At 66.7% G+C, this 55,495-nt stretch carries 42 protein-coding genes and 1 pseudogene (1 of these 43 only partly in view); 33 read left to right on the forward strand and 10 right to left on the reverse strand.

All coding sequences use genetic code 11. From position 1 onward, the window contains the following. On the reverse strand, positions 1-1,087 hold the 5' portion of the coding sequence (locus LK539_RS17675) for a prolyl oligopeptidase family protein (protein ID WP_227802364.1). It extends 1,004 nt beyond the left edge of the window; the window shows 1,087 of its 2,091 coding nt (coding positions 1-1,087); the start codon lies at positions 1,085-1,087; the stop codon falls past the left edge of the window. 91 nt (positions 1,088-1,178) lie between these two features. Between LK539_RS17675 and LK539_RS17680 the strand changes: the two genes are divergently transcribed. From LK539_RS17680 to LK539_RS17700, 5 genes are all read left to right on the forward strand, one after another. Beyond that, positions 1,179-4,232 carry a CHASE domain-containing protein gene (locus LK539_RS17680; protein WP_227802365.1) on the forward strand — a complete coding sequence of 1,018 codons (3,054 nt, stop codon included), beginning with the start codon at positions 1,179-1,181 and terminating at the stop codon, positions 4,230-4,232. Between the two features lie 104 nt (positions 4,233-4,336). Continuing rightward, positions 4,337-7,735, forward strand: coding sequence for an exodeoxyribonuclease V subunit gamma (gene recC, locus LK539_RS17685; protein WP_227802415.1), 3,399 nt, complete (start codon positions 4,337-4,339; stop codon positions 7,733-7,735). Continuing rightward, positions 7,732-11,373, forward strand: a complete 3,642-nt coding sequence (gene recB, locus LK539_RS17690; protein WP_227802366.1) for an exodeoxyribonuclease V subunit beta — start codon at positions 7,732-7,734, stop codon at positions 11,371-11,373. Before recC ends, recB begins: the two co-directional genes overlap by 4 nt. 1 nt (position 11,374) lies before the next feature. Beyond that, positions 11,375-13,333 (forward strand): exodeoxyribonuclease V subunit alpha, encoded by a 1,959-nt coding sequence (gene recD / locus LK539_RS17695; RefSeq protein ID WP_227802367.1) that lies wholly within the window; start codon positions 11,375-11,377, stop codon positions 13,331-13,333. Between the two features lie 189 nt (positions 13,334-13,522). After that, a complete protein-coding gene (locus LK539_RS17700) occupies positions 13,523-14,635 on the forward strand; it encodes an RDD family protein (RefSeq protein ID WP_227802368.1) in 1,113 nt (370 codons plus the stop codon). A gap of 43 nt (positions 14,636-14,678) precedes the next feature. Here the strand turns inward: LK539_RS17700 and LK539_RS17705 are convergent, their stop codons facing one another. Next, the gene (locus LK539_RS17705; RefSeq protein ID WP_227802369.1) at positions 14,679-15,620 is read right to left on the reverse strand and encodes a serine hydrolase; all 942 of its coding nucleotides are present in this window, start codon (positions 15,618-15,620) and stop codon (positions 14,679-14,681) included. 281 nt (positions 15,621-15,901) lie between these two features. After that, complete coding sequence (locus LK539_RS17710) at positions 15,902-16,912, reverse strand: sulfate ABC transporter substrate-binding protein (protein WP_227802370.1); 1,011 nt, start codon at positions 16,910-16,912, stop codon at positions 15,902-15,904. Between the two features lie 229 nt (positions 16,913-17,141). On the opposite strand from LK539_RS17710, the gene LK539_RS17715 reads away from it, so the two are divergent. The 6 genes from LK539_RS17715 (at position 17,142) to LK539_RS17740 (ending at position 20,955) form a co-directional block, all read left to right on the forward strand. Beyond that, positions 17,142-17,672, forward strand: coding sequence for a GNAT family N-acetyltransferase (locus LK539_RS17715; protein WP_227802371.1), 531 nt, complete (start codon positions 17,142-17,144; stop codon positions 17,670-17,672). A 55-nt stretch (positions 17,673-17,727) separates the two neighbouring features. Then, positions 17,728-18,531, forward strand: a complete 804-nt coding sequence (locus LK539_RS17720; RefSeq protein ID WP_227802372.1) for a lipid II flippase family protein — start codon at positions 17,728-17,730, stop codon at positions 18,529-18,531. A gap of 93 nt (positions 18,532-18,624) precedes the next feature. Further along, positions 18,625-19,260, forward strand: coding sequence for a DUF882 domain-containing protein (locus LK539_RS17725; RefSeq protein ID WP_227802373.1), 636 nt, complete (start codon positions 18,625-18,627; stop codon positions 19,258-19,260). A gap of 123 nt (positions 19,261-19,383) precedes the next feature. Next, the gene (locus LK539_RS17730; RefSeq protein ID WP_227802374.1) at positions 19,384-19,677 is read left to right on the forward strand and encodes a DUF378 domain-containing protein; all 294 of its coding nucleotides are present in this window, start codon (positions 19,384-19,386) and stop codon (positions 19,675-19,677) included. A gap of 4 nt (positions 19,678-19,681) precedes the next feature. Then, positions 19,682-20,143, forward strand: a complete 462-nt coding sequence (locus LK539_RS17735) for a metallophosphoesterase family protein (RefSeq protein WP_227802375.1) — start codon at positions 19,682-19,684, stop codon at positions 20,141-20,143. A 209-nt stretch (positions 20,144-20,352) separates the two neighbouring features. Continuing rightward, positions 20,353-20,955 (forward strand): carboxymuconolactone decarboxylase family protein, encoded by a 603-nt coding sequence (locus LK539_RS17740; protein ID WP_227802376.1) that lies wholly within the window; start codon positions 20,353-20,355, stop codon positions 20,953-20,955. Between the two features lie 42 nt (positions 20,956-20,997). Here LK539_RS17740 and LK539_RS17745 read toward each other — a convergent pair whose 3' ends face one another. After that, positions 20,998-22,776: a family 16 glycosylhydrolase gene (locus tag LK539_RS17745; protein ID WP_227802377.1), complete on the reverse strand. Its 1,779-nt coding sequence runs from the start codon at positions 22,774-22,776 to the stop codon at positions 20,998-21,000. 239 nt (positions 22,777-23,015) lie between these two features. Here LK539_RS17745 and LK539_RS17750 point away from each other — a divergent pair, with 239 nt between their 5' ends. Next, positions 23,016-23,687 carry a bifunctional 2-polyprenyl-6-hydroxyphenol methylase/3-demethylubiquinol 3-O-methyltransferase UbiG gene (locus LK539_RS17750; protein ID WP_227802378.1) on the forward strand — a complete coding sequence of 224 codons (672 nt, stop codon included), beginning with the start codon at positions 23,016-23,018 and terminating at the stop codon, positions 23,685-23,687. 25 nt (positions 23,688-23,712) lie between these two features. Here LK539_RS17750 and LK539_RS17755 read toward each other — a convergent pair whose 3' ends face one another. After that, positions 23,713-26,289, reverse strand: coding sequence for a quinoprotein amine dehydrogenase (locus LK539_RS17755; protein WP_227802379.1), 2,577 nt, complete (start codon positions 26,287-26,289; stop codon positions 23,713-23,715). A gap of 181 nt (positions 26,290-26,470) precedes the next feature. Between LK539_RS17755 and LK539_RS17760 the strand changes: the two genes are divergently transcribed. The 3 genes from LK539_RS17760 (at position 26,471) to LK539_RS17770 (ending at position 28,436) form a co-directional block, all read left to right on the forward strand. Beyond that, positions 26,471-26,878 carry a hypothetical protein gene (locus LK539_RS17760; RefSeq protein ID WP_227802380.1) on the forward strand — a complete coding sequence of 136 codons (408 nt, stop codon included), beginning with the start codon at positions 26,471-26,473 and terminating at the stop codon, positions 26,876-26,878. 67 nt (positions 26,879-26,945) lie between these two features. Beyond that, a complete protein-coding gene (locus LK539_RS17765) occupies positions 26,946-27,764 on the forward strand; it encodes a transporter substrate-binding domain-containing protein (RefSeq protein ID WP_227802381.1) in 819 nt (272 codons plus the stop codon). Between the two features lie 9 nt (positions 27,765-27,773). Continuing rightward, complete coding sequence (locus tag LK539_RS17770) at positions 27,774-28,436, forward strand: ABC transporter permease subunit (protein WP_227802382.1); 663 nt, start codon at positions 27,774-27,776, stop codon at positions 28,434-28,436. Positions 28,437-28,467: 31 nt separating this feature from the next. Here the strand turns inward: LK539_RS17770 and LK539_RS17775 are convergent, their stop codons facing one another. The 5 genes from LK539_RS17775 to LK539_RS17795 all read right to left on the reverse strand — a co-directional run bounded on the left by LK539_RS17775 (position 28,468) and on the right by LK539_RS17795 (position 32,245). Continuing rightward, entirely contained in the window at positions 28,468-28,812 is a 345-nt protein-coding gene (locus LK539_RS17775) for a hypothetical protein (RefSeq protein ID WP_227802383.1), read from the reverse strand. Between the two features lie 205 nt (positions 28,813-29,017). Next, complete coding sequence (locus LK539_RS17780; RefSeq protein ID WP_227802384.1) at positions 29,018-29,275, reverse strand: hypothetical protein; 258 nt, start codon at positions 29,273-29,275, stop codon at positions 29,018-29,020. A gap of 116 nt (positions 29,276-29,391) precedes the next feature. Then, complete coding sequence (locus LK539_RS17785) at positions 29,392-29,565, reverse strand: hypothetical protein (protein WP_227802385.1); 174 nt, start codon at positions 29,563-29,565, stop codon at positions 29,392-29,394. Positions 29,566-29,630: 65 nt separating this feature from the next. Continuing rightward, complete coding sequence (locus tag LK539_RS17790; protein WP_227802386.1) at positions 29,631-30,563, reverse strand: alpha/beta hydrolase; 933 nt, start codon at positions 30,561-30,563, stop codon at positions 29,631-29,633. Between the two features lie 5 nt (positions 30,564-30,568). Continuing rightward, complete coding sequence (locus LK539_RS17795) at positions 30,569-32,245, reverse strand: electron transfer flavoprotein-ubiquinone oxidoreductase (protein ID WP_227802387.1); 1,677 nt, start codon at positions 32,243-32,245, stop codon at positions 30,569-30,571. 177 nt (positions 32,246-32,422) lie between these two features. On the opposite strand from LK539_RS17795, the gene LK539_RS17800 reads away from it, so the two are divergent. The 18 genes and pseudogenes from LK539_RS17800 to LK539_RS17885 all read left to right on the forward strand — a co-directional run. Further along, the gene (locus LK539_RS17800) at positions 32,423-33,199 is read left to right on the forward strand and encodes an SDR family oxidoreductase (protein WP_227802388.1); all 777 of its coding nucleotides are present in this window, start codon (positions 32,423-32,425) and stop codon (positions 33,197-33,199) included. A 30-nt stretch (positions 33,200-33,229) separates the two neighbouring features. After that, the gene (locus LK539_RS17805; protein WP_227802389.1) at positions 33,230-33,664 is read left to right on the forward strand and encodes a thioesterase family protein; all 435 of its coding nucleotides are present in this window, start codon (positions 33,230-33,232) and stop codon (positions 33,662-33,664) included. A 584-nt stretch (positions 33,665-34,248) separates the two neighbouring features. Continuing rightward, complete coding sequence (locus LK539_RS17810) at positions 34,249-35,238, forward strand: LysR family transcriptional regulator (protein WP_227802390.1); 990 nt, start codon at positions 34,249-34,251, stop codon at positions 35,236-35,238. A gap of 119 nt (positions 35,239-35,357) precedes the next feature. After that, a complete protein-coding gene (locus LK539_RS17815; RefSeq protein WP_227802391.1) occupies positions 35,358-36,815 on the forward strand; it encodes a GNVR domain-containing protein in 1,458 nt (485 codons plus the stop codon). Between the two features lie 489 nt (positions 36,816-37,304). Next, positions 37,305-38,567: a glycosyltransferase gene (locus tag LK539_RS17820; RefSeq protein WP_227802392.1), complete on the forward strand. Its 1,263-nt coding sequence runs from the start codon at positions 37,305-37,307 to the stop codon at positions 38,565-38,567. 62 nt (positions 38,568-38,629) lie between these two features. Beyond that, a pseudogene (locus tag LK539_RS17825) lies at positions 38,630-39,634 on the forward strand (NAD-dependent epimerase/dehydratase family protein); the annotation flags it as partial. Between the two features lie 161 nt (positions 39,635-39,795). Next, a complete protein-coding gene (locus LK539_RS17830; RefSeq protein WP_227802393.1) occupies positions 39,796-41,118 on the forward strand; it encodes a lipid II flippase MurJ in 1,323 nt (440 codons plus the stop codon). Continuing rightward, positions 41,115-42,287 (forward strand): glycosyltransferase family 4 protein, encoded by a 1,173-nt coding sequence (locus LK539_RS17835; protein ID WP_227802394.1) that lies wholly within the window; start codon positions 41,115-41,117, stop codon positions 42,285-42,287. Before LK539_RS17830 ends, LK539_RS17835 begins: the two co-directional genes overlap by 4 nt. Continuing rightward, positions 42,277-43,611: an O-antigen ligase gene (locus LK539_RS17840; protein ID WP_227802395.1), complete on the forward strand. Its 1,335-nt coding sequence runs from the start codon at positions 42,277-42,279 to the stop codon at positions 43,609-43,611. The genes LK539_RS17835 and LK539_RS17840 overlap by 11 nt, the downstream gene beginning before the upstream one ends. Before the next feature lie 62 nt (positions 43,612-43,673). Beyond that, on the forward strand, positions 43,674-44,678 hold the full coding sequence (locus LK539_RS17845) for a hypothetical protein (protein ID WP_227802396.1): 1,005 nt from the start codon (positions 43,674-43,676) through the stop codon (positions 44,676-44,678). Continuing rightward, positions 44,675-45,811: a glycosyltransferase gene (locus LK539_RS17850; RefSeq protein WP_227802397.1), complete on the forward strand. Its 1,137-nt coding sequence runs from the start codon at positions 44,675-44,677 to the stop codon at positions 45,809-45,811. The genes LK539_RS17845 and LK539_RS17850 overlap by 4 nt, the downstream gene beginning before the upstream one ends. Next, entirely contained in the window at positions 45,811-47,874 is a 2,064-nt protein-coding gene (asnB, locus tag LK539_RS17855; RefSeq protein ID WP_227802398.1) for an asparagine synthase (glutamine-hydrolyzing), read from the forward strand. Before LK539_RS17850 ends, asnB begins: the two co-directional genes overlap by 1 nt. Positions 47,875-47,900: 26 nt before the next feature. Beyond that, on the forward strand, positions 47,901-49,076 hold the full coding sequence (locus LK539_RS17860; RefSeq protein WP_227802399.1) for a glycosyltransferase family 4 protein: 1,176 nt from the start codon (positions 47,901-47,903) through the stop codon (positions 49,074-49,076). A 19-nt stretch (positions 49,077-49,095) separates the two neighbouring features. Further along, the gene (locus LK539_RS17865; RefSeq protein WP_227802400.1) at positions 49,096-50,685 is read left to right on the forward strand and encodes a GNAT family N-acetyltransferase; all 1,590 of its coding nucleotides are present in this window, start codon (positions 49,096-49,098) and stop codon (positions 50,683-50,685) included. A 13-nt stretch (positions 50,686-50,698) separates the two neighbouring features. Continuing rightward, a complete protein-coding gene (locus LK539_RS17870) occupies positions 50,699-51,775 on the forward strand; it encodes a GNAT family N-acetyltransferase (protein WP_227802401.1) in 1,077 nt (358 codons plus the stop codon). 43 nt (positions 51,776-51,818) lie between these two features. Continuing rightward, a complete protein-coding gene (locus tag LK539_RS17875) occupies positions 51,819-53,084 on the forward strand; it encodes a hypothetical protein (protein ID WP_227802402.1) in 1,266 nt (421 codons plus the stop codon). A gap of 6 nt (positions 53,085-53,090) precedes the next feature. Further along, the gene (locus tag LK539_RS17880; RefSeq protein ID WP_227802403.1) at positions 53,091-54,257 is read left to right on the forward strand and encodes a glycosyltransferase family 4 protein; all 1,167 of its coding nucleotides are present in this window, start codon (positions 53,091-53,093) and stop codon (positions 54,255-54,257) included. 652 nt (positions 54,258-54,909) lie between these two features. Continuing rightward, the coding region (locus LK539_RS17885; protein WP_227802404.1) for a hypothetical protein at positions 54,910-55,495 on the forward strand (586 nt) is incomplete at its 3' end.

Here is a 55,495-nt window from a genome sequence, read left to right on the forward strand (position 1 = left end):
CGCGCGCCTGCCATTTTTCCCCGCTGCGGCGCAGTTCCACCAGGCGGTTCTTGACCTTGTCGAGGATGGTGAGCAGCAGGGCGTCCCGGGTCACCGTCAGCCCGTCGAGCGAGGTGGTGGGAGAAGGCAGGAACAGGGGCTCGAACTGCGCTGTGCCTTCCAGGTGCGCGTCGAAGCCGGCCGCCAGCAGGGCGCCCTGCGGGTAGCTGCGCCCGCCAATCTCCCAGCTTGACCTCAGTTCGATCACGAGCTGGTCGCGCACCGCGAACGCGTTGGCGTCCTCCGGTTTCGGCACCTTGATCAACACGCCATCCCGTCGCAGGAACAGCTCGCTGCTGTAGAAGCCGATCTGGCGCTGCACGAACTCGCGTTCGAATCCTGGCGTGGCGTCGCGCCAGGCGGAGACCGACAGGTCGTCGAACCCGGCCTCGAATACCGTGGCGGCTTCGCTCAGCGGCGTGCCGCGGCGCCATGCCTTGACGATGCGCGGGTAGCCGGATTCCGTCAGCGAGCCGGGGCCGAAGTCGGTGCCGACGAACAGGGTGTCGTGGTCGATCCAGGCCACGTCGCTCTTGGCTTCGGGCAGGGTGAATCCCCCATGCACGAAAGCGCGCGCGGCCACGTCGAATTCGCGCACGACATGGGCGTCGCCGCCGCCGTGCGAGAGCGACACCAGGCAGCGCTCGCCCCCGGGTTCGAGCCAGGTCACGCCGCCCCAGACCCAGTTTTCGCCTTCGTCGCGCGCGAGCAGGTCGAGGTCGATCAGGATGTCCCAGCTAGGTGCCTCCTTGCGGTACTCGTCCAGCGTGGTGCGGCGCCACAGTCCGCGCGGATGGCCGGCGTCGCGCCAGAAGTTGTACAGCAGGCCGCCATGGCAGCGGCCATACGGGATGCGGTCGGTGGAATCGAGGATGGCGCGCAGGCGCGCCGCAAGGGCCGGGTAGCCGTCCTGCGCCTCCAGTTCGGCTTCGGCGGCGCGCTTCCTGTCCTCGACCCAGGCGCGGGCGCGCTCGCCGTCGACTTCTTCCAGCCAGAGATAGGGATCATCGAGGGAAGGCCTTGTTTCCTGGGGAGCGGATGGTGTCATGGGGGTTTGAGCGAATATGGATGAGCAGCTTGGCCTGCGGATTGCCTATACTAGCAACATCGAGCGGTCGGAACCGCACGTGTGGAGCAGAATGGATTCTTTATCGACCGGCAGCAAATCAAGAGATGCGGTAGCCGAAGCGGCGCAGGCCGCCTTGGACGGGGCAGGCCCGGCCACCCAGAGTGCGAGCGCCGCCCCCTGGGTGGCCGGGCTTGCGCTCGCGCTCGCAGTCGGCGCGCTGTGCTACCGGGTCGCCTCCAGCGCGGTCGAGTACGACGCGCGCCGCCGCTTCGAGACGGTGTCGAGTCTGGCGCAGGAGCGGATCTCCAGCGCCATCGCCTCGTATGCCCGCGTGGTGCGCGGGATGTCGGCATTGCATGCGGCCGGGGAGGGGCCCCTGACGCGGCTGCGCCTGCACCGCTATGTGCAGGCGCTCGACCTGCAGGGGCAGTTCCCCGCGATCGAAGCGGTCAACTACGTCGCCCATGTCCCGGACGCCCAGCGGGAAGCCTTCATCGCCGCCGTGCGCGCGGACCGCAGCGTGAACCCTGCCGGCAATCCACACTTCGACATCTGGCCGGCCGGCCGGCGTCCCTCGTATGCCGTGATCACCTGGGTCGAGCCGGAGGCGCAGGCCAACGACCGGATCGGCTTCGACATCGCCGCCCAGCCGTTCATCGCCGGGGTGCTGGCGCGTGCGCGCGACCTCGGTGCGATGAGCGCCTCCGGCAATCCGGTGCGGCTGCAGCACCCGACGCCGCACACGGCGCTGGGCATGCGCCTGCCGCTCTACCTGGGCGGCGGCGTGCCGGCCACCGTGGAAGAGCGGCGCCTGCGCTACATGGGCAGCATCGGGATCGCGTTCTCGGTCGACGAACTGGTGCGGCGCGCCCTCGGACCCCAGGCGCGCCAGCCGGTGGCGCTCAGCCTGTACAGCGAGAACGGGCCCGCCGGTCCAGGCGGCGCAGCGCTGCAACTCGAGGCCGACGACCGGCTGCTGGTCGGCCGCGAGCTGCGCGTGGACGGCCGCGAGGCCCAGGCAGCGGGCGGGCGCTTCACGACCCTGCTGCCGATCGACTACGTCGGCACCCGCTGGAAGGCCCATTTCTCGGCCGACCGCGCCGCCATGGCGGTGGGATCGGACCGCTACCTGCCGCTGCTGGCCTTCGCCTCCGGCTTCGGCGTCAGCCTGCTGGGCTTCGCGCTGATCTTCAACCTGATGCGCTCGCGCCGCGCCGCGCTCGACCAGCGCCTGCTGCTCGACTCGGTGCTCGACAACCTGGACGCCTACGTCTACCTGAAGGACGGCGCGCGCCGCTTCCGCTACGTGAACGCCAAGACCGCTGCGCTGATCGGACGGCCGGCGGAGAACATCGTCGGCCAGCGCGATCTCGACGTGGTCTCCGGCCCGCTGGCCGACGGCACCTGGCAGCGCGACCGCGCCGTGCTGGAAAGCGGGGAGCGCTATGCCTGCCAGGCCGAGCTGCCCCTGCGCGACGGCAGCGTGCGCCAGATGTGGAGCGTGCGCGTGCCGCTGCACCCGGAAGGCGAGATGCCGGCCGTGCTGTGCATCTCGACCGACGTCACCGTCCTGCACGAGCTGAAGGCGCGCGCCGACGCCGCCAACCGGGCCAAGAGCGACTTCCTGTCAAACATGAGCCACGAGATCCGCACCCCGATGAACAGCATCATCGGCATGACCCACCTGGCGCTGCAGGCGCATCCCGCCCCGCAGCTGCGCGGCTACCTGGACAAGATCTTCCATTCGGGCCAGCACCTGCTGGGCATCATCAATGACATCCTCGACTTTTCCAAGATCGAGGCCGGCAAGCTGGAACTGGCCACCCGCAGCTTCATGCTGGACGCCGTGATGCGCAACGTCGAGCAGCAGCTGGGGCAGGCGGCAGGCGCCAAGGGTCTCAGCTTCGACCTCGAGATCGCGCCCGAGCTGATGCGGCCCCTGCGCGGCGACCCGCTGCGGCTGGAGCAGGTGCTGCTGAACTTCGCCGGCAACGCCGTCAAGTTCTCCGAGCACGGCCGCATTGGCCTGCGCGCCCGCCTCGAGCATGCCTTCGGCCCGGAACTGCTGGTGCGCTTCGAGGTGCAGGACTGCGGCATCGGCATCGAGCCTGACAAGCTGGACAGCCTGTTCACGCCCTTCCACCAGGCCGACCCCTCGGCTACCCGGCGCCACGGCGGCACCGGCCTGGGCCTGGTGATCAGCAAGCAGCTTGCCGAACTGATGCACGGCGCGGTCGGGGTCGAGAGCAGCCCGGGACGCGGCAGCACCTTCTGGTTCACCGCGCGCCTGGGGCTCGAGGACGGCGTCGCGGCCGGCCTGGGCGCCGCGCCGGCCCAGCACGCGGACGGCGCCATGCGCCTGGATGGCTGCGCCGTGCTGCTGGTCGAGGACAATCCCTTCAACCAGCAGGTCGCGCGCGAACTCCTGGCCCAGGCCGGCGCCGTCGTGAGCGTCGCCGGCAACGGCGTCGAAGCGCTGGAGGCAATGGCGCGCGAGCGTTTCGACTGCGTCCTGATGGACGTGCAGATGCCGGTCATGGACGGGCTCGAGGCGACCCGCCGCATCCGCAGCGATCCGCGCCTGGCGGGCACCCTGGTGATCGCGATGACCGCCAATGCCGGGGTCGAGGACCGCGCGCGCTGCCTGCAGGCCGGCATGGACGAATTCCTGACCAAGCCGGTAGTGCCCGAGCTGCTTGGCGCGACCATCGCGCGCTGCCTGGGGCGCAGCACGGCGCCCGCGCCGGACCTGGTGGCGGCGCCCGCGCCGGGCAGCGGGGCGCTCGACTTCGGCGCGCTGGGAGCCAGCTTCGGCGACGACGGGGAGCGCATGCGTAAATATGCCTACCTGTTCGTGTCGACGGCGCGCAACGCCCTCGACCAGCTCGACGCGCTGCTCCTGGCCGGCGACATGGCCGGGGTGGCGGCGGTGGCGCACCGGATCAAATCCTCGGCCCGTACCGTCGGCGCAATGGGCTTTGCCGCGCTGTGCGAAGAGCTCGAGAGCCAGGCCGCGCGTCCTGCCCAGGCGCGGGCGCTGGCGGCGCGCCTGCGCGCCCAGCTGGGGCGCATCGAGCGTGAGGTCACGACGCGTCTCGGGACCCGTGTCCACGACCGGCCATGAGGGTCTTTTTCGAGGGTTGCTGAAGAGTCAATGACAGGTGCCAAGCCTTTCGCGGCGCGGTCAAAACGGGTATCCTTTGCCCCTTGAGCAACCCAACCGTCCCGATGTCCTCCCCGATCACCCCAGGCTTGTTGATTTTGCACGGCAATCAGATGGAATTGCTGCGCAGCGCCATGTTCGACTGGCTGCGCCGGCACCCGCTGGGACCGCTCGAGCAGGAGATCATCCTGGTGCAGTCGAACGGGGTGGCCGAGTGGCTCAAGATCGCCCTGGCCCAGGAAATGGGCGTGTGTGCCGCCACCCGCGTGGCGCTGCCGGCGCGCTTCCTGTGGGAAGCCTACCGCGGCATGCTGGGACGCGAACGCGTGCCGACCCGCGCGCCCTTCGACAAGGACCCGCTCACCTGGCGCCTGATGCGCCTGCTCCCAGGTCTGGTGGAAGAGGCCAGCTACGCCCCGCTGAAGCAGTTCCTGGGCGACGGCTGCCCGGAGCGCCGCCTGCAGCTGGCCGAGCGCCTGGCCGACCTGTACGACCAGTACCAGGTCTACCGGTCGGACTGGCTGGCCGACTGGGAAGCGGGACGCGACCAGCTGCGCCGCGCCGTGGGCGATCCGGTGCCCCTGGCCCCCGACCTGACATGGCAGGCCTGCCTGTGGCGCGAGATCCACGCCAGCCTGCCCGCGGAGCAGCGCGTGACCGGCCGCGCCAGCATCCACGAACAATTCCTGGCCGCGGTTGAATCCGGCCGCGAGCCCGCCTCGCGGCTGCCGCGCCGGGTGATCCTGTTCGGCATGTCGACCCTGCCTTACCAGACCCTGCAGGCGATCGCCGCGCTGTCGCGCCACACCCAGGTGCTGTTCGCGGTGCCGAATCCCTGCCGCTTCTACTGGGGCGACATCATCGAGGGACGCGAACTGCTGAAGGCGGCGCGCCGCCGCCAGCAGCCGCGCGGCGGCCTGGAACTGGCCAGCGTGCCGGTCGAGGAACTGCACATGCACGCCCATCCGCTGCTCGCGAGCTGGGGCCGCCAGGGACGCGACTTCGTGCGCATGCTCGACGAATTCGACCAGGGCGAAGGTACGCGTTACGAGAACATGCGGGTCGACCTGTTCGACGACAGCATTGGCGAGACCCTGCTGCAGCAGGTGCAGGCCGCGGTGCGCGACCTGCTGCCGCCGGACGAGCATCCAGGTGTAGCCCCGCCGCGCGAGGACCGCTCGATCGAATTCCACATCACCCACAGCGTCCAGCGCGAAGTCGAGGTACTGCACGACCAGCTGCTGTCCTGGTTCGCCCAGGACCCGAGCCTGCGCCCGCGCGACGTGGTGGTGATGGTGCCGGACATCGACGTGTTCTCGGCGGCGATCCACGCCGTGTTCGACCAGCACCGCCGCAACGACCCGCGCCACATCCCCTTCGAAATCGGCGACGTGCGCGACCGCAGCGTGAACCCGCTGCTGGTGGCCCTCGAATGGCTGCTGCGCCTGCCGCAGCAGCGCTGCCGCCAGAGCGAAGTGCGCGACCTGCTCGACGTCCCCGCGGTGGCCGGACGCTTCGGCCTGGCGCCCGAGGACCTGCCCATCCTGGGCCGCTGGATCGAGGGCTCCGGCGTGCGCTGGGGCTTGGACCGCGAGCACCGCGCCGGCCTGGGCCTGGCCTCGGTGGGCGAGCAGAATGCCTGGATCTTCGGCGTGCGCCGCATGCTGCTCGGCTACGCCAGCGGCGCCGGCGCCAGCTTCGGCGACATCGAACCCTATGCCGAGGTGGGCGGGCTGGACGCCGCGCTGGCCGGCTCGCTGGCCCAGTTCATCGACAGCCTGCTGCACTACCGCGCGGCGCTGGCGCAGGCACGCACTCCCGCCGAGTGGGGCGAGGCGGCGCGCGCTCTCCTGGGGGCCTTCTTCAAGCCGGGCGGGGAAGCCGACCGCCTGACCCTGGCCCAGCTGAACGAAGCGCTGCAGTGCTGGCTCGAGACCGTCGACGCGGCCGAGTTCAGCGAGCCGGTGCCGCTGGCGGTGATGCGCGAATCCTGGCTCGGCCAGCTCGACCAGCCGACCCTGAACCACCAGTTCGTCTCGGGCGGCGTGACCTTCTGCACCCTGATGCCGATGCGCGCCGTGCCGTTCCGCGTGGTGTGCCTGATGGGCATGAACGACGGCGACTTCCCGCGCCGCACCCAGCAGGCCGACTTCGACCTGCTGGCGCTGCCCGGCATGGCGCGCCCGGGCGACCGCTCGCGCCGCGACGACGACCGCTACCTGATGCTGGAAGCGCTGCTGTCGGCGCGCGACAAGCTGTACGTCAGCTGGGTCGGACGCAACGTGCGCGACAACAGCGAGCAGCCGGCTTCCGTGCTGGTGGCGCAGCTGCGCGACTACCTGAAGAACGGCTGGAACCTCGACCTGTCGGAGCGCACGGTCGAACACGCGCTGCAGCCCTTCAGCCGGCGCTACTTCGAGCGCGGCGGCCTGCTCACCTATGCAGGCGAATGGCGCTCGGCCCATGGCGCCGACGATGCAGAAGCGGCCGTGGATGCGCTGCCGCCGTACGAACTGGAACCGGGCTTCGTGCTCAAGCTGGGCGAGCTGGCTGCCTTCCTGCGCCAGCCGGCGCGCTACTTCTTCCGGCGCCGCCTGGGCGTGGTGTTCGCCGACGCCGCCGTGGTGGGCGAGGACGAAGAGCCGTTTTCGCTCGATGCGCTGGAGCGCTACTTCATCGAAGACCATCTGCTGGACGACAGCGGACCCGCCGAAGCGCCGCACGAAGTGCGCGCGACCTTGAATGCGCGCGCCGAACGGCTGGCGCGCGAGGGCGTGCTGCCGATCGGCCTGCTGGGCCGCCACTGGCAGCAGGAGCTGGTCGACGGCCTGGTGCCGGTGCGCACCGCCTGGCTGGAACTGGGCGCGCGCTTCCCGGACCCGGCGCCCAAGCGTGCGGTGAATTTGGGATTGGCTGAAGGCTTGACCCTGGACGACTGGATCGACCGCCTGCGCACCGATGGCGAGGAAACCGCCTGGCTGATGCAGGTCTCGTCCAAGGTACTGGACCGGGAAGGGCGCCCGCGTGGCGACAAACTGATCGGCGCCTGGCTGCGCCAGCTGGCGGCCAGCGCGGCAGGCAGCCCGGTGGCCGGCCACCTGGTGGCGCGCGACGCCATCCTGACCATGGACGCCTTGAGTCCGCTCGAAGCGGCGGCCACGCTGCACGACCTGGCCACCCTGTGGCGCACCAACCTCGACCGCCCGCTGGGCGTGGCCTGCAAGACCGCGCTGGCGCTGCTGCAAGAGGGCGATGCGCGCAGCGTCTACGACGGCGGCTACGAACTCTCGGGCGAGGTCGACGAGCTGTGCCTGGCGCGCCTGTGGCCCGACTTCGCCAGCCTGGTCGCTGCCGGCGACTGGCCGCACGTGGCGCGCGACCTGTATGGACCGCTGGCCGAATGGCTGGAAAGCGCGGTGCACGTGGCGCCCCTGGCCGGCGCCCCGGTGGAGGAGAGCGAATGAGCCAGCTCCTCGAACCGCTCGACTTTCCGCTGCACGGTACGCGTCTGATCGAGGCCTCGGCCGGCACCGGCAAGACCTGGACCATCGCCGCGCTCTACCTGCGCCTCGTGCTGGGCCACGGCATGGAGGCCGCCTTTGCGCGTCCGCTGCTGCCGAGCGAAATCCTGGTGATGACTTTTACCCGCGCCGCCACGCGCGAGCTGGCCAACCGGGTGCGCGAGCGCCTGGTCGAGGCGGCCGCCTTCTTCCGCGGCCAGCTGGAACCCAACGACCCCTACCTGGAAGCGCTGCTCGAAGCCTATCCGGGCGAAGCCGAGCGCAGCGTGGCGGCGCACCGCCTGGTGCTGGCGGCGGAAACGATGGACGAGGCGGCGATCTTCACCATCGACGCCTGGTGCCAGCGCATGCTGCGCGAGCACGCCTTTGATTCCGGCAGCCTGTTCGACGAAGAGCTGGTAAGCGACGAGCGCGCCCTGTTCGAAGATGCGGCCCACGATTACTGGCGCCAGCACATCTACCCGCTGGGCGCCAATGCCCTGGTGGCGGTGCGCGAGTGCTGGAAGGATGTCGAGGCATTAAAAGGCGGCGTGCGCGAACTGGTCACGCGCACCCACCTGCTGGGCGAATGCGCTCCCGAGCCGCTGGGCGTGGTGGTGGCGCGCGTGCAGGCCGCATTGCGGGCCGAGCTGGCCGGCCTGAAGGACGGCTGGGCCGCGCGCGCCGACGAGATGGAAGCCTGGATCGCCGCCCAGCGCGAGCGCAACGCGAAGTGCTTCAACGGCAACAAGATGCGCGCCGATTCCCTGGTCAAGTGGTTCGAGGCCCTGCGCGCCTGGGCCGCGGATCCGCTGCGCGTGCTGCCCGAGCTGAACGACACGGCGTGGAAACGCCTGTGCCCGGACGGCATCGTGGACGCCTTCAGCAAGGATTTCGTGGCCGAGGTGCCGGCCTGCTTCGGCTTTACCGCGCCGCTCAAGGATGCATTGGACCGCCTGCAGCCGCTGGCGCACGCGCTGCTGCGCCATGCGGCCAGCCACATCGCGGCGCGCATGCGCGAGCTGAAGGCGCGCAACCGCCAGTTCGGCTTCGCCGACATGCTGGAACGCCTGAAGGATGCGCTGGAAGGACCGAACGGCCCGGCGCTGCGCGCACGCATCGTGCAGCAGTTCCCGGTGGCGATGGTCGATGAATTCCAGGACACCTCGCCCGACCAGTACCGCATCTTCGACCTGCTGTACCGGGTGGCCGACAGCGACCCGGAGCAGGGCCTGTTCCTGATCGGCGATCCCAAGCAGTCGATCTATGGCTTCCGCGGCGCCGACATCCACAGCTACCTGGCGGCGCGCCGCGCCACCGCGGGCCGCCACTACCAGCTGGGCGTGAATTACCGCTCGACCGCGCCCCTGGTGCAAGCGGTGAACCAGCTGTTCCGCCACGCCGAGGGCCACGCCGGGCATGCGGGCTACCCGGCGGGCGCCTTCCGCTTCCGCCGCGGCGAGGATAATCCGCTGCCATTCGAGCCAGTTGCCGCCAAGGGCCACCGCGAGCGCCTGGTCGGCGCCGACGGCCCGCAGCACGCGATGTCGGTGTGCTGCGCCGGCCCCATGAGCCAGGAAGCCTACCGCGACTTCTTTGCCCACCACTGCGCCGAGCACATCGTGGGCCTGCTGGCCGACGAACGGGTCGGCTTCTCGGACGGCGAACGCTTCCGCCGCCTGATGCCGGCCGATATCGCGATCCTGGTGCGCGACCGTCGCGAAGCCGCCGCCGTGCGCCGCGCCCTGGTCGAGCGCAAGGTGGCCAGCGTCTACCTGTCCGACAAGGATTCGGTGGTCGAGAGCGAGGAAGCGGCCGACGTGCTGCGCTGGCTGTACGCGGTCGCCAATCCGCTCGACGGTACCTTGGCGCGCGCTGCATTTGCTACCCGCACCGCCGGGCTGCCGCTGGGCGAGCTGGCCAGGCTGTCGTCCGACGAGGTGGCTTGGGAGGCGCGCGTCGAGCAACTCAAAGCCCTGCACGGCGCCTGGCAGCGCCAGGGCGTGCTGGCCATGCTGCGCCGTTTCGTGCACGAACTGGGCCTGCCGGCGCGCTTGCTGCGGCAGCCCGGCGGCGAGCGGCGCCTGACCAACCTGCTGCACCTGGCCGAACTGCTGCAGGAAGCCAGCACCCAGCTGGAGGGCGAGCAGGCCCTGATCCGCTGGCTGGCCGAACAGCTCGAAGGCCTGGGCGAGGGCGGGGACGAGCGCGTGCTGCGCCTGGAAAGCGACGCCGAGCTGGTGAAGGTGGTCACCGTCCACAAATCGAAAGGCCTGGAATACCCGCTGGTCTACCTGCCGTTCGCGGTCACCGCGCGCCGGACCGACCGCCGCAACCGCGCCTTCTTCGAGTTCGTCGGCCCGGACGGCGCGCGCCACCTCGACCTGGCGCTGGGCGAAGAGGCCTTGGAAGCGGTCGACCGCGCGCGCCTGGAAGAAGACCTGCGCCTGCTCTACGTGGCCCTGACGCGCGCGCGCCACTACCTGTGGCTGGGCGCGGCGCCGGTCAGTGGCCGCAGCAAGAACGAGAATCGGCTGCACGAGTCGGCCCTCGGCTACCTGCTGGGCGGCGGCGAGAAGATCGCGGCCGAGCTGCTGCGCGATCGGCTGGAACAGCTGCGCGGCGACGCCGACGGCATCGTGCTGCACGACCTGAGCGAAGCGGAAGGCCGCACGCTCTTGGCGCGCGAAGACGAGCGCCCGGTCCTGCTCGCGACGCCGCGCTTCGAGGCCAGTTTTGAACGCAACTGGTCGATCGGTTCCTTCACCTCGCTGGTGCGCCATGCGGTGGCGGTAAGCGCGCCGCCCGTGCCGGCGCCGATGCGCGCCCAGGAACAGACCCTGCTCGAGGAAGATCCGCAGGTCGTGACCCCGCCGCGCATCGAGGACGCGCCCTGGCACCGCTTCCCGCGCGGTTCGGTGCCCGGCAACTTCATGCACGAGCAGCTCGAATGGATGGCGGGCGAGGGCTTCGGCCGCGCCGACGAGCCGGAGTTCATGCTGCGCCTGGGTCAGCGCATCGAGCGCGCCGGCTGGGGCCACCGCCTGGACGACGCCCTGGCCTGGCTGCATGCGGTGGCCACGACGCCGCTGCCGCCCCTGGGCGCAGCCTTGAGCGATCTGCGCGACCCAGTGCCCGAACTCGAATTCTGGTTCCCCAGCGAGCGCCTCGACGTCGTGGAACTGGACCGCCTGTGCCGCAGCCGCATCGTCAAGGGCCTGGAGCGACCAGTGCTGCCCGAGCGGGTGCTGCACGGGATGCTCAAGGGCTTCGCCGACCTCGTGTTCGAGCACGATGGCCGCTACTGGGTGCTGGACTACAAGACCAATGCGCTCGGACCGGGCGACGCCGCCTATACCCAGGCCGCGATGGAACTGGGCATGCTCGAGCACCGCTATGACATCCAGGCCACCATCTACCTGCTGGCGCTGCACCGCCTGCTCAGGAGCCGCCTTGGCGATGCCTACGAACCGCGCCGGCAGCTGGGCGGGGCCGTGTTCCTGTTCCTGCGCGGGATCGCCAATGCCGACACGCGCGGCTGCTGCGTGCTGGGTCCCGACCTGGAACTGCTGGACGGCCTCGAAGGCCTGCTGGGAGACTGACATGGCGAAACACGAAGCCGACATCGACCTGCTGTGGAGCGAGCTGACGCGCCTGAGCGAAACGGGCGAGCTGCGCCGCCTGTCCTGCGCCTTCGCCCGCTTCATCGCGTCGCTGGGCGCTGCGCCGCCCTCGCTGGTGCTGGCGTCAAGCGTGCTGTCCGAACTGGAAGGGCAGGGCCACAGCTGCCTGCTGCTGGACGACCTGGCGGCTGGCCCGGCCGCTTTGCTGGGATGGGAGGACGAGGGGTGGAAGCTGCTCGCGCGCGCCGCCGGCCCGCTGCCGAAAACGGCCCAGGGCTGGGCCCAGCAGCTGGCCGCCTGTGGCCAGGTATGGGAAGTCGGCGCCTTCGATTACGACCAGCCGCTGGTGCTCGATGGCGACCGCCTCTACCTGCGCCGCTACTGGCGCGACGAGACGCTGGTGGCCCAGGCCGTGCGCGAGCGCGCGACCAAAGTACGCGAGGTCGACGTGCGCGACGTGCGCGGCTGGCTCGACGTGCTGTTCTCGACCCAGCGCGCGAGCGAGGGCCCGGACTGGCAGAAGCTGGCCTGCGCCATCGCCCTGCGCGGCTCGGTGGCGATCATTACCGGCGGCCCCGGCACCGGCAAGACCTATACCGTGGCGCGCCTCTTGGCGCTGCTGTTCGCCACCGCGCCGGAAGCGGCCAGCCAGCGCATCGCCCTGGCCGCACCCACCGGCAAGGCGGCTGCGCGCCTGAAACAGTCGATCGACAAGGCCCTGGGCGAACTGGACGACAAGGTGGGCTCGCAACTGCTGCTGCGCGAACTGACCGCGCGCATGGGCGCCGCCCGTACCCTGCACAGCCTGCTGGGTGCCCGTCCCGACACCCGCGCCTTTGCCCACCACCGCGGCAATCCGCTCGACGTCGACGTCCTGATCGTGGACGAAGCTTCGATGGTCCACCTCGAGATGATGGCCTCGCTGCTGGACGCGCTGCCCCCTGGCGCGACCCTGATCCTGCTGGGCGACAAGGACCAGCTGGCTTCGGTGGAGGCGGGCGCCGTGCTGGGCGACCTGTGTTACAACGCCCAGGCCGGCGGCTACACCGACGCCACGCTGGACTACGTTCTGGCCGCCAGCGGCGAAGAACTCCCCAGCGAATTCCTGGGCAAGGCCGGCGCGCTGGCCCAGCAGACCGTGATGCTGCGCCACAGCCGCCGCTTCGGCGGCCCGATCGGCCAGCTGGCCCTGGCCGTGAATGCCGGCGACGCCGTGCGCGCCGAAAGCCTGCTGCGCGCCGGCAATGCGGAAAAGAACGGGGTGCGCTGGATGGAGAACGCCCAGCAGCAGCACGTGTTGCAGCTGGCCCAGTCCGGCTACGGTTCTTACCTCGACGTGTTGAATACGGCTCCCACGGCCGGATTGAACACGAATCATGAAGAATGGGTGCGCCAGGTCTTGCAACGCTTCGAATCCTTCCGCATCCTGTGCGCGGTACGCGACGGCGAGTGGGGCGTGACCGGCCTGAACGATGCAGTAGCGAGCCGACTAGCCCAGGCCGGGCTGCTGCGCCCGAATGGCGAATGGTATGTGGGACGGCCAGTGATGGTCACCCGCAATGACTACGGTACCGGCGTCTACAACGGCGACATCGGCCTCACCCTGCCGGACCCGGCTAGGGCTGGCGCGCTGCGGGTGTATTTCCTGGAGGGCGACACCGTGCGTAGCGTGCTTGCCACCCGCCTGCGCAACGTCGAAACGGCGTTCGCGATGACGGTCCACAAGTCGCAGGGCTCGGAGTTCCGGCACACGGTGCTGGCGCTGCCGCGCGAGCGCGGCGCCGTCCTCACCCGCGAGCTGGTCTACACCGGCATCACCCGCGCCAGCGAGCAGTTCACCCTGGTTTCGCCCCCCGGCGCCGTCTTGGCGGAAGCCATTGCCCAGCGTACCCACCGCACCAGCGGCCTGCGCGGCATGATCGCGCCCAGCGCGCGCTGATACCCGTTCGGCCGCGTCGCGCAAGGTCCCGGGCTTGATCGAGGCCAAGGGCGGTGTTTGCGCGCGCCATGGCGATCGAACTCGGCCGTTCAAATGCTGTCTTACCTGCGATCAAGAACAAAGACCCGGCTGCACTTTTCGTGTGTAGTCATGATTCCCGACATTTCGGCGTGAACGCCTGGCGCAAGCATGCAGCCAATCGACCAGCAGATGCTCGTGTTCTGTCCCGCGCCGCGCAGCGCAGCGCAATTGCCTTGCCTGCCCGACGACGAGGATGTGCTCCCGGCCTTTCCGCTGGCCGGCGCCTGGGCGCGCTGGTTCGCGCGCAGCTTCGACCTCTGGTGGCAAACCGCACTGGTGGCCCTGGCGATCGGCTACCTGGCGAGCAGGGTGTCCCCAAGCTTCCTGCACTGGCTGGAGACCCCGTTGGGCTGGAAGCTGTTCGGCCTCGCCTGCATGCCCGGCGGCCTGGTGCTGGACGCGGCCGTGCTGGCCGTGGCGGGTAATACCCCGGGCAAGGCGCTGCTGGGCTTGCGCGTCATCACCACCGATGGGAGCACCCCCGGTTTCCGTGAGCTGCTTCGCCGCAATATGGCGGTCTGGCGCGCCGGCCTGGGACTCGGCCTGCCGGCCGTCAGCCTGCTCACCATGGCGCGCCAGGGCCTGCGCTTGCGCAAGGGCGTGCAGGCAAGCTATGACGGAAAGGATTTCCTGGTGAGCGCCAGCCCCCGCGGCTGGCTGGCGAAGGGCGTGTTCGGCCTGGCCTTTGCCGGCCTGTTCAGCACCATCGTGATCCTCGATACGGTGGACCGCCAGGACAGCCGCGAAGCCACCGCCATGCTGGCCGCCCCGCCGATGGCCTGGACCAACCCGGCCACCGGGCGCAGCACGATGCTCGCACCCCAGTGGAAAGCCGAGGCACGCCAGGGCGCGGACGGCGCGCCGCAATACCTGTTCACCCAGCACAGCGGCCATGCGGTGGTGCTGTTTGCCTACGAGGCGGGCGCGGGCAGGGCCCTGCGCCAGAACGCCCAGGCGCTGGAAGACCGGCTGGCGGACCGTTTCGAGCTGGCCGAAAGCTATTTTGCCGAGTTCCGCGGCCGGCGCTCCTGGGTCGGCCGCGGCCTGCATCGCAAGGGTCCGGAGCGGGTCCAACTGCGCATCGTGGAAGTGGATGGCAAGGCCTGGCGCGTGGTCGCGATGCAGTCGCCGCCGGCCGCCTATACCGACGACCTGGTGGCCGAGCTGAGCAGTGCCCTGTGGGATACGGTGGCGCCGCCGGCGCCTGGAAGCGGAAAATGACAAAAGGGCCTTGCGGCCCTTTTTGCTGTATGCGGCAGGTGGATTACTTCTTGCGGCGCTTCGGCACCACCTTCACCTTGCCGCGCTTCTTGACCGCCTTGAGCTTGCCGGTGCCGGCGCTGGCCTTGATGCGGGCGCGGCTGGAGGAAGCCTTGAAGCGCGGGGCGCGGCTCGAAGCGCGCGCGACCACCGGCGCTTCTTCGCCGGTGATGAAGCGGCGCACGTTGAGTGCGTCCAGGATGCGTGCCGAGGAGGCGCTGGCGTTCAGCAGCACCATGGTCGCGTTCTTCCCGCCTGCCTTGATGTTCATGATCAGGCAGCGGCCGGCTTCGGAAATATAGCCGGTCTTCGACAGGCCGATGTCCCAGCCCTTGGCGCCCACCAGGCGGTTGGTGTTGCGGTACTCGACCTGGCGTCCGTTGATGTTGATTAGGTCCTTCGACTCGGTGGTAGCGGCGGTGATGTCGGGATAGCGCGCAGCGGCGGCGGCCATCTTGACGAGGTCGCCGGCGTTCGAGCGGTTGCGCGGCGACAGGCCGGTCGGCTCTTCGATCACGGTCTGGGTCATGCCGAGGGCGGCGATTTTGCGCTTGACTGCGGCCTTGAAGCCTTCGGTGCCGCCCGGATAGGTACGGGCCAGCGCATGGGCGGCGCGGTTGTCCGAGGACATCAGGGCCAGCTGCATCACGTCGCGGCGCGAAATCAGGGCGCCGACCGGCACCCGCGAGCTGCTGTTCTTGAAGGTGTCGACGTCGCTGCGGTCGATTTCGATCAGCTCGTCCATGTCCTGGTGGGCGTCCAGCACGACCATGGCCGTCATCAGCTTGGTCAGCGACGCGATCGGGACGACGCGGTCTGCATTCTTTTCCAGCAAAATCTTGCCGGTGTCATCTTCTACCACGAGCACCGATTGCGAGCCGAACGGCACCGCGAATGCGGCAGCCGAAAACGACATCAATACGGTGGCAAACAATTTTTTGAGCATTGTCGGGTTCAGGAATAGGCTTGCGTTGAGCGAAAAGCGCGGGGTGCGCGGTCAACAGTCAGATTTCACAATCTAGCTGTAGGGCAACTACAGGTGTTGGAAGATAGCATCAAGCATGATGCATGTCTATGGCACACAAGCAAAAATGACCTTGTGAACCGGAATTTATTGCAGTTTAGCGTCAGGATTGCCAGAGCGTCCATGAGCTAGGCCAGAATCGGCCCGGAATTCTATCCTGAAAAACAAAGCCCTGCGCGGGGCAGGGCTTGTTGGCCAGGGGCTTATTTCGGCTGGTAAATCTTATCGAATTCACCGCCATCGTTGAAGTGGCGCTCCTGTGCCTTGCGCCAGCCTCCGAACAGCTCATCCACCGTGAACAGCTGGATCGGCCGGTAGTTAGCCGCGTACTTCTTCATCACGGCGTCCGAGCGCACCCGCATGAAGTGCTTGGCGCCGATTTCCTGGCCGGCCGGCGAGTACAGGAAGTTCAGGTAGGCGGTCGCTTCCTTGCGCTGATTGCGGCGGTCGACCACCTTGTCGACCACGGCGACAGGCGATTCGGCCAGGATCGAGACCGACGGGTAGACCACCTCGAAGTTGTCGCCGAACTCGGCGCGCACCATGCTCACTTCGTTCTCGAAGGTCACCAGCACGTCGCCGATCTGGCGCTGGGTGAAGGTGGTGGTGGCGGCGCGGCCGCCCGCGTCCAGGATCGGCACGTTCTTGAAGATGCGGCCCACCAGCTCGCGCGCCTGGGCGTCATTGCCGCCTTTCTTCTTCAGGGCCGCGCCCCAGGCCGCCAGGTAGGTATAGCGGCCGTTGCCGGCGGTCTTCGGGTTCGGGATGATCACCTGCACGCCCGGGCGCGCCAGGTCGTCCCAGTCCTTGATTCCCTTGGGGTTGCCCTTGCGCACCAGGTAGACCATGGTCGAGTAGTAGGGCGCCGCATTGTTCGGGAACTTCTTGGCCCAGTCCTTTGCCACCAGACCGCGGTCAGCCAGCATGTCGATGTCATTGGCCTGGTTCATGGTGACGACCGAGGCTTCCAGGCCGTCGGCCACGGCGCGCGCCTGCTTGCTCGAGCCGCCGTGCGACTGCTTGATGGAGACCGTTTGGCCGGTCTGCTGCTTGTAGGCGGCAATGAAGGCCGGGTTGATGTCCTTGTACAGCTCGCGCGCGACGTCGTACGACACGTTCAGCAGCTCGGTCTCGGCGGCGCTGGCGGTGAGCGGCAGCGCGGCGCCCAGCGCCAGGGCGATCAATAGACGGCGAAGCGGGGAAGTCAGGGTCATGTTTGTTCTCGCTTTTCAAATCTTGTGGACAGGATGCATCATCCATCGGATGGCCCAATTACGGAACAACAGTTTTGTCATATGCTTAGTACCGCCGAGCGGGACAGCACGCTGCCGGACGCATGCAGACGTCGGCAGCAGGCAACAGGCCTTTCGGTGTATAGTCGTGCCCAGCCATTGCGCCGCCGGCGCGGGTCCTGTTCGTTTTTATTCTGCATAGTGATGTTTGATGTCCACGCGTTTTGACATTCGCAAGGCGGTACCCGGTGATGCGTCCGCTGCCTGCGCGCTGCTGCGCCGCTCGATCGAAGTCGGCTGCAAGGCCGACCACGAAGATCGTCCGGGCGTGCTCGAGGCCTGGCTCGGCAACAAGACCGCGGCCAACGTCAGCACCTGGTTTTCCATTCCTAGCAACCACGCCCTGGTCGCCGAACGCGATGGAGAACTGCTTGGCCTGTGCCTGCTGACCCAGGCCGGCAAGCTGGCACTGTGCTACGTGGCGCCGGAGGCGCTGCGCAGCGGCGTCGGCCGTGCGCTGCTGTCCGCCGCCGAGGAACAGGCGCGCGCCTGGGACATCCGCAAGCTCCACCTGCACAGCCCGGCCAGCGCCAGCGCCTTCTTCGAGCGCCAGGGTTATGTGAATGCCGGCAAGGACAAGGCCTGCTTCGGCCTCGAATGCGATCTGTTGTGGAAGCAGCTCGACGCCAGCTGCGAGGCCCAGGCCGGCGCCCGCAAGCGCTTCTGCAATTGCAGCAGCTGAGTTCGTCCTGATCTTCTGATGCTAAGATAGCAATCTTTGGCATCGGGAACGATACGTGGACATACAACTGCTCTTCATCTGCTTCCTCACGTTCGTCATCCACCTGATCGGCACGCTCGCCTATTCGGTCCGCATCGCCGGCGTGCGCACCCGCCGCATCGCTGTCTCCTTCGCCCTGTTCAGCATCCTGGTGCTGCTCTCGCGCACCTCGAATTCCTTCCTCGGCCCCTTCCTGGCCAAGCGCGTCGAAAGCAATCTGGACGGCGCGGCCCAGTCCGCGCTGCTGGGCGACTTCCAGTGGCTGCTGGCATCGAGCAGCCTGGCTACCGTCATCGGCGCCTTCCTGATCCCGACCTTCCAGCGCGTGTTCTGCCGCGCCGTGCTGCATTTCCAGGCGCACCGCTCGGTTCCCAAGCTGATCCTGCACGGCTTCTTCAAGGGCGGGCTGTCCTATGTGAAGGACGTGGCCAGCGTGCCGGCCGCGAAGAATATCAGCGCGATCCGCTCGGGACACGGCGTGTCGCTGCGCATCACACTGCTCAACGTGGTGGCCACCGCCCTGTGGACCGTGGGCGTGTTCGCCGCGCTGTATGCGGGCGTGCTCGATCCATCCGTGCGCGTGACCTCCAGCACCCTGTCCTCGATCATCAACGGCGGGGCCACCATCCTGATGGCGATCTTCATCGACCCCCACATGTCGGGCATGACCGACGACGTGGTCGAAGGCAAGGTCAGCGAAGGACAGTTCAGGAAGGCGATCGTGTGGCTGGTCGGCAGCCGCCTGGCGGGCACGATCCTGGCGCAGGCCCTGCTCGTGCCGTCCGCCATCCTGATTGCCTGGGTGGCAAGGGCGATCTGAATACTTGCGCTGGCCGCAACAGGTTTGACGAACACATCTTTTGTCGGTGTAAAGCTTGCGCTATAGTAAGCGCCTCGATTGGATGAGTTCGATATGGCTTCACGTAGAGATTTCCTGCAACAGGGCGCCCGCCTGTGCGCCATGGGCGTCATCGGCACCCCGCTCCTGACCCCGGCCAGCGCCGCTGCCCAGAACAACGACCTGCAACCGCCGCCCGACCTGTTCGACGCGCAACTGCTGGACCTGGATTTCTGGGTCAAGCCGCGCACGCTTTCCCTGGTGCGCCCGCAAAGCGGCGAACGCGCCAAGGTGCTGTACTGGAAGGACGGCGAGATCATCGATTCCGCCTACCAGGAGCTGTGCCACATCCTGCGCGACGTCAACGGCCGCGCCAGCGCGCCGATCGACCCCAAGCTGTTCGAAGTGCTGTGGGGCACGCAAGCCTTCATCGCCCGCTACGGCATGACCCAGCCGCTCGAGATCCTGTCGGGCTACCGCACCGAGGCCTCGAACAAGCGCCTGGTGGAAGAGGGCGTGCCGGCGGCGCGCAAGTCGCTGCACATGGTGGGCAAGGCGGCCGATATCCGCATCGCCAGCCTGAACGAGGAAGTGCTCGGCGGCCTGATCCGCAGCTTCCGCCAAGGCGGCGTCGGCTACTACTACCGCTCCGGCCCGAAGGGCGGCTGGATCCACGCGGACACCGGGCTCAACCGTACCTGGAAGGGGTAAAACCCCGGCGCGCACACCGTGCGTGCATGCCATCGCACTTCCGCTAATATGGGTTGTCGGGGTCAGGCAGGCCTGCCTGGCCGATTCATTCCGCTTTACGCTGCACGACTCAAGGAGGCAATGATGGCAACGATGAATGCTCCAACGATGGACCGCAGGACCATGGGCGAACGGCGCACCTCGATGCGCACGCAAGGGCGCTCCGCCATGTCGGCGCTCGACTACCTGGCAATGGCGCTCCTGATTATCGGCGGCCTGAACTGGGCCATGGTCGGCCTGTTCGACGTCGACATGGTCGCCACCATCTTCGGCCCGGGCAGCCCGGCCACCCGCATCGTCTACGTGGTGGTGGGCCTGGCGGCGCTGTACTCGATCTACACCACGGCCAAGATGGCCGGCAGCAAGCGCTCGCACTGAGCGAATGCGCGTCGGCCTGATCTCCGACACGCACGGGTTGCTGCGCCCGCAGGCGCTCGACTTCCTGCGGAGCAGCGACCATATCATCCATGCCGGGGACATCACGGGCCCCGAGATCCTCGCGCCGCTGGCTGCGATGGCGCCGCTGACGGTCGTGCGCGGCAACAACGACCGCGGCGCCTGGGCCGCCGACATTCCCGAGACCGCCATCTTGCGGCTGGGAGCGGTCGCGATCTACGTCATCCACGACATCAAGGAATTGCCGATCGACCCGCAGGCGGCGGGCATGCGCGTGGTCGTCTCCGGCCATTCGCACAAGCCGGCCTGCCAGCAGCGTGGCGGGGTGCTCTACGTGAATCCCGGGAGCGCAGGACGGCGTCGCTTCACGCTGCCGATCTCGGTAGGTGAATTACTGATCGACGGCGATGAGGTGTCAGCCAGGCTGCATACGCTCGAGATCGACTGAGTGCGCGCGCTTCATGCAGGCCGCATGAAAGGCTGCCTTGCTGTTTTGTTGGCGCCACATCCGAGTCCATCAGTATCTTGACGCACTGGCTTGCCGGGCGTAGCTTGAACGCGACAGCGCCGCAACACTCTTCCAAACCGGTTCGTTTACCCAGAGGCGACACCATGGCCCGTCTTTCGTGCGGAGCGCTCTTGATCGGAGCGGCTCTCATGCATCTTCTCCTTTCCCAAGTCACCCAGGCGGCAGATCGGCTCCCCGTGATTCCCGTCGAGAAGTACTCGGCCGAGCAGAAGCAGGCTGTCGCGCAATACGAAGCCGTGCGCAAGGCGCCCATCTTCGGACCCTTCGAAGTGATGCTGCATAGCCCGGCAATGATGAGCAACGCACGGGAAGTCGGCGACTACATGAAAGCGGGTTCGGCGATACCGCGTAACCTGGCCGAACTCGCCATTCTCTACATTGCCAGGGACTGGAACCAGGACTACGTCTGGTACCAGCACCTACCTCTGGCCTTGAAGGCTGGTCTCACCCAGGCCCACGTGGACGCGCTCGGCATCGGTCAAAAGCCGGCGAACATGAGCGATGACGAAGATGCCGTGTATGCCTTCGTGACCGAACTCGTTCGGAATCGCCAGGTGTCAGATCAAAGCTACGACCGCATCAACCGGCGCTTCGGCAGCAAAGGGGTGGTCGACCTCACCAGCCTGACCGCATTCTACGTTCACCTCTCGATGCAGCTGAACGTCGCGCAGTTCAAGCTTCCACCGGGCGCCGCCGGGGTGCCGCGGCGCGCGGAAGCTGCCAAACCCTGAGCTTCTCCCGGACCGCAACAGCGGGGTCCGGGAGAAGGCAGCTTACTTCATCGTATAGCTCTGCCAGGCCGTATCCACCGCAAAGTTACGCGCGGGGTCCCAGTAGGTAAAGCTGTAGCGCACCACGTCGCCGATCTTCAGGCCGCCCGCGATATAGGTGTTGGTGCTGCCGTCCAGCCGCATGCGCACGTTCTGCTGGGCGCCGTTGTTGACGGTGTAGTGCACGTCGGCCCAGCTGCCGGTATTGGTGTTGAACTGCAGCGTGGTAGCGCTGGGCTGGGTGACCCAGGTCGGACCGGTCGGCGTCGTCGGCGGCGGCGTGGTGGTGGTGCCGGAATCCCACACGATGTCGTCGATCGCGAACTGGAAGGTCGACGTGGGCAGGCGGTTGGCGTCGCTCGAAATCATGAAGACATCGAGCAGGGACTGCGCCGCCACCTTGGTGCCGAGCAGGGTCGAGACCGGGATGCTGCCCTGCGCCCATTCGCCGTTGCGTACCAGGCCGTGGGTGGTCGTGTTGGCCGGGAAGTTCACCCAGTTCTGGTTGGTATAGGTGTCGCCGACGCCGATATTGAAGGACACATTGGCCGGAATCTTGATGCGGAAGCGCATGGTGCCGTTGCGGTAGTTCGACAGGTCGCGTGCCTGGCGTGCCTGCACGCCGCCGCCGAACCACTGGCCGGGCGCCGTGTAGGCCCAGGCGATCACGTTGCTGCCTTCATACGGCGCCGTATTGCCGGCCCCGCTCGAGGCGCCGTTCCACAGGAAGATGTCGGAACTGGTGCCGGCCACCAGCTTGTTGTTGACGGCCGTGGTGTCGGTGAAGACGCCGAACTTGCCCGCCACTTCGGGCACGGTCTGGTTGCCGAGCTTGACCTGGCCCTTGCCGTCGAGCTGGTACACGCGCACGTAGTCGACGTACATTGTGCCCGGCAGCGGCGCCGTCACCTGGCTGGGGTTGGCGGCGTCGGTGAAATTTCCGCCCACGGCCAGGTTTAGCAGCAGGTAGAAGGGCGCCTGCAGGGCGGTCGAGTTCACCGGCAGCGGCGCGTCGTACATGTTGCGCTCGACCCCATTGTCGACCACGGTGAAGCGCATCTGGCTTTCATCCCAGTACAGGCGGTAGGTCACGAAGCGGTTGGCCAGCGAGGTGCTCGGGATGTACCAGTTCTTGGTCTGCCACGCGGTGGAGGCGGCGCAGCTCTCGTTGCCCGGCACGCAGGCAGCCTGCTGCCAGGTGATGACATTCGAGCCGGTGAAGTGGTTGGGCGAGGGATTGCCGGCGCTGGCGCGCACGGAGGCCTTGTGGCCCATCTCCATGATGTCGATCTCGCCGTTGCGCGGCCAGGTCTGCGGGCTCACGCCCAGCATCCAGGCGGCCGGCCATAGTCCGGTGGCGATGTTCGGGGTGGCCAGGCGCACCTCGATCATGCCGTACTGGACCTGCACCTTGCCCTTGGTGTCGATCTTCCCGGAGGTGAACACGTTGCTGCCCACGGTCTGCGAGCGCGCCTGGATCGCCAGGGCGCGCGTGCCGGATTCGAAGGGCACGTTGACGATCGAGAGGTTGTTGGGGCTGTAGTACTGCAGCTCGGCGTTGCCATAGCCGCACAGGTTGATCTGGCAGCCGTTGCCGTCCGACGCGGTCCATACGCCGGTGTTCAGGCTGGTGCCGTTGAATTCCTCGGACCACAGCAACTGGCCGATGACGGGATTGGTGACGCTGGCCGCTGCCCCGGTACAGACAGCGAACAGGGCTGTCGCAGCGAGCGACTGGAAAGGTTTCCACTTCAGGTGACGATTCTGGTTCTGTTGGTTCACGTCGACTCCTCATTTAACTCCGAAGAAAAACGTGCGCCAGGACGGCGCGCCGCGGTCTGCCAACTTCATGCGTTGGTCTCGTATGATCCTGTCGAAACTGGAAACGTTTCCATACCGTTGAGTGAAAGAATATGTGAGATTTGTAGTGACGTCAAATGTAAGCGTGCGCGAGTCTTGATCTATCGCAAATGATTTTGAGATAGTCTATGGATCGATTCATGCCGAACACGGAGAGACCCATGCCACAACACAATGACGCATCCATCATCGATGCCTGGTCGCGCAATACCGATCCCTGGACCGCGGCCGTGCGCGGCGGCGAGATCGAATCGCGGGTGCTGGTGACCAACAGCGCCATCGTCGAGGCGGTACGGGCGCGCGCGCCGCGCCTTGGGGTCGATCTCGGTTGCGGCGAAGGCTGGCTGGTGCGGGCGCTGCCCGAGGTAGCGATGGTCGGGGTCGATGCGATCGCCGGGCTGGTCGAACAGGCGAGAAGCGCCGGCGGCGGCGAATTCCGCCAGCTGAGCTACGAGCAGATCGCGGCCGGCGAGCTGCAGCTGGCGGCCGACGTGGCGGTCTGTAACTTCTCGCTGATCGGCGACGAGGCCACGCGCGGCCTGCTGCGGGCGGCGCCGAGCTACCTGCGCCCCGGCGGCCACCTGATCGTGCAGACCGTGCACCCCGTCGTGGCCTGCGGCGACGCGCCTTATGTCGATGGCTGGCGCGAGGGGAGCTGGGCCGGTTTCAGCAGCGCCTTTGCCGACGCCGCGCCCTGGTACTTTCGTACCGTGTCGAGCTGGATCGCGCTGTTCGTCGAGCACGGCTTGCAGGTGGTCGAGATGCGCGAGCCGCTGCACCCGGCTACCCGCAAACCGGCCTCGCTGATCCTGACGGGCCGCCTGGCCGCTTGACGCCGGGCCGGCAGGGCGCGGCGGTTTACAGGCCGACCGCGATGATTCCCATCAGCGGGTCTTCGCTCAGGGCGATCACCATCATGCCGTCGCCGCTCACCACCATCTGGCGCGCCAGCAGGCCACGCGCATAGCCGGCAAACTTGTAGCCCTTTACAAAAGCGCCGTTGGCGTCGTGCAGCCAGACGTCGTACTGCGTGTAGGGCCCTTGCAGGCCGCAGTAGGCGCGTCCGTGCACGTCGACTTCCACGTTGTTCGGATAGGCGTCGCCGCCCGGCAGGTTGCCGATCGAGCGCAGGCTGGCGTCGAAGATCGTGCAGCGGTAGGGCGCGCCGTTGGCGAAGTAGACGCGCGCGCCGTCGGGGCTGACCGCGACGTCGCGGCCGTTCTCGCCAGGGCGGGCCGCGGCCACGCCTGCGCTCACCAGCGCGGTGCCGCCGCCCATCGCGGAATAGTCGAGCGTGCTCGCGCTGGCGCTCGACGGGCTGTAGCCGCTGTCCTGGCTGTAGACGCGCTTGCCGTCGCGGCTGACGGCCAGGCCCGGACCGACCCAGCCGCTGGTGCTGATTCGCTTGCCGTCCGCGACCCGGTAAATGCCCGACACCGTCAGCAGCAGCTCGACGCCGTTCGGGCGCACCGACAGCAGCCGCTCGTAGCTGGACGCCGCATCGGACAGCGGCAGGTCCGGCAGCGTCGTCAAGCGGTCCAGGTCGAGCACCACCACCTTGCGGTTGGCCGTGTCGTAGGCGTACAGGCGGGCGCCGTCCTGGCTGACGCTCATGTCGCCAAGCGCGGCGCCCAGGGCGACGCTGCCGGTCTTCTGCGCCGTATAGACATTGTAGATATCGAGCGTGGTGCCGCCCTTGTGCACGTAGACCAGCGGACGGATCGGGTCGGCAACCAGGGTATGGTAATCGACCGAGAGCTTGGTCAGCTCGGGCGGCGTCGCCCCTTTGTAGAAGCCGACGCGGATGGTTTCCGGCGCCGTGACGCCGCTCGTGGCCGGGCTCAGGGTAACCGTGGCGATGCTGGTCGCGCCGTTCGCCACCAGGGCCGGGTCGGCCTCCAACGTCAGGGTATTGCCGCTGCGCGTCACCGACAGCCAGGCGGCGTTCGAGCTTGCGCTCCAGCTGGAAGCGGCGCCGAAATTATCGCTCACGGTCACGCTGGTGCGCAGGCGCGACCATGCCGGCGTCGACACGAAGGCGACACCGTTCACCGACGGCAGGATCTTCTGCTGGTCGCGGTTGATGGTCAGCGTGAGCGGGGTCGACACCACGTCGCCGTTGACCGTGGCCTGGGGCGCCAGCACGACGCTGGTCGAACCGATCGGCGCGGCCGCGGCGTTCGGCGTGACGGTGATGCTGGTGCCGGTCTCGTTCACCGTGCCGGACACGGCGCTGAAGCCGGCCCAGGCAGGCGTGCCCGCCAGCGTCCACGGCCAGGCGTTCTCGCGCGTGTTGAGCGAGAGCCTGAACGGCGCCGCGGTGAATTCGCGCCCGGTGCTGCCGCCCAGGGTGATCGTATTCACCGAAGCGCTCAGCGTCGGCTTGGTCAGGTTCAGGTAGACCGGAACCTGCAGGTTGTTAGCCGCCGGCGAGGTGAAGGTGACGGTGGCGTTGTGGTTGCCGCTGGCGAGCTTGCCGCGCGCCGGATCGACGGCGAACGAGGCGGCACCCGGCGTGGTGCCGGTGGCGGGCGTCACCGACAGCCAGGCTTGGTCGCTGGCCAGCGAGAAGGGCGCGGCGCCCTTGTTGGACAGCGAGAAGGTGACGTTCTGCGGCGCGATCGGCGCGCCGTTGACGGCATTGAAGGTGAAGCCGGTGCCGCTGGTCTCGAAGCGGTTCGCCATCAACGCCAGGGTCAGCGGCAGCGTGATGCGCTGCTTGTCGCTCGACTCGATCGCCAGTTCGCCGACGTAGTTGCCGGCGGCGAGGCCGGCGGCGTTGAATTCGACCGCGAAGCGGCCGGGGCCGCTGCCGCTGGCGTTGACCGGACGCGCCCAGGCCACGTTGCTGGTCGCCGTCCATTGCAGGCCCTGGCCACCCACGAGCACGAGCTGCTGGCGCGGGGTGTCGCCCAGGTTCATCGTCGTGCCGAGGGTCGTTTCCGGGCGGGCCGACAGGTCTGCCGGCTTGGCCGGCGTGACGGTCAATTCGTAGGGCAGCAGCATGGGCGAGCCCGGGAACTGGCTGGCGCAGCCCGTGTCGCGGCACAGCTTGATCGTGAAGTTGCCGCGGTAGCTGCCGGCTGCCAGGCTTGGCGCGGTCTGCAGGACTGCCGTGTAGCTGGTCGGCGAACTGGCGACGAAGCGTGCGTTTGGCAGCAGCACCCCGGTGTCGTCCACTACGAACGCATACACATTGCCGCTGAAGTCCTGTGGACGCAGGACGCTGGCGTTGATCGAGATGGTGGCCGAGAGTCCGGCTTCGACGCTGGCGCTGGCCTTTTGCGGCGAAAACTGCAGGGCGGGGCTGCTCACGGGCGGTGGGACCGGTGGCGTCGTGCCGGAGCTGCCGCCTCCGCCTCCGCCGCCACAGGACGCCAGCATGGCTGCGAGCGCAGCGACGTAGGGCCAGTACAACAGGGATCTGACTTTCACGAATACCTCGGCTTGAACGGGAAGTGGTTGGAAATTTTTTTTATAAAGAGACATGACAGGAGCAGGGACATTACTTTCCAAGGTATTTCCTTGTTGGAGAACCGGCGGACTGCATACTGGCACACAAAAATCCCGTAAGATACGGCCGAATTGATATCAGCCCCGCTTTTACCCGCATCACATGAATTTGCCACCCGATACCCCGCCGCGCTTTCGCCCCCGTCCCTGGACCGCGCTGGAAACCCCGCAGGACGTCGAACTCTGGATCGACGAGCATAACCGCGCCCTGCAGGAGCTGGTCAAGCCGACCGAGACCGGCGTCGGCATCTGCTTCACGCTGGCCGAAGGCGGCAACGTCTACATGCAGACCACGGACGACGCCGTGATCCTCGACGTCGAGCCGGACGCCGACTGGATCTCGCCGCTGATCCACGCCGCCACCGGCGCCGAGCCGCCGCGCGGCCAGGTCTGGGTGCTCCCCGACGACAGGCTGGTGCAGCTGATCCTCGGGCTGTCGACCCTGGTCGCGAGCACGACCCTGGTGGTCGGCCATCCGTTCGGATCGCGCGCCCGCCGGCCTGCTTACTAGACCCAGCCTTCCCGGCTGCGCCGGTTTCGGTTATAAAGTCAGCTCGACCTTGGATGGAGACGCATTGATGGGCAAGCATTCGAACACCGTGGCACGCCGGACCCTGCTCGGCCTGGCGCTGGCGGCGTCGCTGTCGGCATTGGCGCCGCTGCATGCAGCCGCGGCGGCCGATCTGCTCACGGAAGCGAAGGCGCGCGGCACGCTGCGCATCGCGATGGAAGGCACCTACCCGCCCTTCAACTTCAAGGACCCCAAGACCGGCCAGTTGACCGGTTACGACGTCGACGTCGCGCGCCTGGTCGCGGGCAAGCTGGGCTTGCGGCCCGAATTCGTCAGCACCGAATGGGCCGCGATCCTGGCGGGCCTGGCCGCCGGCAAGTACGACGTCATCGTCAGCCAGGTCGGCATCACGCCCAAGCGCGAGCAGGCCTTCGATTTCTCGCGTCCCTACACCTATTCCTTCCCGCAGCTCATCGTGCGCAAGAACGACCGCGCCAGCTACGCCAGCCTGGCCGACCTGAAGGGCAGGACTGTCGGAGTGGGGCAGGGCAGCGTGTTCGAGCAGCAGGTCAAGGCGGTGCCGGGCATCACGGTCAAGAGCTATCCGGCGGCGCCGGAAAACCTGCAGGACCTGGCCTTCGGCCGCATCGACGCGGCCCTGAACGACAGCCTGATGGTGGCCTACCTGCTCAAGAATTCGCCGCTGCCGATCAAGGCCGGTGCGCGCGTCGGCGCGCCCGAGCGCATGGGCATCCCCTTCCGCAAGGGCAGCCCGCAGTTCAAGGCGGCGGTCGACAAGGTCCTGCTGGATGCGACCAACGATGGCACGCTGAAGGCGCTGTCGATGAAGTGGTTCGGCGTCGACGCCAGCCGCCCGGCCAAGTAAAGGCCCGGCGTGGAACTGATCGCGCTGCTGCGCGAGGCGGCGCCGACCCTCTTGACAGGCGCCGGCTATACCCTGATGTTCGCAGTGGCCTCGATGCTGGGCGGGCTGGCGATCGGCCTGCCGGTGGCCCTGATGCGCATCGCGCCCTGGGCCCTGGTACGCCTGCCGGCGAGCTTCTACGTCAGCATCATGCGCGGCACACCGCTGCTGGTGCAGATCTTCGTGATCTATTACGGATTGCCGAGCATCGGCATCGAGTTCGCGCCGGTGACGGCGGGCGTGCTGGCGCTGTCGCTCAATAGCGGCGCCTATCTGTCGGAAAGCCTGCGCGGGGCGATCCGCGCGGTCAGCGAAGGGCAGTGGCGCGCCAGCTTCAGCCTGGGCCTGGGCTACTGGCAGACCCTGCACCACATCATCCTGCCGCAGGCCCTGCGCATCGCAGTGCCGTCGATGAGCAATACGCTCATCAGCCTGATCAAGGACACCTCGCTGGTGTCGGTAATCACGGTGACCGAACTGATGCTCGCGACCAAGGAAGTGATTGCGGTGACGTTCCAGCCGCTGCCGCTGTATATCGCGGCGGCCTGCGTCTACTGGCTTCTGAGCCTGTTCTTCGAGGCGATCCAGCGCCGCGCCGAGCGCCGCCTGAATCGCGCCCACACCGTGCGCTGAAAGCCAGGCGGCCTGCGCACGGCGCCGGGGCTTAGCGGTTGCCGCCCCCTTGATCCTGCTGCTGGAAGGCTTCCGAAGCCTGCTGGGCGCTTTCGCCCTGGTTCTGGCCGTCGAGGTCTTCCAGGGCCGGGGTGCCGCCGGAAGCGTGCTGGCCGCCGCCCTGCTGCTGGTTGCCTTGTTGGCCACCTTGCTGCTGGCTGCCCTGCTGCTGGCCACCTTGCTGGCCCTGCTGCTGGCTGCCCGATTGCTGGCCACCGGACTGCTGGTTGCCCGACTGCTGGCCCTGGCCGTCAGTCGCGACCAGGTCCTTCATCGGATCGTTCGAGTTGGTGTCCGGCGTCGATTGCTTCTGTCCGTTCTGCTGATTCTGGTTCATGTTCGTCTCCTTGATAAGGAAGTTGAGTGACCATCTTAATCTTCCTGCTGACATCGGCAATCGGAGCCCGCGCGGCCTGTGCGTAGGATCGTTCGGACGTGCTCGCCCGCAGGAAAGAAAAGTGTCAGCACAATGCAAACGCGCACCGGACAAGACTGACTTGTCGGTGCGCGCCCGATTGCGTTTGGTTTGACGATCACCAGTGCTACTGGTTCCCTTGTTGCTGTCCCGATTGCTTGTTACCTTGCTGCTGTCCCGCTCCCTGGCCGTCGCCTTGCACGGACTGCTGATTGCCCTGCAGCTGATCGGACTGCATGCTGTCCTGCTGCTGCCCCGGATGCATGTTGCTCGACTGCTGCTGGCCGCCGTTGGCGACCCTGCCGCTCGCGGTATTGATGCTGAGGTCGTCCACGTCATCGTCGTGGCGCGGCCCCTTGACGCCATGGCCTTTGTTTTCACCCATACTGTTCTCCTGTTTGAGTGTCGATGGCTCGATGATAGACCTCTGGCGGGCCGGGACAATCGGAATGGGGGAGGAGCTGCCGTAGGACGGCTCGCACAAAGCCAGCAGTAAAAATGCTAGCGCTTTTCGCCCTGGCGCGACTGCTCGTCCGGCTGTTGGGGCGTCGGCTTCTGGTCGGATTGCAGGTTGCCGGGGCGGCTCTGCTCGAGCCGTTCGCGCTGGCGGTTGACGTCGAAGTCGTCGAGCTGGATGTCGCTCAGGCTCCGGTCGGTATCCTTGGTTTCAGGCATGGCAGCCTCCTTGCGTAAGATGTGGTCGGAGCCCCATCTTAGGCACAACAGCGAAAAGGCGGCGCTCAGGGTTGCGCCGGCAGCAGCCCCTCGCCGCGCAGGAACTCGCGCACGGCCTCGAACGCGGCCAGCTGCTGTTCCGGCGCGAAGCCGCCATGCTTGCCGCCCTTGATCGTGTACAGGACGTTCTTCACGCCGGCCTTGTCGAGCGCCGCCTTCAGGCGCACGCCATGCGCGTAGGGCACCAGGGGATCGGCGTCGCCGTGGACCGTGAACACCGGCGGGCCGCCGGCACGCGCATAGCTCAGGGGCGACAGAGCACGCGCCAGCGCTTCGCGCCCCGGCATGCTGCCGAACCAGGCCACCGCATACGAGCGCTGGTTCGGGCCCTGCAGCATGTCGGCGACGTCCGTGATGCCGTACCAGTTCACCACCGCCGCCACCTTCGGCGCCGGGTTCCGGTAAGGCCCGGACCAGGTAGGCTCGTTGGCCGCGCACTGGTTGGTGAAGGGCGAATCGGCCGGGATCATGGCGGTGGTGAGCGCCAGGTGGCCGCCGGCCGAATTGCCAGTGGTGACGACCTTCGACAGGTCGAAGTTGTACTTCTTTGCGTTGCGACCCACCCACTGCAGCGCGCACAGCGTGTCCTCGACAGCGGCCGGCGCCAGCGCCGTGTTCCCCAGGCGGTAGCTGATGTTCACCACCGTGTATCCCATCTGCAGCCAGGGCAGGGCGGACAAGGCCGAACTCTCGCGGCTGCCCGCGACCCAGCCGCCGCCGTGAAAGCGCAGCACGACCGGCCGCGCCTTCGACGCGTAGTCGTCGGGCAGCAGGACGTCTAGCTTGAGCTCCTGTCCGCTCGCCTTCAGGTAGGTCACGTTGGCGTCGATCCCGTGCATGTGATCGAGCAGCACCGCGGTGCGCAGGCCATCGTCAGCTGCCATAGCGGCGGCCGGGAAAGCCAGCCCGCAGGCAAGCAGGGTAGCGAGGGCGCGCATCCCGATTACATGTTCGGGTAGTTCGGGCCCCCGCCGCCTTCCGGCGTCACCCACACGATGTTCTGGGTCGGGTCCTTGATGTCGCAGGTCTTGCAGTGCACGCAGTTCTGGGCGTTGATCTGCAGGCGGTCCTTGCCTTCGTCGGTCTTCACGTATTCGTACACGCCGGCCGGGCAGTAGCGCTGCTCCGGGCCCGCATACTTGGCCAGGTTGACGTCCACCGGGATGCTCGGGTTCTTGAGGGTCAGGTGGATCGGCTGGTCTTCCGCATGGTTGGTGTTCGAGATGAACACCGAGGACAGGCGATCGAAGGTCAGCTTGCCGTCCGGCTTCGGATAGGCGATCGGCTGGAACTGCGAGGCCGGCTTCAGGCATTCATGGTCCGCATGCTTGTGGTGCAGGGTCCAGGGCGCCTTGCCGCGGAAGACCATCTGGTCGATGCCGGTCATGATGGTGCCGACGTACAGGCCCTTCGACATCCACGGCTTGAAGTTGCGCGCGACGTGCAGTTCTTCGTGCAGCCAGCTCTTTTCGAAAGCTGCCGGGTAGGACGCCAGTTCGTCGTGCTGGCGGCCTTCACCCAGCGCTGCGAACGCGCTTTCCGCGGCCAGCATGCCGGTCTTGATCGCGGCGTGGCTGCCCTTGATGCGGCTGGTGTTCAGGAAGCCGGCGTCGCAGCCGATCAGGGCGCCGCCCGGGAACACGGTCTTCGGCAGCGACTGCAGGCCGCCCGCGGTGATCGCGCGCGCGCCATACGAGATGCGCTTGCCGCCTTCGAAGAAGTGGCGGATCGCCGGGTGCGTTTTATAGCGCTGGAATTCCTCGTACGGCGAAAGGTAGGGGTTCTGGTAAGCCAGGCCCACCACGAAGCCGACTGCCACCTGGTTGTTCTCCAAATGGTACAGGAAGGAGCCGCCGTAGGTGCTGTTGTCCAGCGGCCAGCCGGCGGTGTGGATCACCAGGCCCGGCTTGTGCTTGCTCGGATCGATTTCCCACAGCTCCTTGATGCCGATGCCGTAGGTCTGCGGGTCCTTGCCCTGGTTGAGCTCATACTTGGCCATCAACGCCTTGCCGAGGTGGCCGCGCGAGCCTTCCGCGAACAGGGTGTACTTGGCATGCAGCTCCATCCCGAGCTGGAAGTCGGCGCCCGGCTCGCCATCGCGCTTGACGCCCATGTTGCCGGTGGCGACACCCTTGACCGAACCGTCCTCGTTGTACAGCACTTCCGCAGCCGGGAAGCCCGGGAAGATCTCCACGCCCAGGCTCTCCGCCTGCGTACCCAGCCAGCGCACCACGTTGGCCAGCGAGATCACATAGTTGCCGTGGTTGGTCAGCATCTTCGGGACCATGAAGTTCGGGGTCCTGATTGCCTTGGTCTCGGTGAGGAACAGTACCTGGTCTTCGGTCACCGGGGTGTTGAGCGGTGCGCCTTTTTCCTTCCAGTCCGGGATCAGCTCATTCAGGGCGATCGGGTCCATGACCGCACCGGAGAGGATGTGCGCACCCAGCTCGCCGCCTTTTTCGAGCACGCAGACGGAGACTTCGCGGCCCTGTTCCGCCGCCAGCTGCTTGAGCCGGATCGCTGCGGACAGGCCCGCGGGGCCGCCGCCGACGATCACCACGTCGTACTCCATTGCTTCGCGTGGTCCGTATTGTTCGAGGATGTTGGTTGGCTCGGTCATGGTTATTTTAATAATGGGAATGAAATTTAAGCACGAGTGTGCACTTTTTTACTGCCGATTGCAATGTTGGGCGCCATTTTACGGACATTATTAGATGCGGCAATCTAATACTGGTGATTTGTGTAATCATGAGGACTTCGCAAGCTCGCATACATCAAGCACGAGAAGGGGAGCCGAGTGGGCATCGAAGTCAATTACGAAGGAAAAATCGCCATGGTCACCGGCGCCTCGAGCGGCCTCGGTGCCCGTTTCGCCAAGGCGCTGGCCGGCGCCGGCGCCCAGGTGGTGCTGGCCTCGCGCCGGGTCGAGCGCCTGAAGGAACTGCGCGCGGAGATCGAGGCCGACGGCGGCGCCGCCCACGTGGTGCGCCTGGATGTCACCGACCTGGGATCGATCAAGGCCGCCATCGCGCATGCCGAGACCGAGGCCGGTCCGATCGACATCCTGGTCAACAACTCGGGCGTGTCGAACACCCAGCGCCTTCTGGACGTCACCGAGGACGACTACAACTACATCATGGACACCAACCTGCGCGGCGCCTTCTTTGTCGCGCAGCAGACCGCCAAGCGCATGATCCAGCGCGCCAAGGGCGACCCGCGCAAGCAGCACCGCATCGTCAACATCGCCTCGGTGGCCGGCCTGCGCGTGCTGCCCCAGATCGGCGTGTACTGCATGAGCAAGGCCGGCGTGGTGCAGATGACCAAGGCGATGGCGGTGGAATGGGGCCGCTACGGCATCAACGTCAACGCCATCTGCCCCGGCTACATCGCCACCGAAATGAACGAGGACTACTTCGACTCCGAGCAGGGGCGCAAGCTGATCGACATGCTGCCGCGCAAACGCACCGGCAAGCCGGAAGACCTCGACGGGCTCCTGCTGCTGCTGGCCGCGGACGAAGCCCATTTCATCAACGGCGCCGTCATTACGGCCGACGACGGCATGACGGCGCAGTAAGCAGTTTTTAGTTTCACAGGTAAGGAAGCAATGAGCAGCAAGCAGTTTGTACATTCCATGAGGATCCCGATCCGTTGGGGCGACATGGATGCAATGGGTCATGTCAACAACACCGTCTATTTCCGCTACATCGAATCGGCGCGCATCGCCTGGCTGGACGAGGTCGGGGCGCTGCCCGATCCCGCCGGGGCCAACGAAGGCCCGGTCATCGTCAACGCCTACTGCAGTTTCCTGAAGCAGCTGACCTATCCAGGCGAGATCGAAGTCACCACCTTCGTCGGCCCGCCGGGGCGTTCCAGCGTCGAGGTCACCCACGAGATCCGCCTGGTCGGCCCGGACGGGCAGGCCGGTGCACTCCACGCCGAAGGCGGTGCGAAAGTCGTGTGGATTGATTTCAGGGCCGAGAAATCGCGGCCCTTGCCCGAGCGGCTGCGTGCCTTGCTGCCGGTGGCGGAGCAGGGCTAGTCTTTTCCCTTGCAGGTGGTCTGGTGCAAGGCTGGACCACTTTTATGTCATCGCAGCGTCGCGCGGCGCTGAATGCCTTTGTTCGCCGGAGCCGGACAGGCCGTATATTACTCCCACCCGTCGACTATTCCTTTTCTTATCTCGCTGCAATTCATTAATAGCCGGCGCTACTTTTCCGCGTTTATATTCGCGGTGAAATCAACTGGGGAATAGTTTTCGAGAATTATTCAAGCGCGTGCACTGCCAATATCCCCATTGGGCTTTGAAAGTCAAGCGCAGACGTTTAGCGATTATCAGCTTACGCGTCGATCTCGACTTTACACTAAATATGGCTTGTTCCATATCGCGCTCATTTTTGGCGAATTGCGCGAGCATCTCTTGCGGCTGAAAAACATTTAATTTTGGAAAGGTCTGGAGAAGGTTTTGTGTTGTTGCTGCGGGGTTTGATGTTTTGCAAATATGACAATTTTATAAAGAATAGAATTGAATCACCTTCTGGCAGGAATCATTCTGCTCGAAAACTTTGCCGTGCTTCTGAATTCCCGTGTTGCGCTGCTGTGCTGTCATTCCTAACGGACGAAATCATGAAAATGAACGACCCGGTGCAGGCCCGATTCGACTCGTCGGAATCGCCCGATTCAGCCTGCCCATCCGTTATCGGCGAATCCCTGCATGCGCAAAACAGGAACCTGCGCATCAGCCTTAGGCAATGGAAGATGTTTCACGCAGTGATCGATGCCGACGGTTTCGTCGGTGCCGCAAACCAGCTGCATGTCAGCCAGTCGTCGATCAGCCACGCGCTCACCAAGCTGCAGGAACAACTGGGGGTTCCCCTGCTGACCCTAAAAGGACGCAAGGCCCAGATTACCGAGGAAGGCAAGGTCTTGCTGGCGCGTTCGCGCGAGCTGGTCAGGAATGCTGCCGAACTCGAGGAGCTGGCCGAACACCTGCGCCATGGGTGGGGCCGGGAAGTGCGGGTGGCGGTGGACCTCAACTTCCCGCCCGACCTGCTCATGCTCGCCATGCGTGAACTGTCCTCGCAGCCGCGCAAGACCAGGATCAGCGTGAAGGAAGCAAATTTGGAGCAGGCCGCTCAGGCATTGCGCGACAAGACGGCCGACCTGGCGATCAGCGCGCAAACGATCCCGGGCTTCGCCTGCCGTGAGCTCCTCGAGATCGAACACGTCGCGGTCGCCCATCCGGACAATCCGCTGTTCGCGCTTAAGCGGCCGCTCGGTGCCGACGACCTCAAGTCGCAGCTGCAGATCGCTGTTGCCGGAGCCGGCGACGAAGCCGCCGCGGAAGCGCCCCACGGCCTCACGCGCTTGCCGCGCCCGTGGACGGTCAGCACGCTCGACTGGGCAATCGGAGCCTTGCGCCACGGGCTTGGCTACGCTTGGCTGCCCAGGCACCGGGTCCAGCGTTGGCTCGACGGGAACCAGGTCCGCATCCTGCCGCTCAAGCATGGAGCCAGCTTCAAGACCAGGCTCTACCTGGTCCATGCTCCCTGCGCCGACACGGGGACCGTGGCCTTTGCCGAAGCGCTCCAAGCCTGCAGCAATCGTCCGGTGTGATCGACGATCCCGGTCGCTGCTGGGGCATGGTGCGGCCGAGCGCGGCAGGGCCGCAGCAAAGGACGGGAAGCAAGGCAGATTCGTTTTAATTGGCAAGTGACAATCACCGGGCAGACAGCATGAGCAAACCGCGACAACCGCTGCGCAGCAAACAGAGAAACGACAACGCGCTTCCCGAGCCAATTTTCCGCTTCACGAGCATTGTGCGGAACGGATGGCTGGTCCTTGGCGTTGCGCTGCTGACCGCGCTGATCGGCATCCTGGCCGCCCTCAGCGTGACGCCCGTCTACGAAGGCAATATCCTCATCCAGATCAACCGCAACGCACCGCTCTCGCGCGAGATGCAGACCAATGTTCCTGCCGCCACCGAAGTGGAAATCCTGCGCTCGCGTTCGATCATCACTCGGGTCGTCAAGGCATTGCAGCTCGATCTCAGCGTCGAACCAAAGTACTTTCCGGTAGTCGGCGCCTTCCTGGCGCGCAGCGACAGGGGATTGCCCGAATTCCTGGAACTGCGCGGGTATGCCTGGGGGGCGGACCGCGTGAACGTGTCCGTCTTCAATGTGCCGGGGCGTCTGCTGCGCCAGTCATTCGCGCTGGCAGTCGGACGCGCAGGCAGCTTCACGCTCACCCATGAAACCCTGGGTATCAAGCTGGCGGGCAGGGTGGGCCAGCCCGCCAGGCTGCGCACCCGTCACGGAGACATCGAGCTCCTGGTAAGCGCCATCGACGCCCGGCCGGGAGCGCAGTTCGTCGTCACCCGCAACCCGACTTTCCAGGTGGTGGAGCAATTGCGCAAGTCGCTGAGCGTGACCGAAAACGGCAAGGAATCGAACGTGATCGGGGTGTCGCTGAAAGGGTCGAAGCCGGAACTGATCAGCCGGATCCTGAACCAGGTCGGCGACGAATACGTGTCCCAGCATGTGGCGCAGAAATCGAACGAAACCGGCCGGGCGCTGGCCTTCTACGACCAGCAGCTGGCCGAATCGCGGCAACGGATGCAAAAACTCGATGAGCGGCTCGCGCAGGTGCTGCGTGCCCACGGGGTCTCCGACCTGAACGAGGAAAGTACGACGCTGTCCCAGCAATCGATCGCCTTGCAGGCGAAGCTGGCGGAGGCCGAGCAGCAAAAGCTTGAGCTGTCCAGCCGCTTCCTGGAGCAGCATCCCACGGTGATCGTGGCAAGCCGTCATATCCAGGACGTACGCGATGACCTGAACCGGCTCGAGGCACGGCGCCGCTCCCTGGGGGCGGCGCAGCAGGAAATTGCGCGCCTAACCCGCGATCGCCAGGCGAACAGCGAAGTCCACATGGGCCTGCTCAACACGCAGCAGAAGCTCGCTGCCCTGATGTCTTCCGACAATCGCGACGTCCGCGTGGTGGATCGTGCGGAAGCGCCGCTGCAGCCCGGCACGCTCAAGCTGACCGTGATGATCGTGCTCGCCTGCCTTGGCGGCCTGGCTGCCGGCGTCATTGCCTCGGTCGTGAAGAACGCCATCGTCGCACGCAACAGTCGCGTGACCCTGCTGTACATGCGGGATATTCCGGACAGGCAGGAAGTCACGGTCAGCGGATGATGGGCAGCTGCGTACCGCATGGCCAGCAGTTCCCTGGACCGGCTGCGTCATTGTCGAGGCGCCGTCCCTTATTCCGGATGACAGTGACCTATTAAAGCCCGCGGATCATTTTCTTTACTATTATCTCCTGCCAAATTTCGGTAGTGGCCTGGTCATGGCCGTTTCTCAAACGATCAGACACGCAGTAATGTCCGCGTCCAACATCTTCCAATTCACTTTTCTATACCGGCTTTGTTATTTTTGCGCGGGCTGCCGATGTCCTTTCTATGCGCATTCCGTATGTCGATAATCGGATTCAGACTAGAAACATTATCCGAAGGAACGCATCAATAAAATATATGGAACCCGGCATTTAGCGCGTGAACCAATCGATTTTTCCCACTTTTTCTCGAAGTTGATTTTGTTAGAGTAGTGGTGTGGAAACGATATTCAGGCTCCAGGTATAAAACTCAAACAATTTAGTGCCGGCAAAAAAAACACTAAACTGCATTGCAATTCCTGGCCCTCAATCGATTGCTTGCGTTCTGGGTGGAAGCTTTTATGGCGTTCGAAGAGCATATTCGTCGCGGTTTTGAATTTGCGCTATTTGGCATTTCCCATCCAGCGATGGCGGGAACGGCGGCGCTTGCATTGCTCGTCAGCCTGCTGGTTTGCGCACTCAATGTCGCAACCGAACGCTGGCACGGTTCTTATTCCTTCGACGTCGACGTCAAGGGAATCCAGAAAGTCCATCAACGCACGGTGCCACGGACCGGCGGCATAGCCCTGCTATCGGGCGTGATGGCCGTTCCCCTGTTCGGCATGCTGGAATATTCTCTGCTCGCCCTGCAGCGGGACACGGGCATCTTCATGCTCAAGCTGCTCCTTGCCGCCGTGCCGGCCTTCCTTGCCGGAATCATCGAAGACCTGACCAAGCGGGTTTCGGTACGCACACGCCTGTGCTCGATCCTGTTCAGCGCGATCCTGGCCGCCTGGCTGCTGGGCTCGACGCTGCCGCGCCTCGACATCTGGGGACTCGACAGCGCGCTGGGTCTGTTGCCCGTTTCCCTGGTCGTCACCCTGTTCATGGTGGTCGGGGTCACGAATTCGATCAACATCATCGATGGATTCCACGGTGTTGCCGGCGCCACGGTCGTGATCATCCTGGCGGGAATCGGCTGCCTGGCCTGGAACAGCGGCGACGTGCTGATCACGCAACTGGCGCTGGCCGGCATCGGCGCGACGATCGGCTTCCTCCTGTTGAATTACCCGACCGGGCGCCTGTTCATGGGCGACGGTGGCGCCTACTTCCTCGGCTTCTGGTCCGCGCAACTGGCGGTGCTGACGATCGCGCGCAATCCTGACATCAATGCCTGGCAGATCCTGGCGGTCTTCGCTTACCCGGTGATCGAGGTCCTGTTCAGCATGTATCGCCGCAAGATCCTGCGAAACGCGGCCGTCGGCGCGCCCGACCGCCTGCACCTGCACTCCCTGTTCTATCGCCGCGTTACCCGCCACCGCATGAAATTCACCCGCTATCCGTGGGTGTGCAATGCCGCGGTGGCCTGTTTCGTCGTTGGCTGGCTGGGCACGGCCACCACGGCAGCGGTGCTTCTCGGCGACGCCATCCCCATGGCAGTCGCGCTCGTGCTCGCTCAAATATTGATCTACATCGCAGTGTACATGCGCTTAGTAAGAGGAAATTGGGGCAATTGCAGAAGCCTCGCTGTCATCCTCGGCCTGAGACCCCAGCACCGCAGCCGGCCGGCCTGATCCACGCGGGCGCGTCCCGCTCTCGCTGCCACGTCCATCGCTCACCACGGCGGAATCGAACCATGAATAATTTCGACACACTCCAAGCTGAACTTCGCAATGCTCCCAAGACATGGCTCGTCACAGGTTGTGCGGGCTTCATCGGTTCCAACCTGACCGAGTTCCTGCTGAAACTGGGCCAGACCGTGGTCGGCCTCGACAACTTCGCCACCGGCCACCAGCATAATCTCGACGACGTGTGCGCCCTGGTCAGTCCGGAACAGTGGGCACGATTCCGCTTCCTGCGCGGCGATATCCGCCGTATCGAGGATTGCCGGGAGGCGGTGCGCGGGGTCGACGTGGTCCTGCACCAGGCTGCGCTCGGCTCGGTACCGCGCTCGCTGGAAGACCCCCTAACGACCAACGCCGCCAACATCGACGGCTTCCTGAACATGCTGGTCGCCGCGCGCGACGCCGGGGTAGGGGCCTTCGTCTATGCCGCCTCGAGTTCGACCTACGGCGACCACCCGGGCTTGCCCAAGGTCGAGGAGCGCATCGGCAGGCCGCTGTCGCCCTACGCCGTCACCAAGTACGTCAACGAGCTGTACGCGGACGTATTCGCCCGCAGCTATGGTTTCAGCAGCATCGGCCTGCGCTACTTCAACGTCTTCGGCCGCCGCCAGGATCCGAACGGGGCCTACGCGGCCGTCATTCCAAAATGGATCGCCGCCATGCTGGCCGACCAGCAGGTCAGCATCAATGGCGACGGCAGCACCAGTCGCGATTTCTGCTTTGTGGAGAACGTGATGCAGGCCAACCTGCTGGCCGCCATGGCGCCCGCCGCCGGTAAGAGCGAGGTCTACAACGTCGCAGTGGGCGACACCACCACCCTCAATGCGCTGTTCGGCCACTTGAAAGAGATCCTGCAGGCCAATGGCGTGACGGTGACGAAGCCCCCGGCCTACGCCGGCTTCCGCAAGGGCGATGTGCTGCATTCCCAGGCCGACGTGGGCAAGGCCATGCGCGAACTCGGCTATGTGCCCATGCACCGCATCGTCGACGGACTGCGGGCCGTCATCCCCTGGTATATCGCGCAGAGCCAGGCGTCCTCACGCGGCGCCGGCGCGGCCGGCGCGCCGACGTCGTCAGACCAGCCGCGGGCGTCGACGGAAGGCACGCAGGAACGCCTGTTTCCGGACTGGCCTTGAGCGGCTGGCCCGGCCACGCACCCCTTGCCACTGCGAGCACCATGACGAGTACGCTGGGAACACGGATCCGGACTGCCGATGCGCGCCACGCGGCGATCCTGCGTGGCCTGGTCCTGGTCGCCCTGTTCACCCTGCTGGGCAAGCTGATGGGCGCGGCCAAGGAAATGGCGGTCGCCTACCGCTATGGCCTGGCCGCCGAAGTCGACGCCTACCAGTTCCTCTACACCCTGGTTTCCTGGCCGATCGGCATCTGGAGCAGCGTACTTACCGCCGTCCTGGTCCCCCTGGCGGCGCGCATGCAGGGCGCTGGCCCGGCCGAGCTGCCGCGCTTTCGCGCCGAACTCCTGGGATTGGCGATCGTGTTCGGCCTCGGGCTCGCGCTGCTGGCCTGGCTGCTGATCGGGGCCATTCTGTCGCTGGGGAAGGCGGGACTCCCGGCGCCGGCGGCCGGCCTGGCGCAGGCGGCGCTGCCCGGCCTGGTGCTGCTGCTTCCGCTGGGCCTGCTCACCACGCTGCAATCGGCCTGGATGCTGGCGGCCGGACGCCATGTCAACACCCTGCTCGACAGCATCCCGACATTCTTCATCGCCGCCGCCGTCCTGGCCTTCCCCAGCGGGAGTATCAAGCCGCTGGTGTGGGGCACGGTGGCCGGCTGCGGCTTCCACCTGGCAGCGCTGCTGCTGCCGATGGCGCGCCGGCGCGAGCTCGAAGCGCCCAGCTTCAGCCTGGTGTCGCCCCAGTGGACCTGGTTCTGGCAAGGCTTCGGCATCATGCTGGGCGGGCAGGCGCTGATGAGCTTCACCACCGTCATCGACCAGTTCTATGCGGCCGGGCTCGGCACCGGCGCGATCGCCACGCTGGGCTACGCCAACCGGGTCCTGTCACTGATCCTCGGCCTGGCCGCGGTCGCCGTGGCGCGCGCGACGCTGCCGGTGTTTTCGCAGGCGCAGCCGGAAGGGCCGGCCACGCTGTGGCCTCTTGCCCTAGGCTGGGCGCGCCTGATGTTCCTGGGCGGGATCGCGACCATGTTCCTGTCCTGGCTGCTCGCGCCCTGGGCCATCGGCCTGCTGTTCGAGCGCGGCCAGTTCGGCCCCGCCGACACCCGGATCGTGTCCGAAGTGCTGCGCTACGGCTTGCCCCAGCTGCCTTTCTATTTTTCGTCGATGGTCCTGGTCAGCTATGCCCTGAGCCAGCGCCGTTACACGCTGATTTTCTGGTCCGGTGTGATCGGCTGCGTTGCCAAGGTGCTCGGCAACCTGTTCTTGGCGCCGTCGCTGGGCGTGAACGGCGTGGCGCTGGCCGCCACCTTCACCTACGGCCTGAATGCCCTGTTTTTCTGGCTCACCCTGAGGCGCACGCCATGAAGATCCTGCTGTTCACGAACAGCCTGGCCGGCGGCGGCGCCGAACGGGTGGTGGCGACCCTCGCCAATTTCTGGGCCGGGCGGCACTGGGACGTCACGGTGCTGACCCTGGCCCCGCATAGCGAGGATTTCTACGTGCTCGACTCGCGCGTGCGGCGCATCGCGCTGGATCGGGCCGGCGAGAGCCGCAATGCGCTGCACGGCCTGCTGCAGAACCTGGGCCGGGTGCTGGCGCTGCGGCGCACGCTGCGGCAGCTGCGCCCGGACCTCGCAGTCGCGATTATGAGCACCCCGAACGTGCTGCTGGCGCTGGCCGCCTGTGGCCTGCCCTGGCTGCGCACGGTCGGTTCGGAGCGCTGCTATCCGCCGCATGCGCCGCTGGGGCGCCTGTGGCAGGGGCTGCGCCGCCGCAGCTACGGACGCCTGGACGCCGTGGTCGCCCTTACCAGCGAGTGCGCGGCCTGGATCACGGAGCACACCTTCGCGCACCGGGTCCCCGTGATCCCCAACCCGACAAGCTGGCCCTTGCCGGTCCGGCCGCCGGTACTCGCGCCCCAGGCCGTGTGCGCGCCCGGACGCCGGCTGCTGCTGGCGGTGGGCCGCCTGGAGCCGGTCAAGAATTTCGCTACCCTGGTCGCGGTGTTCGCTCGCCTGGCGCCGCGCCACGCGGACTGGGACCTGGTGATCCTCGGCGCCGGACCGGAGCGCGCCGCGCTGGAAGCCGCCGTGCGCGCTGCCGGCCTCGAAGGGCGGATCGCCTTGCCCGGCATCGCCGGCAACGTCGGCGAGTGGTATGCGCGGGCCGACCTGTTCGTCATGAGCTCGCACTCCGAGGGCTTTCCGAACGCCCTGGCGGAGGCCCTGGCGCACGGGCTGCCGGCAGTCAGCTTCGACTGCAATACCGGCCCGCGCGACATTATCCGCCAGGGCGTCGACGGCCTGCTGGTGCCGGCGGGCGACAGCGAAGCACTCGCGCATGCGCTCGGCCGCGTCATGGGCGACGACGGCCTGCGCCAGGCGCTGGCCGCTCGGGCAGGGGAGGCCAGGGAACGCTTTTCGCTGGAAAAGATTGCGGGGATGTGGGAATCCCTGTTCCGGCAATTGTCCGGCGCACCCGTATCCGCCACCACGCGCAGGGCGCGCGCACACGAGGACACCCATGAAGCCTGATGCCGCGGCCGGGACCACCCTTCATGGCGCCAACGCCAGCCTCGGCGCGCCTGCGGGCGCGATCGAGCGCTTCCTCGCCTGGTACCAGCCCCTGGTGCTCGGTGCGGCGCTGTTCGTGATCTATGCGAACCTGCCGATCTACGCCTATATCCTGTCACCGAGCCTGCTGCCCAAGTACAGCTTCTTCGGCATCTTCGTCCTGCTCGCGCCGGTGGCGGCGCTGCGCTTCGGCGAGCTGGGCGCGTACCTGCGCTCGCCCTTCGTGCTGCTGGCGGGCCTGCTTTTGCTGCTGAACCTGGTGCACCTGCTGGGCCTGTCCCCGTCGACCGACCTGGGCGACATCTACGTGGTCGACGACGGGCTCGACGCCCGGCGCTCGCTGGTCCTGACGCGCATCCAGTACGTGCTGTTCGCGCTGGCGCTGGGATTTGCCGCGTTCACCAGCACCCGCAAGTCCTGGCTGCTGGCCATGCTGCTGCTGGCGCTCGTCGTGCCCGGTGCCGTCCTGCTGGACTTCGCCCGTCCCGGGCTGCTGTACCCAATCGATACCCCGGGGGCTGTGCTGGGCCGGGCTGCCGCCATGTTCATCAACCCGAACATGGCGGGGGAGGCGATCCTGCTGGTCTTCCTGCTCGCGTGCGGCGTCGTGCCGGCCGCATGGCGCGGCCCGCTGTTCCTCCTGTGCGGCGCGGCGATCCTGACCACCTTCTCGCGCGCCGCGATCCTGGCGTGGGTACTGCTGTTGCTGTTCCTGAGCTTCCGGAAGACCCTGCCGAAGTCGGCGCTCGCCACTGCGCTCGCGGCCCTGGCGCTGGCCGTGGCAGGCCTGGGCAGCTTCGAGACTTACCTGCAGGGCCGCGAGGAGTTCGAGGGGGCGGCAAGCAACCTGTCCTCGCGCCTGAACTTCTTCTCCGACGTGAAGTTCGACGACGACAGCTCCGAGGAGCGGGCCGAGGTCATCAAAGCCGGCTGGCAGCTGTTCCTGCAAAACCCCGTCTTCGGCGCCGGGGCCGGTGCCACCGGCTTCTGGTCGCTGCGGGCCAGCACCCATAACCAGCTGCTGCTGCTGATCGCCGAGTATGGCCTGTTCGGCCTTGGCCTGTGGTGCTGGCTGCTGGCGATCCTGTGGCGGGGACGCTTCTTCCAGGACCGCGCCCTGCAGTTCGCGGTCGCCGGGCTGTTCGCCTTCATGTCGATGTTCACCCACCAGATGCTCGACTCCGCGTCGTACTGGCTGGCCACCTTCGCGCTGGTCTCGGCCAGGCATGCGGGCGGGGCTAGCGCGACGGCGCGCAGCCTTGAGCCGAATGACAAGGAGGACTGAACCATGCACCGCATCTTGACGCCTGCCCCGATGCTGGCCTTCATCCTGCGTGGGCGACAGCGATGAACGCCGCCAAATTCGTGGTCTCGCTCGACTTCGAGCTGTTCTGGGGCGTCAGCGACTGCCAGAGCATCGCCGGCTACGGCCGCAACGTGCTGGGCGAGTGGCAGGCCATTCCCCGGCTGCTGGCGCTGTTCCGGCAGCACGGCCTGCGCGTCACCTGGGCCACGGTCGGCATGCTCATGTGCCGCGACCATGCGCACTGGCGCGCCGTCCGTCCGGCCATCCTGCCCGGTTACCTGCGCCAGGACATGTCGCCCTACAACAAGGATGAGCTGGTGCGCAGCAACCCGAAGCTGTTCTTCGGCCGCCCTCTGGTGGAGCAGATCCTGGCCACCGAAGGGCAGGAAGTCGCGACCCACACCTACAGCCACTTCCTGTGCGGCGAGGCTGGCGCCACGCCGGCCCAGCTTGGCGCCGACCTGGCCTGTGCGCGCGCCGTGGCGGCCGAGCTGGGCGTGCGCTACCGCAGCGTGGTCATGCCGCGCAACCAGATCGTGCGCGAATTCCTGCCCGCCTTGCACGAAGCCGGCATCCGGGTCTACCGCGGCAATGCCGATCACTGGCTGTACCGCAACGGCGATGGGGTGGCTGGCGGCCTTGCCGGGCGCCTGGCGCGCTTTGCCGACGCCTGCCTGCCGCTGAGCGGCGCCTGCAAGGCCGCGCCGCGGCCCAGCGCCGGCATGCTCGAGCTGCCGGCCAGCCTGTTCATGTATCCCTGGTCGCCGTCGCAGCGCGCGGTGCTGGCCCTGCGCCTGCTGCGCATCAAGCGCTGCATGAGCGCGGCGGCGAAGAGCGGCGGCGTGTTCCACCTGTGGTGGCACCCGCACAACTTCGGCATCAACCTGGAGCAGAACCTGGCGCTGCTGGAAGAGTTGCTGCGCCACTTCCGGCACCTGGCCGACCGCTACGGGATGCAGAGCCGCTGCATGGGCGACTTCGCCGCGGCCGCCCCGGCCACGTCGGGGACGGAGCACCACGACGCAACACGATGGAGAGAGCAATGACCCGCAACATCCTGCACGTGATCACCGGACTCGAAGTGGGCGGGGCCGAAATGGCCCTGTACCGCCTCATCCTCGAGTCGCTGGGCAGCGAGTACACCCACACGGTGATCGCCCTGACGCCGGAAGGCGGCATGTACGCGCGCTTCCTGCAGGCCGGCATCAAGCTGATCGTGCTCGACTTCCGCCGCGCGCCGTTCTCGAACCTAGTGCGCCTGGTGCGCCTGATGCGCAGCCTGCGTCCGGACGTGGTCCAGACCTGGCTCTACCATGCAGACCTGCTGGGCGGCCTGGCGGCGCGTGTCGCCGGCGTGCGCAATGTCATCTGGGGCGTGCGCACCACCGACGTCGACGGCGGCTGCGCGCGCGCCACGCGCTGGGTGCGCCAGCTGTGCGCTGTACTGTCGCGCCTGGTTCCCCACACCATCGTCTGCGTGGCCGAGGCGGCGCGGCGCTCACACTCGCTGATCGGCTATGACGCCACCCGCATGGTCGTGGTCGGCAATGGTTTCGACCTGAGCAAGCTGACCGCCAGCCAGACCCAGCGCAATGAACTGCGCGCGCAGTGCGGCCTGGGGCCCCATGACATCGTGCTCGGCACCCTGGGCCGCTTCAACCTCGACAAGGACCACGCCAACTTCGTTGCGGCGGCCGGCAAGCTCGCCGCCCGTCACGCCCGCCTGCGCTTCCTGATGGTGGGCAAGGGCCTGGATCCAGGCAATGCCGACCTGGCTGGCTGGATCGCGGCCACCGGCCACGCCGACCGCTTCGTCCTGCTGGGCGAGCGCAGCGACGTCGCCGTGTGCCTGTCCGCGATGGACATTTTCTGCCTGTCCTCGCGCACGGAGGCCTTTCCCAACGTGGTGGGCGAGGCCATGGCCATGGGCTTGCCCTGCGTGGCAACCGACGTCGGCGACGTTGGCGTGCTGATGGGCGATACCGGGGTGATCGTGCCGAAGGCCGACCCGGAAGCGCTGGCGCGCGGCGTGACCGAGCTGGTCGAGCACGGCCCCCAGTATTGCGAAGGCATGGGCCGGCGCGCGCGCGAGCGCATCCACGCGGTCTTTACCATGGCGCGCGTGCGCGAGCGCTTTGAAGGCATTTACGAGCAGGTCATCAACGGGAGGAAGCTCTGATGTGCGGATTCACAGGATTTCTGGGCGCAAGCCCCTTCCAGGAGGACGGGGACGCGCGGGCCGTGCTCGGCCGCATGACCGACAGCATCCGCCACCGCGGCCCGGACGATGCCGGCTACTGGCTGGATGTGGGTCACGGCATCGCGCTCGGCCACCGGCGCCTGGCGATCATCGACCTGTCCCCGGCCGGGCACCAGCCCATGCCCTCAAGCAGCGGGCGCTACGTGATCGCCTTCAATGGCGAGATCTACAACCACGTGGCACTGCGCGACGAACTGGCGGCCGCGGGCGCCGCTCCCGCCTGGCGCGGCCGTTCCGACACGGAGACCCTGCTGGCCGGCTTCGACGCCTGGGGCATCGCCGCCACCGTCGAGCGCGCGGTCGGGATGTTCGCCTTCGCGGTGTGGGACCGTCACAGCGCCACCCTGACGCTGGGGCGCGACCGCATCGGCGAGAAGCCCCTGTATTACGGCTGGCAGGGTCGGGGCCGGGACGCGGTCTTCGTGTTCGGCTCGGAACTGAAGGCCTTGCGCGCGCATCCGTCCTTCGAGCACGTGGTCGACCGTGGGGCATTGAGCCTGCAGCTGCGTCACAGCTATGTTCCGGCGCCGTATTCGATCTACCGCGGCATCGCCAAGCTCACGCCCGGCTGCCTGTTGACCGTCTCCAGCCGGGAACGGGCGCCGCGCGTGAACCCCTACTGGTCGCGCGAGCGCCGCATGGCTGCCGCGGCCGCCAACCCGTTCAGCGGCACCCCGCAGGAGGCGGTGACGCAGCTGGAAACCCTGCTCAAGGGGGCAGTGAAGGCGCAGATGATCGCCGACGTGCCGCTCGGCGCCTTCCTGTCCGGCGGCGTCGACTCGTCCACCGTGGTGGCCCTGATGCAGGCGCAGTCGGCGCGCCCGGTCAAGACCTTCTCGATCGGCTTTCACGAAGCCGGCTACAACGAAGCGGAATACGCCAAAGCGGTAGCGCACCACCTCGGTACCGAACACACCGAGCTGTACGTCACGGCCGAGCAGGCGCGCGCCGTCATCCCGCGCCTGCCGAGCTTGTACGACGAACCGTTCTCGGACTCGTCCCAGATGCCGACTTTCCTGGTGTCGCAGCTGGCCAGGCAGCACGTGACCGTGTCGCTGTCGGGCGACGCCGGCGACGAACTGTTCTGCGGCTACAGCCGCTACCAGTTCGCCGCCAGCCTGTGGAACACGATCACCGCCGGCCCCTTGCCGCTGCGCCGGCTGGCGGCGAACGGCATCACCCGGGTCTCGGTCGACTCTTGGAACCGGATGGCCAAGCTGCTCGCGCCCGCCATGCCGCGCCGGCTGCGCTTTGCAAATACGGGCGACAAGCTGCACAAGGGCGCCCAGGTACTTGGCTGCGGCAGCCTCGACGCCCTGTACCTGGGGCTGGTGTCGCACTGGGACGATCCGGCCGCGCTCGTCATCGGCGGCATCGAGCCGCCGACCGTGCTACGCAGCGAGACCCCGGCCCTGGCCAGTTTCGAGGGCGTGCCGCGCATGATGGCGCTCGACCTGCTGACCTACCTGCCGGACGACATCCTGGTCAAGGTCGACCGCGCCGCCATGGCGGTGGCGCTGGAAACGCGCATCCCTTTCCTCGACCACCGGGTGGTGGAATTCGCCTGGAGCCTGCCGCAGTCGATGAAGCTGCGCGATGGCGCCAGCAAGTGGGCGCTGCGCCAGGTGCTGTACCGCCACGTGCCCCCAAGCCTGATCGAGCGCCCCAAGATGGGGTTCGGCGTGCCCATCGGCGACTGGCTGCGCGGCCCCTTGCGCGACTGGTCCGAGAGCCTGTTGTCCGAATCGCGCCTGCGTGCCGAAGGCTTCTTCCACCCCCTGGAAATACGCCGGAAATGGGACGAACACCTGACGGGCAAGCGCAACTGGCAATACCACCTGTGGGATGTGCTGATGTTCCAGGCCTGGGCTGAAGAACAATCAAGAAGCAGGCCCGGCGGAAGTGGTAATTTCGATAATGAAATGGCCGAAGTGCTCGACAGCGGGCAATCGCCCGGCCCGGCCGGCACACCCGCCGCCTAGCGCGGCCGACGCTGGAGAACGCAGGGATGAACAAAAAAATCGTCATGTCCGTGAATACCGCCTGGAATATCTACAATTTCCGTTCGGGACTGGTGAAGGCACTCTCGCGTCATGGCTATGACGTCATGGTGATGGCGCGCGAAGACGAATACGCGGCGCGCCTGGCTGCGCTCGGCTGCCGCTTCAAGCTGCTGCCCATGGACAACAACGGCACCAGCCCTGTGCGCGACTTCGCACTGCTGGTCAAATACTGGCGCGTATTGCAATCGGTGCGGCCGCTGGTCTACCTGGGCTACACGATCAAGCCGAATGTGTACGGCTCGATCGCGGCCGCCGGACTCGGCATCCCGGTCATCAACAACATCGCGGGCCTCGGCACCGCCTTCCTCAACAGCCCGGTGCTAAGCTGCCTGGCGCGGCGCCTGTACCAGGTGTCGCTGCGCCATTCGGCGCGGGTGTTCTTCCAGAACCCGGACGACCGCAAGCTGTTCGTCGAGGCCGGTCTCACGCGCTCCGCCGTGGCCGACCTGCTGCCCGGCTCCGGCATCGACCTGCAGCATTTCCATCCGCAGCCGCAGGCGCCGGGCGAGGGCGGCCCACGCTTCCTGCTGGTGGCGCGCGTGCTGCGCGACAAGGGCATCGAAGAATATGCCGCCGCCGCCGAAGCGGTGCGGCGGGTGCTGCCCTCGAGCCGCTTTGGCCTGCTGGGCGCTGTCGACCCGGACAATCCGAATTCGATCCCGCTCAGGCGCGTCCAGGCCTGGCACGACGCCGGCCTGATCCAGTACCTGGGCAAGACCGACGACGTGCGGCCCTATATGGCGAACGCCGACTGCATCGTGCTGCCGTCCTACCGCGAAGGCGTGCCGCACTCTCTGCTGGAAGCGGCGGCGATGGCGCGCCCCATCATCGCGACCGATGTCGCCGGCTGCCGCGAAGTGGTCGAGCATGGGCGCAACGGCCTGCTGTGCAAGGTCAGGAGCGCCGCCGACCTGGCGCAGCAGATGATCGCGATGGCCAACCTGGCGCCGGCGCGGCGCGCCGAGATGGGCATGCTGGGACGGCACAAGGTCGCCAGCCAGTTCGACGAGCGCATTGTGATCGGCAAATACCTGAACGCGATCATGCAGATCGAAGCGGCGGGCAAGAACCTGCAAGACAGGAACGAGTCGCGCCTGCTCGCACCCGAGACCACGCCGTGACGGGGCCAAGGCTATGCATGTGCAGCTCCTGAGCGGCGAGGCCGCGCTGCGGCGCGTCGACGACCCCGCATTCCAGGCCCGCTGGCGCGCACTGCATACGCGCTGCCCCTGGGCGGGCGCCTGCCAGCACCCGGACTTCGTCGCGCCCTGGTACCGGCTTTATCTGCCGGGCATCCTGCCCGTGCTGGTCCTGGCCGAGACCGGGGACGGCATGCTGGCCGGCCTGCTCACACTTGCCCTGCGCCACGGCAGCCGCAGGCTCACCGGCGCCGGCGAGCACCAGGCCGAATACCAGGCCTGGCTGGCGCCGTCGGGGCAGGGCGACGCCTTCATGTTGGCCGCCGTACGCGCCCTGCGCGAGGCGTTCACCGGTGCCGACCTGTGCCTGCGTTACCTGCCACCGGGGATTCCGCTGGGCTGGATCGACGCCCTGGGAAGTGAACGCAGCCTGGTCGCCTTGCGGCCGCACCTGCGCCCCGTCATGCAGGTCGAGGCCGGCGCAATGGCGCGCCAGCGCAACAAGAAGAACCACCGCCAGAACTTCAATCGCCTGAACCGGATGGGCGAAGTGCGCTTCGAACGAGTGCTCGCGCACGACAGCTTCGCCGCTCTGTTCGACGAGCTATGCATGCAATACGACTTCCGCCAGGCCGCCCTGTACCGCCAGATGCCGTTCACGAGCGACCCCTGCAAGAAAGATTTCCACCTGGCGCTGCACAGGCAGGGCCTGCTGCACGTCACGGTGTTGACGGTCGGCGGCGAGGTCGCTGCCTCGCATTTCGGCCTGCTGAGCGAAGGGCGGGCCCTGCACATCGGCATCCTGACCCACAGCCCGGCGCACGCGATGCATTCGCCGGGCAACCTGCTGCTGGCGATGCTCGGCGTGCAGCTGGCGCAGGAAGGGGTGCCAGTGCTCGACCTGACACCGGGCGGCGACGCCTATAAGGAACACTTCGCCACCGGACACGACACCGTGCACGAGCTGACCGTCCACGGCAGCGCCGCGCGCAGGCTGGCAGCGCAGGCCGTCGCCGGGCTGCGCCGTCAGGCCAGGGGCGCACTGCAGAAGACCGGATATCGCGGCGCCGACCTGGCGGCGGCGTTCGATGCCTTGCACCCCGGCTGGCTCGGCAGGGTGGGCCGGCGCGTGCGCGCCAGACCTTGCTCGCTGCGCTACCAGTGGCAAGCGGCCGCGGCCGACATGGACGGCCCGGCGCTGGCGCGCAACCGCCTTGCCGACGTGCTGCGCTTCGACGCGCGCCACGGCCCGGAGAACCGCTGGCAATTCATGGGCACGGTGATGAAGCGCATGGAACGGGCGCAGGACTTGTACACCTTGACGCAGGACGGCAGCCTGGTGCTGTCGTGCTGGGTACAGGCTGCTCCTGTTTCAAGTGAAAAGGATGCCCTGGTCCTGTCCGACCTGATGGTCCATCGACAGCTGGATAGCGAAGCGCTGCTGCGGCGCTTTGTCGAACAACTGGTGGCGCAACTGCGCCGGGACAGACCCGGGGCCGCCGTCTTCTACCGGGGCCGGCTCGATCCCGCCCTGCGCCGGAGCATCGAAGGCTGCGGCTTCGTCGCCGACGGGCTCGGGGCGCCTCAATGATAGCTGGGAGCCGATGATGGATATGAACGAAGCAGGCGAGGGCGTGGACGGGGGCATCCGCTGCTACCGGGACACGGTTCCGCCTTTCGTCGAGGAGGCACTGGCCGACCTGTACGACACGCTGCATGCCTCCCTGCCTTTCTTTCGCGTGTACAGGTCGCTTGACGCCGTGAGCTGCTACATTGCCGAGCGCGATGGACGTCCCAGCACCATCCTGCTGTTTCGCTGCGAAGGGCGGCGCATCGAAGTCCTCAACGAAATGATCGCCATCGACCAGCCCGAACTGCGCCGCTTCGCGCGCTACGTGTTCCACTCCTATCCCGAGGTCGACCTGATCGGCTTCAAGGCCCTGAAGACAACAACACCTGGCCTGGGCTACCCGGTGCAGCAGCACAATGCCAAGGACACCTATGTGATCGCGCTGCCCGACACGCCCAACGCCTATCTGGCCAGCCTGGGCAAGTCGACGCGCGCCAACATCCGGCAGCAGACCAATCTCGTGAACCGGAGCTTTCCCAGCTTCTGTACGCGCTTCTATACGGGCCACGAGATCGAGGAAGCGCACGTGCGCGCCATCCTCGGCTTCAGCGAAGAGAAGATCAAGGCCGGCGGTGCGACGATAGCGCACGACCTCGAGCGCATCATGGCGCTGGCCCGTGCCTGCGGCTACGTGGTGGTGCTGTTCATCGACGGCCAGGTGTGCGCGGGCTCGGTCAACTACTGGGTCGGCTCCAGCGTGTTTGGGGACGTCACCGGCTACGACCGGCGCTACGAAAAATTCAGCCTCGGCAAGCTGTGCGTGTTCCAGACGATCTGCGAAAGCATCGCGCGCGGGGCCAAGCGCTTCTACCTGGGCGGCGGGGAGTTCGACTTCAAGGGCCGCCTCAACGGCGTCGCGCTGGAGATGGACGAGGTGCGCATCTACCGGTCCCGCTGGCGCATGCTGGTCAACCTCGACCGCGCGGCCGAGGCGGTGCTGAAGGCGCGGGTGCGCCAGCTGAAGAAGCGCCTGCACCGCCACAAGCAGCACCTGCTGGCGCGCATGGCGTTCCGCCTGTTCTACCTGCTCAAGGGCAGGGCAGCCCACTGAGCCTTCCTGCTACTCTCGCCGAGCGCCGACCGTGCCGATCCCGATGCCTCCAAACGAGCGTGCCGCCTTTGCCCGGCGCCGCCGCCTGCTGGCGCGCGGGCTCGGCCTGGGCTTGGGCGCGATCTCCCCCGCGCTGCCGGGCGACGCAGCGGCGGACAGGGGCGCGGGCAGGCGCAGCAGCGTGGACCCCGGCGTGCCGCCGCACACCGTCAGCCTGGCCGACTTCGGCGGCGCTCCGGGAGCTGGACGGACGCAACTGGTACGGGCCTTCGGCCAGGCCTTTGCCGCGCTGGGGCGCGCCGGCGGCGGCACCCTGGTGGTGCCGCCCGGCCTGTACGACTTCGGGGACTATGCGGACGCGGCCTACATCGTGCTGTGCCGCGACCTGCGCGATATCGCCATCTCGGCCTACGGCGCCACCTTCCGCGCCACCACGCGGGCGAAGGTGGCGCCGAACCTGTTTTACTTCTTCAATTTCGACAACATCAGCATCGCCGGCGCCCGTTTTACCGATCCCGGCTTCACGCCCTGGGTGAACTGGCAGGGGATGTATTGTGTCGGCCTGCAGGCCGACCGCGCCAGCAGCGGGTTTCGCCTCGTCGATTGCCAGGCCTGCCGGGTGCTCGGCCTGCTGGGCTCGAACAACACGGCGGCTACGCGCCAGTACATGTCGGGCATCCGGGTGCAGGGCAGGGTCGAGAACGCCTATTACGGCGTCGGCGCCAGTTTCATCCGCCGGGACGTGCAGGTCGAGCTGGCCTGCCACAACGTGCGGCGCGCCTTTATTGCCAATGCCTTGCGCGATGCCGACATCCGCATCACCAGCTCGAACACGGCACTCTGGCCCGGTAGCAATGGCCTGGTGGCCCTGGTCTCGAGTGGCGCGAGTTCCGGCGACGTCGAGAATGTGCGGGTGAAGGTCAGCGTGTCGGGCGACTGCATCCACGGCAGCTACGTCCACTTCTATCACCAGGGCGCGCAGCCCGAAGGCAGCATGCGCGACATCGAGGCCACGGTCGAGGTGTTCAACATGGCGCGCGTGCGGCGCCTGTTCGTGTTCGACCACGAGGACGAGCGGATCGAAACCAGCACCGCGCGCCGCTGGGACCGGATCGTCCTGCGCGGCCGTGTGCTCGGGCCATTCCGGGGCGAGGTGCTGACCAATACCTCCGCCAGTACGGCAGGCGGCACGGTGTGGGTCGAGCCCGGGCTCGCCAGGCTGGGCAGGCTGGCGACGCTGCCCCGGGGTTTCCGCGTCGGCCCGCCGGTTCCCGCCACGCCCAGGCCACCAACCGACAGCAGCAGGTGACGAACAATGCGATTGCTCATCTATATCCACTCGCTGGAAAACGGCGGCGCCGAACGGGTTGCTGCCAACCTGGCCAACCACTGGGCCGGTATCGGCTGGGAGGTCACGCTGGTGACGGTGGCGCCGCAAGAAAACGACTTCTACCGGCTCGATCCCCGTGTGCTGCGCATCGCCCTGAACCTGGCCGGCGGCAAGGGCAACCTGCTGGCCGGGTTCTGGCGCACCGCGCGCCGGGTGCAGGGCTTGCGCCGCGAGCTGCGGCGCCTGCGGCCGGACGTCGCCCTGTCGGTGATGCAGACGGCGAGTGTGGTGCTGGCGCTCGCGGCGCGCGGCATGCCTGAACTGCTCGCGATTGGTTCCGAGCATAACTTCCCGGCCAGGGCCCCGCTGGGCATCGTGTGGGAGACCCTGCGCCGCCACGCCTACGCGCGCCTGGCCGCGGTGGTGGCGCTCACCAGCGAATGCGCCGACTGGCTAAGCACGCACACGCGTGCGCGCCGGGTGCCGGTCATTCCGAATCCGGTGTGCTGGCCGCTGCCGAAGGGGGAGCCGCTCAGCGACCCTGCCAATGCCTGCCCGCCGGGGCGCCACGTCCTGCTGGCGGTCGGGCGCCTGAGCGAAGAGAAGAACTTCACGAGCCTGGTCGCCAGCTTCGCGCGGCTGGCGCCGCGCCATCCGGACTGGGACCTGGTGATCCTGGGAGACGGGCCTTTGCGCGCTGAGTTGCAGGCCCAGGCGCTGGCCGCCGGCCTGGCGGGGAGGGTTGTCTTTCCCGGCAGGGTGGGCAATGTGGGCGACTGGTATGCGCGCGCCAGCCTGTATGCGATGAGTTCGCACTTCGAGGGCTTCCCGAACACGCTGGCAGAGGCGATGGCCTATGGCCTGCCAGCCGTGAGCGTCGATTGCGACACCGGGCCGCGCGACATCATCCGCCACGGCGTCGACGGCTTCCTGGTCCAGCCGGGCGATTGCGCGGCGATGGAAGCGGCGCTCGACAGCCTGATGCGCGATAGCGGGCTGCGCGAGCGCTTTGGCGCCCGTGCGGTCGACGCGCGCGGGCGTTTTTCGATCGACAAGATTGCAGGTATGTGGGAAGCCCTGTTCCTGCCGGGCCCAGTCGCCGTGCCGGACGCGGCCCGTGGCCGCCGGCACGCCGCCACCGAGCCTGGCTGAATTATCTGGCCCGCCGTCAAGGCGGGCTCTCCGCGCAGCGAACCGATGCCGCAACCCGGCTGTTCGCCATCCTCTCCGCGTTCCCAGTGCCGTCCTTCCTCGCACGCCCCGCCGTCGCGTCCCCATTCAGGGGTCCTGATTCCCTCAAATAATCGTGCATCGTAATCGGCAAGATTATCTCGGCAATAGAAACTATTATAAATACAATTGAATACTGGAAATATTTACCAATGAGTAGAATGGTAATTGGATTTGACTGAAAGAAATATTTCTCCTGACTCAGCAGTATTAAACTTTCGCAAAGGAAAAAATTTTTTTTGATTTGCGGAACTTAATCGCCTGGAGGAAAGTCTTAGCTACTCCTTCCATTTGAAAGTGAGGAACTTTCATGACAACACGCAAAACGTTTCACCCGAAATACCAGTTAGGCGTCCGAAGCTCGAAGGAGCCTGCTGCAGAGAATGAAGAAGCAGATTCAGCAATGCTTTCTTTTTCGCAAACGGCGCCTGCCTCCAGGTAATTTCGCCGTGAACTGACGTCATCGTTCAGTTCCTTTCTTTTCCGTAGTTCCTGCAATCGCCTGCCACTCGCATTGGCGCGAGAGGCGGAGGGATTGTCTCGTCCTCAGTTTTTAGAATTTCGAAAGTTTTAAATGATTCACACTCAAAAGTCTGCTGCACCCGCTCGTCGCAAGATCAATGTCGCTCTCGTCTACGCTGGCCTGATCGCCGCTCCCTTGGCCCTGAGCGCGGGTTCCGCCGCAGCTGCAACGGCTACTGCTCCCGTCCTGGCCGCTGCCACCTCGGCCACCGTGACCGCGAATAGCACCGTTGCCTATTTCCGTATCGCTTATTCGGGCACCCCCACCTGGGTACGTGTCTACGTCGATTCCGACCGCAGCACCGGCACCGGCTATTCGGTATATGGCGTCGGCGCCAACTACATGATCGAAAACGGCCGCCTGTACCGTTACTCGGGCAGTAACGGTTCCTGGGCATGGACTTTTGTGAAGACCGTGACCTACGCCAAGGGCACCGGCGTGGCGACCGTGAACGTGGCGCGCGCCGACATCGGCTCGCCGCTGGCCTTCAATGCAGTCACCGAGACCGCAGCACCGTCGGTGACCTCGTCGATCCTGGCGGTCGCCTATACCACGACCACCGCTCCGGCACCGACCCCGACGCCGACTCCTACCCCGACGCCGACGCCGACGCCGACGCCGACGCCGACTCCTACCC

The sequence above is a fragment of the Massilia sp. IC2-476 genome, from assembly GCF_020707295.1.
Lineage (GTDB): Bacteria > Pseudomonadota > Gammaproteobacteria > Burkholderiales > Burkholderiaceae_D > Telluria.

Excerpts from the sequence above, each read along its gene's own strand:
- LK539_RS17680 (WP_227802365.1), top strand. The coding sequence starts at position 1,179 with ATGGATTCTTTATCGACCGGCAGCAAATCAAGAGATGCGGTAGCCGAA.
- recC (WP_227802415.1), top strand. The coding sequence starts at position 4,337 with ATGTCCTCCCCGATCACCCCAGGCTTGTTGATTTTGCACGGCAATCAG.
- recB (WP_227802366.1), top strand. The coding sequence starts at position 7,732 with ATGAGCCAGCTCCTCGAACCGCTCGACTTTCCGCTGCACGGTACGCGT.
- recD (WP_227802367.1), top strand. The coding sequence starts at position 11,375 with ATGGCGAAACACGAAGCCGACATCGACCTGCTGTGGAGCGAGCTGACG.
- LK539_RS17700 (WP_227802368.1), top strand. The coding sequence starts at position 13,523 with ATGCAGCCAATCGACCAGCAGATGCTCGTGTTCTGTCCCGCGCCGCGC.
- LK539_RS17705 (WP_227802369.1), bottom strand. The coding sequence starts at position 15,620 with ATGCTCAAAAAATTGTTTGCCACCGTATTGATGTCGTTTTCGGCTGCC.
- LK539_RS17710 (WP_227802370.1), bottom strand. The coding sequence starts at position 16,912 with ATGACCCTGACTTCCCCGCTTCGCCGTCTATTGATCGCCCTGGCGCTG.
- LK539_RS17715 (WP_227802371.1), top strand. The coding sequence starts at position 17,142 with ATGTCCACGCGTTTTGACATTCGCAAGGCGGTACCCGGTGATGCGTCC.
- LK539_RS17725 (WP_227802373.1), top strand. The coding sequence starts at position 18,625 with ATGGCTTCACGTAGAGATTTCCTGCAACAGGGCGCCCGCCTGTGCGCC.
- LK539_RS17730 (WP_227802374.1), top strand. The coding sequence starts at position 19,384 with ATGGCAACGATGAATGCTCCAACGATGGACCGCAGGACCATGGGCGAA.
- LK539_RS17735 (WP_227802375.1), top strand. The coding sequence starts at position 19,682 with ATGCGCGTCGGCCTGATCTCCGACACGCACGGGTTGCTGCGCCCGCAG.
- LK539_RS17740 (WP_227802376.1), top strand. The coding sequence starts at position 20,353 with ATGCATCTTCTCCTTTCCCAAGTCACCCAGGCGGCAGATCGGCTCCCC.
- LK539_RS17750 (WP_227802378.1), top strand. The coding sequence starts at position 23,016 with ATGCCACAACACAATGACGCATCCATCATCGATGCCTGGTCGCGCAAT.
- LK539_RS17760 (WP_227802380.1), top strand. The coding sequence starts at position 26,471 with ATGAATTTGCCACCCGATACCCCGCCGCGCTTTCGCCCCCGTCCCTGG.
- LK539_RS17765 (WP_227802381.1), top strand. The coding sequence starts at position 26,946 with ATGGGCAAGCATTCGAACACCGTGGCACGCCGGACCCTGCTCGGCCTG.
- LK539_RS17775 (WP_227802383.1), bottom strand. The coding sequence starts at position 28,812 with ATGAACCAGAATCAGCAGAACGGACAGAAGCAATCGACGCCGGACACC.
- LK539_RS17780 (WP_227802384.1), bottom strand. The coding sequence starts at position 29,275 with ATGGGTGAAAACAAAGGCCATGGCGTCAAGGGGCCGCGCCACGACGAT.
- LK539_RS17785 (WP_227802385.1), bottom strand. The coding sequence starts at position 29,565 with ATGCCTGAAACCAAGGATACCGACCGGAGCCTGAGCGACATCCAGCTC.
- LK539_RS17790 (WP_227802386.1), bottom strand. The coding sequence starts at position 30,563 with ATGCGCGCCCTCGCTACCCTGCTTGCCTGCGGGCTGGCTTTCCCGGCC.
- LK539_RS17795 (WP_227802387.1), bottom strand. The coding sequence starts at position 32,245 with ATGACCGAGCCAACCAACATCCTCGAACAATACGGACCACGCGAAGCA.
- LK539_RS17805 (WP_227802389.1), top strand. The coding sequence starts at position 33,230 with ATGAGCAGCAAGCAGTTTGTACATTCCATGAGGATCCCGATCCGTTGG.
- LK539_RS17810 (WP_227802390.1), top strand. The coding sequence starts at position 34,249 with ATGAAAATGAACGACCCGGTGCAGGCCCGATTCGACTCGTCGGAATCG.
- LK539_RS17815 (WP_227802391.1), top strand. The coding sequence starts at position 35,358 with ATGAGCAAACCGCGACAACCGCTGCGCAGCAAACAGAGAAACGACAAC.
- LK539_RS17830 (WP_227802393.1), top strand. The coding sequence starts at position 39,796 with ATGACGAGTACGCTGGGAACACGGATCCGGACTGCCGATGCGCGCCAC.
- LK539_RS17835 (WP_227802394.1), top strand. The coding sequence starts at position 41,115 with ATGAAGATCCTGCTGTTCACGAACAGCCTGGCCGGCGGCGGCGCCGAA.
- LK539_RS17840 (WP_227802395.1), top strand. The coding sequence starts at position 42,277 with ATGAAGCCTGATGCCGCGGCCGGGACCACCCTTCATGGCGCCAACGCC.
- LK539_RS17845 (WP_227802396.1), top strand. The coding sequence starts at position 43,674 with ATGAACGCCGCCAAATTCGTGGTCTCGCTCGACTTCGAGCTGTTCTGG.
- LK539_RS17850 (WP_227802397.1), top strand. The coding sequence starts at position 44,675 with ATGACCCGCAACATCCTGCACGTGATCACCGGACTCGAAGTGGGCGGG.
- asnB (WP_227802398.1), top strand. The coding sequence starts at position 45,811 with ATGTGCGGATTCACAGGATTTCTGGGCGCAAGCCCCTTCCAGGAGGAC.
- LK539_RS17860 (WP_227802399.1), top strand. The coding sequence starts at position 47,901 with ATGAACAAAAAAATCGTCATGTCCGTGAATACCGCCTGGAATATCTAC.
- LK539_RS17870 (WP_227802401.1), top strand. The coding sequence starts at position 50,699 with ATGATGGATATGAACGAAGCAGGCGAGGGCGTGGACGGGGGCATCCGC.
- LK539_RS17875 (WP_227802402.1), top strand. The coding sequence starts at position 51,819 with ATGCCTCCAAACGAGCGTGCCGCCTTTGCCCGGCGCCGCCGCCTGCTG.
- LK539_RS17880 (WP_227802403.1), top strand. The coding sequence starts at position 53,091 with ATGCGATTGCTCATCTATATCCACTCGCTGGAAAACGGCGGCGCCGAA.